Source organism: Kiritimatiellaceae bacterium, assembly GCA_013141415.1.
In the GTDB taxonomy this organism is placed as follows: Bacteria; Verrucomicrobiota; Kiritimatiellia; order Kiritimatiellales; family Tichowtungiaceae; genus Tichowtungia.
Map to the genome: position 1 here is coordinate 57,672 of JABFQY010000006.1, position 57,671 is coordinate 115,342.

The 57,671-nt window shown below is 55.8% G+C and carries 48 protein-coding genes and 1 riboswitch (2 of these 49 cut by a window edge); of the genes, 16 read left to right on the top strand and 32 right to left on the bottom strand.

Features of this window, described 5'->3' with window-relative positions; genetic code table 11:
* The 3 genes from nifJ to HOO88_09055 form a co-directional block, all read left to right on the top strand.
* A protein-coding gene (nifJ, locus tag HOO88_09045) for a pyruvate:ferredoxin (flavodoxin) oxidoreductase (GenBank protein ID NOU36899.1) crosses the window boundary here: on the top strand, positions 1–1,126 show its 3' portion. 2,393 nt of this gene lie to the left of the window's left edge; only the last 1,126 of its 3,519 coding nucleotides appear in the window; its start codon lies off the left edge, out of view; the stop codon is at positions 1,124–1,126.
* Between the two features lie 20 nt (positions 1,127–1,146).
* Positions 1,147–1,308 carry a rubredoxin gene (locus HOO88_09050; protein ID NOU36900.1) on the top strand — a complete coding sequence of 54 codons (162 nt, stop codon included), beginning with the start codon at positions 1,147–1,149 and terminating at the stop codon, positions 1,306–1,308.
* 187 nt (positions 1,309–1,495) lie between these two features.
* Positions 1,496–3,100 carry a CTP synthase gene (locus HOO88_09055; protein ID NOU36901.1) on the top strand — a complete coding sequence of 535 codons (1,605 nt, stop codon included), beginning with the start codon at positions 1,496–1,498 and terminating at the stop codon, positions 3,098–3,100.
* A gap of 24 nt (positions 3,101–3,124) precedes the next feature.
* Here the strand turns inward: HOO88_09055 and HOO88_09060 are convergent, their stop codons facing one another.
* Positions 3,125–6,184, bottom strand: a complete 3,060-nt coding sequence (locus tag HOO88_09060; protein ID NOU36902.1) for a DUF2723 domain-containing protein — start codon at positions 6,182–6,184, stop codon at positions 3,125–3,127.
* Between the two features lie 100 nt (positions 6,185–6,284).
* Between HOO88_09060 and HOO88_09065 the strand changes: the two genes are divergently transcribed.
* From HOO88_09065 to HOO88_09075, 3 genes are read left to right on the top strand one after another with little or no spacing between them, the layout of a single operon-like run.
* Positions 6,285–7,019, top strand: a complete 735-nt coding sequence (locus tag HOO88_09065) for an NERD domain-containing protein (GenBank protein ID NOU36903.1) — start codon at positions 6,285–6,287, stop codon at positions 7,017–7,019.
* Between the two features lie 7 nt (positions 7,020–7,026).
* The gene (locus HOO88_09070; GenBank protein NOU36904.1) at positions 7,027–7,572 is read left to right on the top strand and encodes a DJ-1/PfpI family protein; all 546 of its coding nucleotides are present in this window, start codon (positions 7,027–7,029) and stop codon (positions 7,570–7,572) included.
* Between the two features lie 2 nt (positions 7,573–7,574).
* Positions 7,575–8,465 (top strand): hypothetical protein, encoded by an 891-nt coding sequence (locus tag HOO88_09075; protein NOU36905.1) that lies wholly within the window; start codon positions 7,575–7,577, stop codon positions 8,463–8,465.
* On the opposite strand, the gene HOO88_09080 is transcribed toward HOO88_09075, so the two are convergent.
* The 6 genes from HOO88_09080 to HOO88_09105 form a co-directional block, all read right to left on the bottom strand.
* Positions 8,462–9,301 (bottom strand): mechanosensitive ion channel, encoded by an 840-nt coding sequence (locus tag HOO88_09080; protein ID NOU36906.1) that lies wholly within the window; start codon positions 9,299–9,301, stop codon positions 8,462–8,464. The genes HOO88_09075 and HOO88_09080 overlap by 4 nt on opposite strands.
* Before the next feature lie 480 nt (positions 9,302–9,781).
* Entirely contained in the window at positions 9,782–10,960 is a 1,179-nt protein-coding gene (locus HOO88_09085) for an FprA family A-type flavoprotein (protein ID NOU36907.1), read from the bottom strand.
* A 103-nt stretch (positions 10,961–11,063) separates the two neighbouring features.
* Entirely contained in the window at positions 11,064–14,144 is a 3,081-nt protein-coding gene (locus tag HOO88_09090) for an efflux RND transporter permease subunit (protein NOU36908.1), read from the bottom strand.
* Between the two features lie 15 nt (positions 14,145–14,159).
* Complete coding sequence (locus HOO88_09095; GenBank protein NOU36909.1) at positions 14,160–15,449, bottom strand: efflux RND transporter periplasmic adaptor subunit; 1,290 nt, start codon at positions 15,447–15,449, stop codon at positions 14,160–14,162.
* A gap of 19 nt (positions 15,450–15,468) precedes the next feature.
* A complete protein-coding gene (locus tag HOO88_09100) occupies positions 15,469–16,746 on the bottom strand; it encodes a TolC family protein (protein NOU36910.1) in 1,278 nt (425 codons plus the stop codon).
* A gap of 99 nt (positions 16,747–16,845) precedes the next feature.
* Complete coding sequence (locus HOO88_09105) at positions 16,846–17,106, bottom strand: hypothetical protein (GenBank protein ID NOU36911.1); 261 nt, start codon at positions 17,104–17,106, stop codon at positions 16,846–16,848.
* A gap of 105 nt (positions 17,107–17,211) precedes the next feature.
* Positions 17,212–17,301: riboswitch (TPP riboswitch) on the top strand.
* 32 nt (positions 17,302–17,333) lie between these two features.
* Between HOO88_09105 and thiC the strand changes: the two genes are divergently transcribed.
* Positions 17,334–18,860: a phosphomethylpyrimidine synthase ThiC gene (thiC, locus tag HOO88_09110; protein NOU36912.1), complete on the top strand. Its 1,527-nt coding sequence runs from the start codon at positions 17,334–17,336 to the stop codon at positions 18,858–18,860.
* Positions 18,861–18,882: 22 nt separating this feature from the next.
* Here the strand turns inward: thiC and HOO88_09115 are convergent, their stop codons facing one another.
* From HOO88_09115 to HOO88_09130, 4 genes are all read right to left on the bottom strand, one after another.
* Entirely contained in the window at positions 18,883–20,298 is a 1,416-nt protein-coding gene (locus HOO88_09115; GenBank protein NOU36913.1) for a sulfatase, read from the bottom strand.
* Between the two features lie 171 nt (positions 20,299–20,469).
* Complete coding sequence (locus HOO88_09120; GenBank protein ID NOU36914.1) at positions 20,470–22,137, bottom strand: 30S ribosomal protein S1; 1,668 nt, start codon at positions 22,135–22,137, stop codon at positions 20,470–20,472.
* Between the two features lie 280 nt (positions 22,138–22,417).
* On the bottom strand, positions 22,418–23,374 hold the full coding sequence (locus HOO88_09125; GenBank protein NOU36915.1) for an acetyl-CoA carboxylase carboxyltransferase subunit alpha: 957 nt from the start codon (positions 23,372–23,374) through the stop codon (positions 22,418–22,420).
* Between the two features lie 19 nt (positions 23,375–23,393).
* Positions 23,394–24,368, bottom strand: coding sequence for a L,D-transpeptidase family protein (locus HOO88_09130; GenBank protein ID NOU36916.1), 975 nt, complete (start codon positions 24,366–24,368; stop codon positions 23,394–23,396).
* A 91-nt stretch (positions 24,369–24,459) separates the two neighbouring features.
* On the opposite strand from HOO88_09130, the gene HOO88_09135 reads away from it, so the two are divergent.
* From HOO88_09135 to HOO88_09145, 3 genes are all read left to right on the top strand, one after another.
* On the top strand, positions 24,460–25,215 hold the full coding sequence (locus HOO88_09135) for a rhomboid family intramembrane serine protease (GenBank protein ID NOU36917.1): 756 nt from the start codon (positions 24,460–24,462) through the stop codon (positions 25,213–25,215).
* A gap of 61 nt (positions 25,216–25,276) precedes the next feature.
* Positions 25,277–26,056, top strand: a complete 780-nt coding sequence (locus HOO88_09140; GenBank protein ID NOU36918.1) for a prolyl oligopeptidase family serine peptidase — start codon at positions 25,277–25,279, stop codon at positions 26,054–26,056.
* Positions 26,053–27,486: a sulfatase gene (locus HOO88_09145; protein ID NOU36919.1), complete on the top strand. Its 1,434-nt coding sequence runs from the start codon at positions 26,053–26,055 to the stop codon at positions 27,484–27,486. The genes HOO88_09140 and HOO88_09145 overlap by 4 nt, the downstream gene beginning before the upstream one ends.
* Positions 27,487–27,496: 10 nt before the next feature.
* Here the strand turns inward: HOO88_09145 and HOO88_09150 are convergent, their stop codons facing one another.
* Entirely contained in the window at positions 27,497–30,052 is a 2,556-nt protein-coding gene (locus tag HOO88_09150) for an FAD-dependent oxidoreductase (GenBank protein NOU36920.1), read from the bottom strand.
* 16 nt (positions 30,053–30,068) lie between these two features.
* A complete protein-coding gene (gene rnc / locus HOO88_09155; protein ID NOU36921.1) occupies positions 30,069–30,776 on the bottom strand; it encodes a ribonuclease III in 708 nt (235 codons plus the stop codon).
* 128 nt (positions 30,777–30,904) lie between these two features.
* Between rnc and HOO88_09160 the strand changes: the two genes are divergently transcribed.
* Positions 30,905–31,657: an SHOCT domain-containing protein gene (locus HOO88_09160; GenBank protein ID NOU36922.1), complete on the top strand. Its 753-nt coding sequence runs from the start codon at positions 30,905–30,907 to the stop codon at positions 31,655–31,657.
* A gap of 49 nt (positions 31,658–31,706) precedes the next feature.
* Here the strand turns inward: HOO88_09160 and xerD are convergent, their stop codons facing one another.
* From xerD to HOO88_09200, 8 genes are all read right to left on the bottom strand, one after another.
* Positions 31,707–32,594, bottom strand: a complete 888-nt coding sequence (xerD, locus tag HOO88_09165; protein NOU36923.1) for a site-specific tyrosine recombinase XerD — start codon at positions 32,592–32,594, stop codon at positions 31,707–31,709.
* On the bottom strand, positions 32,591–33,481 hold the full coding sequence (locus HOO88_09170; GenBank protein NOU36924.1) for a phosphoribosylaminoimidazolesuccinocarboxamide synthase: 891 nt from the start codon (positions 33,479–33,481) through the stop codon (positions 32,591–32,593). Before HOO88_09170 ends, xerD begins: the two co-directional genes overlap by 4 nt.
* An 85-nt stretch (positions 33,482–33,566) precedes the next feature.
* Positions 33,567–33,887: a nucleotidyltransferase domain-containing protein gene (locus HOO88_09175; protein NOU36925.1), complete on the bottom strand. Its 321-nt coding sequence runs from the start codon at positions 33,885–33,887 to the stop codon at positions 33,567–33,569.
* Positions 33,888–33,895: 8 nt separating this feature from the next.
* A complete protein-coding gene (nifS, locus tag HOO88_09180; GenBank protein ID NOU36926.1) occupies positions 33,896–35,053 on the bottom strand; it encodes a cysteine desulfurase NifS in 1,158 nt (385 codons plus the stop codon).
* A complete protein-coding gene (nifU, locus tag HOO88_09185; protein NOU36927.1) occupies positions 35,050–35,886 on the bottom strand; it encodes a Fe-S cluster assembly protein NifU in 837 nt (278 codons plus the stop codon). Before nifU ends, nifS begins: the two co-directional genes overlap by 4 nt.
* A gap of 49 nt (positions 35,887–35,935) precedes the next feature.
* Positions 35,936–36,841 (bottom strand): quinolinate synthase NadA, encoded by a 906-nt coding sequence (gene nadA, locus HOO88_09190; protein NOU36928.1) that lies wholly within the window; start codon positions 36,839–36,841, stop codon positions 35,936–35,938.
* Between the two features lie 74 nt (positions 36,842–36,915).
* Entirely contained in the window at positions 36,916–38,193 is a 1,278-nt protein-coding gene (locus tag HOO88_09195; protein NOU36929.1) for a TRAP transporter large permease subunit, read from the bottom strand.
* A 27-nt stretch (positions 38,194–38,220) separates the two neighbouring features.
* Positions 38,221–39,126 (bottom strand): cation transporter, encoded by a 906-nt coding sequence (locus tag HOO88_09200; GenBank protein ID NOU36930.1) that lies wholly within the window; start codon positions 39,124–39,126, stop codon positions 38,221–38,223.
* A 174-nt stretch (positions 39,127–39,300) separates the two neighbouring features.
* On the opposite strand from HOO88_09200, the gene HOO88_09205 reads away from it, so the two are divergent.
* A complete protein-coding gene (locus HOO88_09205) occupies positions 39,301–40,116 on the top strand; it encodes an undecaprenyl-diphosphate phosphatase (protein ID NOU36931.1) in 816 nt (271 codons plus the stop codon).
* A gap of 9 nt (positions 40,117–40,125) precedes the next feature.
* Here HOO88_09205 and recJ read toward each other — a convergent pair whose 3' ends face one another.
* The 8 genes from recJ to HOO88_09245 form a co-directional block, all read right to left on the bottom strand.
* Positions 40,126–41,832, bottom strand: a complete 1,707-nt coding sequence (gene recJ / locus HOO88_09210; protein ID NOU36932.1) for a single-stranded-DNA-specific exonuclease RecJ — start codon at positions 41,830–41,832, stop codon at positions 40,126–40,128.
* A 63-nt stretch (positions 41,833–41,895) separates the two neighbouring features.
* Positions 41,896–44,367, bottom strand: coding sequence for a protein translocase subunit SecD (gene secD, locus HOO88_09215; GenBank protein NOU36933.1), 2,472 nt, complete (start codon positions 44,365–44,367; stop codon positions 41,896–41,898).
* An 18-nt stretch (positions 44,368–44,385) separates the two neighbouring features.
* Complete coding sequence (gene yajC / locus HOO88_09220; GenBank protein ID NOU36934.1) at positions 44,386–44,715, bottom strand: preprotein translocase subunit YajC; 330 nt, start codon at positions 44,713–44,715, stop codon at positions 44,386–44,388.
* A gap of 134 nt (positions 44,716–44,849) precedes the next feature.
* Positions 44,850–46,451: a sugar hydrolase gene (locus HOO88_09225; protein ID NOU36935.1), complete on the bottom strand. Its 1,602-nt coding sequence runs from the start codon at positions 46,449–46,451 to the stop codon at positions 44,850–44,852.
* Positions 46,426–47,208 carry a DUF975 family protein gene (locus tag HOO88_09230; GenBank protein ID NOU36936.1) on the bottom strand — a complete coding sequence of 261 codons (783 nt, stop codon included), beginning with the start codon at positions 47,206–47,208 and terminating at the stop codon, positions 46,426–46,428. Before HOO88_09230 ends, HOO88_09225 begins: the two co-directional genes overlap by 26 nt.
* Positions 47,209–47,218: 10 nt before the next feature.
* Positions 47,219–47,992 carry an ABC transporter ATP-binding protein gene (locus tag HOO88_09235; protein NOU36937.1) on the bottom strand — a complete coding sequence of 258 codons (774 nt, stop codon included), beginning with the start codon at positions 47,990–47,992 and terminating at the stop codon, positions 47,219–47,221.
* Positions 47,989–48,798 (bottom strand): ABC transporter ATP-binding protein, encoded by an 810-nt coding sequence (locus HOO88_09240; GenBank protein ID NOU36938.1) that lies wholly within the window; start codon positions 48,796–48,798, stop codon positions 47,989–47,991. The genes HOO88_09235 and HOO88_09240 overlap by 4 nt, the downstream gene beginning before the upstream one ends.
* 1 nt (position 48,799) lies before the next feature.
* Positions 48,800–49,882, bottom strand: a complete 1,083-nt coding sequence (locus HOO88_09245; protein ID NOU36939.1) for a YjgP/YjgQ family permease — start codon at positions 49,880–49,882, stop codon at positions 48,800–48,802.
* A gap of 114 nt (positions 49,883–49,996) precedes the next feature.
* Here HOO88_09245 and zwf point away from each other — a divergent pair, with 114 nt between their 5' ends.
* Together zwf and HOO88_09255 are read left to right on the top strand one after the other, a co-directional pair.
* On the top strand, positions 49,997–51,487 hold the full coding sequence (zwf, locus tag HOO88_09250; protein ID NOU36940.1) for a glucose-6-phosphate dehydrogenase: 1,491 nt from the start codon (positions 49,997–49,999) through the stop codon (positions 51,485–51,487).
* Positions 51,484–51,798: a divalent-cation tolerance protein CutA gene (locus HOO88_09255; protein NOU36941.1), complete on the top strand. Its 315-nt coding sequence runs from the start codon at positions 51,484–51,486 to the stop codon at positions 51,796–51,798. The genes zwf and HOO88_09255 overlap by 4 nt, the downstream gene beginning before the upstream one ends.
* Here the strand turns inward: HOO88_09255 and HOO88_09260 are convergent.
* Both HOO88_09260 and HOO88_09265 read right to left on the bottom strand, forming a co-directional pair.
* On the bottom strand, positions 51,795–52,625 hold the full coding sequence (locus HOO88_09260; GenBank protein NOU36942.1) for a GntR family transcriptional regulator: 831 nt from the start codon (positions 52,623–52,625) through the stop codon (positions 51,795–51,797). The two genes, HOO88_09255 and HOO88_09260, sit on opposite strands and share 4 nt — an antisense overlap.
* A gap of 52 nt (positions 52,626–52,677) precedes the next feature.
* Positions 52,678–54,585: an ABC-F family ATP-binding cassette domain-containing protein gene (locus tag HOO88_09265; GenBank protein ID NOU36943.1), complete on the bottom strand. Its 1,908-nt coding sequence runs from the start codon at positions 54,583–54,585 to the stop codon at positions 52,678–52,680.
* A 659-nt stretch (positions 54,586–55,244) separates the two neighbouring features.
* On the opposite strand from HOO88_09265, the gene HOO88_09270 reads away from it, so the two are divergent.
* Both HOO88_09270 and HOO88_09275 read left to right on the top strand, forming a co-directional pair.
* Complete coding sequence (locus tag HOO88_09270) at positions 55,245–55,634, top strand: hypothetical protein (GenBank protein NOU36944.1); 390 nt, start codon at positions 55,245–55,247, stop codon at positions 55,632–55,634.
* Between the two features lie 265 nt (positions 55,635–55,899).
* A complete protein-coding gene (locus HOO88_09275) occupies positions 55,900–57,264 on the top strand; it encodes an FAD-dependent oxidoreductase (GenBank protein NOU36945.1) in 1,365 nt (454 codons plus the stop codon).
* A 22-nt stretch (positions 57,265–57,286) separates the two neighbouring features.
* On the opposite strand, the gene HOO88_09280 is transcribed toward HOO88_09275, so the two are convergent.
* Positions 57,287–57,671, bottom strand: partial view of an HAD family phosphatase gene (locus HOO88_09280; protein ID NOU36946.1) — the 3' portion only. Its footprint extends 227 nt past the window's final position; only the last 385 of its 612 coding nucleotides appear in the window; its start codon lies off the right edge, out of view; its stop codon occupies positions 57,287–57,289.

A 57,671-nucleotide genomic window follows, 5' to 3' on the forward strand; every position in this document is an offset into this window, starting at 1 on the left:
ATTCAAGAAGCCGCTGTTTGAGTTCTCCGGCGCCTGCGGCGGTTGCGGCGAAACTCCGTATGTCAAACTGGTCACCCAGCTCTGCGGCGAGCACATGATGGTCGCCAACGCCACCGGCTGTTCCTCCATTTATGGCGGAACGTTCCCGGCAGTGCCCTACTGCAAGAGCAAGGAAGGCCGCGGTCCGGCATGGGGCAACTCTCTGTTCGAAGACAATGCGGAATACGGCCTCGGCATGCGCCTGGCCGTTGACCAGAACCGCAAGATGCTCGGCGACCTGACGACCCGCGCCATCGCGCTGGGTGTTGATAAAGACCTCGCCGCCGCAATGACCAAAGCGCTCGAAACGGGTAACACCGTCAGCGATGCCGCGGTTATCACACAGAACTCCGTCAAGATGCTCCTGCCGGGCGCGCTCAAAACCGCTTCGGGCGAGCTGAAAGAAGTGCTGGCCAAGATTACCGAACTGCAAGATTTCTTCGCCGACAAGAGCGTCTGGATCTTCGGCGGTGACGGCTGGGCCTACGACATCGGTTACGGCGGACTCGACCACGTCGTCGCCTCCGGCAAGAACGTGAACATTCTGGTGCTCGACACCGAAGTGTACTCCAACACCGGCGGACAGATGTCCAAGTCCACCCCGATCGGCGCGGTCGCTCAGTTCGCTGCCGCCGGGAAGCGGATGGGCAAAAAGAATCTCGGTTTCATGTGCATGAGCTACGGCTATGTGTACGTCGCCTCGATTTCGATGGGTGCCAACCGCATGCAGACGCAGAAAGCGCTGATGGAAGCTGCGGCCTATAACGGCCCGTCGATCGTCATCGCTTACGCTCCGTGTATTGCGCACGGCATCGACATGATGAAGACGCAGCTGGAAGAAAAACGGGCGGTCGAATGCGGTTACTGGCCGCTCTACCGTTACAACCCGGCCGGCGAAGAAGGCAAACGCTTCACATGGGAAAGTAAACCGCCGACAGGCAGTTTTCAGGAATTCATCCGCAGCGAACGCCGCTACACCGCGCTGCTCAAAGCCGCTCCGCTCGAAGCCGAATCGCTCTTCAAGCAGGCGGAAGATGATGCCAAACGCCGGATGGCGTTTATGGAAAATCTCGGTAAAATCATGTAAGTAAAAAGAGGAGATATCTCATGACAAAATATACCTGCGTACCTTGCGGTTACATCTATGATCCGGCTGCCGGTGATCCGGAACACGGTATCGCCCCCGGCACAGCGTTTAAAGACATCCCGGATGACTGGGTTTGTCCCGAATGCGGCGTCGGCAAGGAATACTTCGAACCGGCTGCCTAACAGGCGGTTCGAACGGCCCCGAAGTTTCGGGGCCGTTTTTTTTGTGCCCAGATGGCCATAAGGTATGGGATCTAAAATTCGTAAATTTTATCCAAACCCTAAAACTATTCCTTCGACAACCCCACGCGACCTCCTTAAAGTGCCTTCCCGTAGCACGAGCACTCTAAACAGGACTGTGGAACAGAAAATGGCCAAATATCTTATCGTAACCGGCGGCGTTGTATCTTCACTCGGCAAGGGAATCACCGCCGCATCTATCGGGCGGCTTTTGATTAACCGCGGACTCAATATCCGCATGCTGAAACTCGACCCCTACCTCAATGTCGACCCCGGCACCATGAGTCCCTATCAGCATGGCGAGGTGTATGTCACCGACGACGGCGCGGAAACCGACCTCGATCTCGGCCACTACGAGCGCTACACCGGCCAACCCACTTCGCAGAAGAGCAATATCACCGCGGGCCGCATTTACTGGGACGTTCTCCATAAAGAACGGCGCGGCGACTATCTCGGCGCCACGGTGCAGATGATCCCGCACATCTCCAACGAGATTAAATTTAAAATCCGCCAGCTCGAATCCGAAAACCCCGACGTGATTGTGATCGAACTCGGAGGAACTGTCGGCGACATCGAAGGCCTCATCTTTCTTGAAGCGCTACGCCAGCTTGGTGCCGATGTCGGCCGCGACAATTCCATGTACATTCACCTGACTTACGTTCCGTATATCCGCGCCGCCGGTGAAGTAAAAACCAAGCCGACCCAGCAGAGCGTCGCCAAGCTGCGAGAAATCGGCATCCTGCCGCACATCATCGTCTGCCGCACGGAAGTGGATCTGAACGACGAGCACCTCGATAAACTGGCCATGTTCTGTAACGTATCCAAAGAGTGCGTCATCGTCGAAAAAGATGTCGAAACCTCCATTTACGAAATCCCGCTCGTGCTGGCCGAACAGGGTGTGGACGAGCTGATCCTGAACCACTTCCGCATTGCCAAACCCACCAAGTCGCTCAAGGACTGGCAGAAACTCATCTCGGTGATAAAAAATCCGAAGGGCAGAGTCAAAATCGGCGTCGTCGGAAAATATTCAGAACTTCAGGACGCCTACAAGTCTATCTACGAAGCGCTGTATCACGGCGGTTATGCGGCGGAATATCAGGTGGAGATCGTTAAGTTCCAAGCCGAAGAGATTGAGAAGAACCCTGATATTTTAAAAACCGTTTCCGGCATTCTGATTCCTGGTGGATTCGGTTCGCGCGGCATGGAAGGCAAAATCCGCGCGGCGCAGTATGCCCGAGAAAATAAGATTCCGTTCCTCGGCATTTGTCTCGGCCTGCAATGCGCCGTAATTGAATTCGCCCGCAACGTCTGCGGTCTCACGGGCGCGGATTCGACTGAATTCGACGAAGAACGCGGTGTGAAAACAGAGCATCCAGTGGTCTGCCTGCTCGAAGAACAGCGTACCGTCACCGAGAAAGGCGGCACCATGCGTCTCGGAGCCTGCCCCTGCGTACTTGAAAAAGACACGAAAGCGCTTGAAGCCTACGGCGAAAAGAAAATTTCAGAACGCCACCGTCACCGCTACGAGGTGAACAACAACTACCGCGAGCAGCTCGAAAAAGGCGGACTGATTATTTCAGGCACCAATCCGGACATCGGTGTGGTTGAAATGATCGAACTGGCTGACCATCCGTGGTACGTCGCCACGCAAGCCCATCCGGAACTGAAGAGCCAGCCGGTTCTGCCGCACCCGCTCTTCCGCGACTTTATCGCCGCCGCCATTCAAAACGACTAAGCCTCTTCCGCTTTCCCGTTTTAATCAGAACGAAAGCGCGCCAAACCCGCCGGTCGGCTGCTGTTGCGGCGCGGCACCAAAGGGTGTCCGGATCGACGGGGAAGATGCAGGCGGAACAAGCGTCTGGAAACGTGGATCCTTCCATAGCGGCTGGAAACGCTGGTCTTTTCGTAATACAGTGCGAATCGGCTCGCCGCCTTTTTCAACCACGCTCTTAATCGTTTCGAGAGCCTGTCCGGTGCGGCCCGTCGCCGTGCGTACAGCCGCCAGTTCGATCTGAACATGGAGGTCATCCGGTTTGGCTCCGAGATATTTCAGGATGACCGGCTCGACCAGATCAACGCGGTTCATTTGCGTCAGCATCTGCGCAAGTTGCAGGTAGATTTCCGGCGGAACATTCAACCGGAGCACTTCGCCAAGAAGCTGCCGCATCGGCCCCTGCTCCTGTAACGCATTGTAAATCTGAAGAAGCTCAAAGGTCGCGTTGATGTCGGAGGTCTGTCCTCCGCGCAACAGAGATTCCAGCTCGGCTTTGCGCAGTATCATCTTCTGCATCTGCTCAATCTGCTTCAAAAATCCCTGTGCATTATCATTGTGAACATCCTGAGCAACGAAATCAGAAATTACCTTATGAGCCGTATCAAGACGGCGTTGGCGCATATAAAGGTCAGCCAGCCGGAAAACAGCTTCCGGGCTGAGCGGATACAGCTCAACGGACTGCTTAAAGGCGTATTCCGCCTCTGCCATGTTGCCACGTGCTACATACAGTCCGGCAATGGCGCTGCGCAGTTTGGAAAAGGTTTTGCGGGCGCATACATCGCGGGTGAACTTCGAGTCGCTAACCAGCCGCTTGGTGTACCAATCCCAGAACTCATGATCGTTTTTAATCATTTCCGGCGTGATTTCCGTCGGCTCATTATTGATTTTCATGATGAGTCCGTGCGGCGTCAGATACGGATACATCCAGGGAATGACGTAACTTTCTTCGACATAAAAACTGCGCTTGAGAAGCTTGCCGTCCGGGCCGACCGGATTACGCGGAACAACAGCGGAACCGGATTCCCGGGTGGATTCGTCCGTCTTTACTTCTGCGATGTACTGGTTGTGGTCGAAAATCTGTTTACAGAGAATCCCATTGATCTTCATGACGCCGCCGACGCCCTGAACCTGTACGCGACCGCCTTCGATCTTCACATCCGCGTCGGCGGTATTTCCGCTCTGAACGCTCTGTATGTATTCCTGAAAGGCGCGGTTGCTGTCGGCCAGCGACGGAATCCAAAGCTGGTCGCCGTAGAGGTCACGGGTGGTGTTCATGAAGGTATTGTCGGCCAGCGCGTTCTGGGTGATAAGGTAAACGTCAGGCCGAACACCCGGACAGTAGATCATGTAGGTCGGCACAAACCGTCCCGGATCGGTACCGCCGAAGAAAAGCGCATTGGTTTCCATCGGCGGCGGATAATTATTTTTGCGCAACGATTCGGGATACTCGTTCCAGACCTTTTCAAACTCGGCATCGGAAAGGCGCCGTTCAAAAGGAAAATATCCCTCGTAACTGAGATCCTCTTTGATCCCTTCGATCCCGCGCAATTCCCAGTTGCCGAACTGCCAGCCGAAGTCGTGGCCGTTTTGTTCAGAACCGCCAACGACCTTGAACTGTTCTTCGTTGTAATAGTTTTTATGAATCAGAGAAAACGGCAGCAGGAAAACAAGCAATGTGCCGACCCATTTCGTAACCGGATTATTCCCGACCAGCGCTTCGAGCCACGCCATCAGCAGCAGCAGACCGTAGCCGATCCAGACCGCATAAATGGCGTGCGACTGGATGTATTGAACGCGGGCAATAAACAGCGTCTGAATGTCGAGTTTCGGATTCTGCAGGATGATGAAAAGAATTCCCACACCGACAAATGCCGCCACGGTTGTCAAAAGCCAGTCGCGGTTTTTCCGTCCGATGCGCACAATGAAGGCGAATGGCAGAACGGCCAGCAGGGCCACCGGCCCGAAAAACTGTGCGCGCAAGTCGTGAAGGTAAGCACCAACCTGCTTCAGGAACATGGGCGAAAAAACGTCGGTCAGCGTGACTTTTTCATACTGCCCGCGGGTGATGGCGTGCATGAACCCTTCCCATGTGCGCGGATAGCCCCAGTTGATCGGCGGGTTCTGCTCCGAAGAGAGCGGCATATAAAGATAAAAAGACAGGCCCAGAAGCATCAGCAAATAGGTGGCGCAACCCGTCTTTCCGTTCGGCAGAACCAGTCCAAGCACCGGAACGGCCACCGCATAGATCGTCCAGAACCAGAATCCGATATTTTCCGGTCCTGACACCCAGCACCAGTTCGCATACTGCGGGTCGGCGGCCATCACTTTGTTGAGGATGACCATAACAACATAAAACAACCCGACTGCCGCGAAGTCACGGGCAAGCCGGATGTGGCGCAGCAATACGGCCAGAGCCACGCCAGCACCCATGAACAAAAGAGTCTGGTGGTTGGTCAAGCCGAGTCCGAAGGTGAAGGCCATCAGGAAAAGCGGTTTGGGGTTTTCCGGCTCCATCATCCAGCGGTAGAGAAATAACAGCACGGCGGTCTGGAAAAGAATGTTGAGCGCGTAAACTTCAGCGATCACCGACTGCGACCACATACCCTGACTGAACGCCAGCAACAGTCCGCCGGAAATACCGGCCACACAGCAGAAAAGGCTTTCCGTTTTCTCGCCGAGCACATTGGTTTCTTTTTTCAGACTGTGCAGGATGTCTATACCGGAACGGCTCACCAGCAGAGCCAGGACGCTGCAGGCCAGCGCGCCCGCAAAAGCGGAACAGAATCCGACACCCCATGCAGGGTTCGGATAACCACGATAGGTTACACCGTTGAAAACCCATTGAAAAAACCAGGTTAAAAGAGACCAGATCGGGTAGCCCGGAGGGTGCGGCACGCCGAGATAGTCGGATGCAACGATCAGTTCGCCGGAGTCCTCCAATGTAACCGTAGGCGCGAGCGTCAGAGTATAGATGACGAGAGCAATCAAAAATGTCAGTCCGAAAGATATCCAGTCGGCGCGGCGGAAAAACGGTTTCGTATTCAAGACAGTGCCTTTCGTTCGAATATTGGAGTCCGAAAGATAAGCCCTTTTTGGGCCTAAAGGTCAAGTTTACAGACAGCGCAAACTCCTGTATGTTCAATTCATGAACAACGAAAAAATCAGCCCCCGCTTTGCAAAAGTTTACGGCAGTCCCGGTCAAGGCCCCCGCACCCTTGGCCCGTTGCGCGTTTTCTGGCCGTTAATTCCCATCTGTCTCGCGACGGGCTGGCTTTTGCACGCCGCCGTTCCAGTTCCGCACATCTCGATCTCGCAGGCCGGTCTGCTGTTTGTTCTGCTCGCCGTCACGCTGGCTCTCTTCATCGGCTGGAGTACGAGGCGTCTGCAAAGTTTTCTCCGGGGAGCGGAAGGAGAAGAAACCGTCGCGCGTATTCTTTCCTTCCTGCCGGCCAATCATACGGTTTTCCACGACCTGCAGCTCGACCCCGGCGGCCCGGCATTTGATCATATCGTCGCCGCGCCCGCCGGAATCTTCGTCATTGAAACCAAAAACTGGGCCGGCGAAATCCGTTTTGAAAACGGACAGGTTCTCTGCAACGGACACGCTCCGAGCCGTCCGCCGCTCAAACAGGTTCGTGAAGAAGCCGCCGCATTGATTGATCATCTCACCGCCGTCGGCTGTCCGGCGGCACCGGTTTATCCGGTCGTCTGTTTCGTCGGCAACCGCCCGCAGGGCAACCTCGCGAATGTCGGCGGCGTACGAATCTGTACCGAAACCGATCTGCATGAACTTTTCGAAAACACACTCGAAACGCCTATTCCGGCCGGCACACTCGGTATGATTGCCGGCGAACTGGCCCGCTGCGTCGAAGACAAATAAGGAAGCCATGATCCGCGCTTTGATTCCAATCGCCGACGGCTGTGAAGAAATGGAAGCGATCATCATCGCCGACACGTTCCGCCGCGCGGGCTGGAACGTTGTACTGGCCGGATTGAACGGAACCGCACCCGTCACCGCCTCGCGCAAAGTAAAAATTATTCCCGACGCCCGCTGGGAGGAACTCGATCTGCTTTCGTTCGACCTGCTCGTTCTGCCCGGCGGCGCGGGCGGCACCAAAGCGCTCTGCGAACACGACGGCGTACAGGAAACGATCCGCGTTTTCGACATCGAAGAAAAATGGATCGCCGCTATCTGCGCCGGGCCGCTTGCGCTCCATAAAGCGGGCGTACTCAAAGGCCGCGCATTCACCTGCTTTCCGGGCGTTGAAAAAGAAATGCGCCGCGCCGACCGGTCGGACGACGCCGTCGTTGTCGATCGTAATCTCGTCACCAGTCAAGGCCCCGGCACCGCTTTTGCTTTTGCCCTCAAACTGATCGAACTGCTCGACAACCCCGCCGCGGCGGAAAAAGTCCGCAGCGGATTGATCTACTGATTATGAAAACCGGAAACAAAGTCCGCATCCTGATCAATCCGAACTCCGGAATGGGCGTGGCCCTCGACCGTATCCACGGAGCGCTCATCGAACACTGGGACAAGCCCGGCAACGACCTTTCCATTCAGTTCAGCACATCCAAAGAAGACGGACAGGCCAAAGCCCGCCGCGCCGTGGAAGACGGCGTCGGCCGACTGCTGGTGGTTGGCGGCGACGGTATGGTTAACACGATCGGCAGTGTGCTGATCGGTACCGACACCGCGCTGGGCGTTATTCCCGCCGGAAGCGGTAATGGGTTTGCGCGCCATTTCGATATTCCGCTCGACCTCGTCAAAGCCACCGTGGCGCTCGCCTCAGCTTCGACACAACGAATCGACGTCGGCTTCGCCAACGGCCAGCCGTTTTTCGTCACCTGTTCGCTGGCATGGGACGCCGCGCTGGTAAACATCTTTGAAAAATCGCCGATACGCGGTGTACTGCCCTACATTTTTGCCGGCGTTTACCAGTTGTTCGACTATACCCCGCAACCATTCACCTTCTGCATTGATGACGGAGAAGAGTTCGCCATCGACGATCCGCAGGTTTGCACCGCCGCCAACCTCTCTCAATACGGCGGCGGCGCGCAGATTGCACCCGGTGCCGAAGCCGACGACGGGCAACTTCTGCTTGTCACCGTCCGCAAGCGCGACATGCCTGTGGTGCTGTTGATGATTGGAAAACTCTTTGACGGCACGATCGACCGCTTAAGCGGAATACACACCAAACCGTTCCGCACGCTGACCGTCCGGAGACAAAACGCAGGGCCGATGCAGCTCGATGGAGAACTGATTACAGCCCCGGCAGAAGTAAAAATAACCGTCCAGCCCCGTGCACTGAACGTGCTCGTTCCTTAAACGTCGTGTTTGTAGAGGTGCACATCGCGCTGCGGAAACGGCATCGTGAATCCATCGGCATCCAGCCGCTTCTTGATGGCTTCCGTCAGCGCGAACGAAACGTCGCCGTAATCTTCCGACTTCACCCACGGACGAATAGCCATGTCCACACTGCTTTCCGCCAGCTTCAAAACGCCCACAAATGGCGCGGGGTCTTTCAGTACACGTGGCTCCTTCGCCAGCAGATCCAGCAGTGCCACTCTGGCTTTGTCGATGCTGTCGCCGCAGCCGATGCTCGCTGTCAGGTCGAGGCGGCGCGTGCCTTCGGCGGAATAGTTGGTAATGCTGTCGCCCATCATTTTTGAGTTTGGCACGATCACCCGCTTGTTATCCGGCGTCGTCAGCGTCGTCGTAAAAATATGAATCGCCTTCACCGTACCGCCGGTTCCGGCACCTTCAACGTAGTCGCCGATTTTGAACGGACGGAAAATAATCATCATCACGCCGGACGCAAAATTGGAAAGCGAGCCTTGCAAAGCCAGACCGACGGCCAACCCGGCGGCGCCCAACACGGCGATGAACGAAGTCGTCTGCACGCCGAGCTGACCGAGCGCGGCCAGCACCACAAAAACCATCAGCGCGGCAAAAGCCATGTTCACCGTGAACGTCACCAGCACCGGATCGACATGAGCCTTCAGCATTCCCTTTTCCAGACCGTTCTGAAGCCTCTTCGCAATCCAGCGCCCGACAAAAAAGATCAGAAGCGCCGCAACCAGTTTAAGTCCGAACGTCGTCAGCAGCGTCTCCGCCTTTGCCATCCATTCCGGCGTACTGCTCAACATCTGCTGAACACCCATTACCGCACTCTCGACTGCATTCGTTTCCATGAAGCCCTCCTTGTTTTCGCCGCCAGCATATTGCGCCGCCGGAGATTTGTCTTGTCGAAATTAGCGATAAAACATTCTGGAGTGCGGCGGCAAGCATAGCGCGACGCCGCTTTCAATGAATAGAGCGGTCTCGCGCCTGCGGGTTGCCGCTCCCTTTGGTCGCTCCAGCCTACGGCTGAGACCAATACGCTGACCGGCGGTTCGGTTCAATTCAGCGATCCGTCTTGGACAAATTATTCCAACCGCTATTACCGTGTCTCCATGCCGCAGTAGCGGCGCTCCAAAACGTAGACGCGACGCCCTCGTCGCGTTACTGCCGAATAAAAAAACGCGACGAGGGCGTCGCGTCTACGTTCAATGCCGCGCCCACCGGACGCGGCCACAGAATTCCAAGATGGAAGCGGCATCGCTGCCGCTCTGGGCTGAGCGGCTGGACTCGACCGAAGGGGTTTACATCAATCCGGCGGCGCGGTGTTTGGCTGCAATGGTGTCGGCCAGCGTGTCGAGTTCGGCCAAGGCATCGGCTTTCGGGTGGCCTTTGGCGATGACCGCTCCGACGACTTCCACTTTCCATGACGGTAGCAATTCCGCCGCCTTTTGAAGCGGGCCAGGACTCCAGCCGTAGGAACCAATCACTGCGGCAAATTTCGCTTTCGGTTTCAGCCGGTCGAGCAGAAACGCTGTGTTGACCGCCACCGGATGCAAAGCCGCCATAATGACCGAAGAGCCGAGCACGATGGTCGCGGCATCCGTCAGAAAACCCGCCAGCTCATTCAAAGGAACAGTAACCAGATCCTTCAGTGCCACCTTTACACCGCGTTTTTCGAGCGCGGCCTGAAGATGTTCGGCCATGATTTTTGTACTGCCGTGCGTCGAAACATAGGCGATCAAAGCCAGATTCTCCGGCGCACCGCGCATCCATTTTTCGTAGAGATCGAGAATGATCTGCGGCTTGTCATAGACGGAGCCGTGGCTCGGGCAGATCATTTCGATATCCAGAGCCTTGATGCGGTCGAGGTGTTTCGCCGTCATCTTGGAATAGAGCATCATAATCTGGACGTAATACTCTTTGGCGCCTTTATAGACGGCAGGATTGTCGCCCGCTAAAATATTAGTGAAGGAGTGGTGAGAGCCAAGGAAGTCACATGGAAAAAGAATTTTGTCTTCCGGAATGTAGGTGATCGCAGTTTCCGGCCAGTGTACCCACGGGCAAAACATAAAGCGGATGGTTTTATTGCCGAGCGAAACTTCGCCGCCGTCAGCAACCACTTGAATCCGGTCATCAGGAATCACCATCAAGTCCTGCAACATCTCTTTATTCTTCTGCAGGCAGAGCAAGGTCGCTTCAGGATATTTTTCCAGCAGAACCGGAATGGAACCGGAATGATCCTGCTCGGCGTGGTGCGATACGATGTAGTCGATTTTTTTGACGCCTTCGAGATTCGCCAGCAGAACATCCAGAAATTCCGGCTCAACCGTGTCAAACAGCGCCGTCTTTTCCGATCCGACGACCAGATAGGAGTTATACGTTGTCCCCTGCGAAAGCGGCAGCAACCCATCAAACACCTTCCGATTTGGATCCAGCGCACCGACCCAGAAAATATCCTTCTTAATCGCAATCTTGCTCACGACAGCTCCTTGTTAAATGGTTTACCAGTTTCCACGGAGCGCCCGCCGTTTACAATCCCGGAATGCGGCCAGTTACCGCATTCCGGCAATAAACTTATACAATTCACCCTGTTTTAAGCCGCTCCTTGCGCCGCTCGACCAGGCTGTAAATCGTCGGCAGAACAATCAGCGTCAGCAGGGTCGAAGTGATCAGTCCGCCCATGACGACCACGGCCAGCGGCTTCTGAATATCGGCCCCCGAACCCGTGGCGTAGAGCATTGGAAGATGGCCGATAAAGCTGGTCAGCGCCGTCATCAGCAGCGGACGGAACCGCAGGTCGCACCCTTCGCGAATCGTCTCCGCCACCGACCGTCCGCGTTCGCGCAGCTGCCGAAAGAAGGCCACAAGAATCACGCCGTTCTGAACCGCGATCCCGAGCAGTACGATAAACGCGACCGCCGCAGAAACCGAAAGCGGCATCCGGAACGCCACAACCGCCACCACGCCGCCGATCAGCGCGAAGGGCAGATTCAGCAATACCAGCAGCGAGTTGCTCACTGACCCCAGTGCCAAGTAGAGCAGCACCAGAATGAGCAGGAGCGCCATCGGCACGACGAACGAAAGCTGCCGCATGGCGCGCTGCTGGTTTTCGTACTGGCCGCCGTATTCGATGAAATAGTCCGGCGGCAGTTCCTTGATCAACGGCGCGAGACTCGTCTGCACATCCTGAACGAAACCGCCCAGATCGCGGCCCCGCACGTTGGCTTCAACGACCACGCGCCGGATACCATTTTCGCGGCTTACCTGCGCCGGCGCCTCGACCATCCGGATATCCGCCAGCTGCGCGAGCGGAACCCGCAGGCCGTTCGGCGCCGGAATCAGCAACTGCTCGATCTGCGCAATATCGCCGCGCGCCGATTCAGGAAACCGCACGACGACCGCGATCCGCCGCTGCCCTTCGATGAGCGTACCGGCAACCTTTCCGGCGACTGCCGTTTCAATCACGGCGTTCACGTCTTCCACGTTGATTCCGTAGCGGGCGATGGCTTCCCGGTTGATGACAACATCGATCTGTTCCGCGCCGGAAATCTGTTCGACCCGTACGTCCTCGGCGCCGCGTACCGCCCGCATAACCGGCGCGACGCGATCCGAGAATTCCTTAAGCACCGCAAGATCCGGCCCGAACACTTTTACCGCCAGATCGCTTTTCACGCCGGAAATCAGCTCATTAACCCGCAGAGCAATCGGCTGAGAAAAGGAAAGCCGCAGTCCGGGGATCACCGCCAGATCTTTTTGAATGGCTTCAATAAGTTCGGTCTTGTCGCGTCCGCTTTTCCACTGTCGACGCGATTTCAGCATGATGAAAACGTCGGTCTGCTCCGGCCCCATTGGATCTTCGGATATCTCGGCCCGGCCGGTTTTGCTCACGACGGTTTCGATCTCCGGAAATTTCCGCAGCCGTTTTTCAATCACGCCAGCCACGAGCGCCGAACCATCGAGCGAAGCGTTCGGCAGCCGCACGACGTTGATGGCAATAGCACCCTCATCCAGCGGCGGCATAAACTCAGTTCCGACAAACGGAACCAACGCGAGCGTGGCGGCCAGCACGGCGGCGGCGATTCCCAGCGTGAAACGCGGACGGGCAACGGCGCGATCCAGCACCCGCAGATACCATGCGTGAAACCGGCGGATGAATCCGAATTCTTTTTCCGGCGCCTGCTTCAAGAAGGTTGCGGAAAGCACAGGAATGATCGTCAGCGCCACGGCCAGCGAGGCGAACAGCGCGATCAGCATAGTCATAGCCAGCGGAGCGAACATTTTCCCTTCGATGCCCTGAAGCGTGAACAGCGGCACCAGAATCACTACGACGATCAAAACCGAAAAGGCCACCGGACGCGCCACTTCGATGACCGCTTCGGCGACCGTCTTCCGTTTATCGGCATCTGCCGGAACCTCCGCCAGACGGCGGCGGACATTTTCCACCACCACAATGGAGGCATCAACCACCATCCCCACCGAGAACGCCAGCCCGCCTAGACTCATCAGGTTAGCGCTCATCCCCAGCCAGCCCATGACGATGAAGCTGGCGAAAAAAGTGAGCGGCAGAGAAATCACGACGATCAGCGACGTACGCAGTTCCGCCACAAAAAGGAAAAGAATCAGGATCACAAAAAAACAGCCTTCCAGCGTCGCGTTCACGACGGTGCGCAGACACGCTTCGATCAGTGAGGTGCGGTCGTAGAAAACATTCAGGCGGACATCTTTCGGCAGCGTATCACCAAGTTTGGCGATGGCGGTTTTGACGCGGTTGACCACATCGTGGGAATTTTCGCCCTTGAGCATGATGATCATACCGGCGACCGCCTCGCCCTGCCCGTCGCGGGTCACCGCGCCCTGGCGCGGTTCGGCGCCGATGACGATGTCGGCTACGTCGCGCAGATAGACCGGCGTGCCGTCGTCAGCCCGCAGTACAATCCGTCCAATGTCCGGAATATCCTGAAACAGCCCGACTCCGCGCAGATAAAACTGCTCCCAGCCGCTCACAAGAATTCCTCCGCCCGCATTGGCGTTGTTACGCTCGACGGCTTCGACGACGTCATTTGCGGTCAGTCCGTAGTTGAGCAGACGTTCCGGCGAGACCAGCACCTGATACTGTTTCACCGAACCGCCGAAACTGTTGACCTCGTTGACTCCGGGGATGGGTTTCAGACGCGGTTTGATCAGCCAGTCCTGAATCGTGCGCAGTTCCATGGGATCGTGCGTGTCGTTGTCCACCGTGTATTGCAGAATCTCACCGAGCCCGGTGCTGATCGGCCCGAGTTCGGGTTCAACGCCCGGCGGCAGTTCGCCGCGCGCCATTGCCAAACGCTCAAACACGACCTGACGCGTCCAGTAGGTATCCACGCCGTCTTCAAAAACGATTACGACCTGCGACAGCCCGGCCTTCGACAGCGACCGCACCTGCTTTACTTTCGGCAGACCGCCCATAACCTGCTCGATCGGATAACTGACCCGCTCTTCCACGTCAACGGCGGTAAGCCCGGGAGCCTTGGCCAGAATCATCACCTGAATATTGGTGACGTCAGGAAACGCATCGACCGGCAGCGTCTTCCACGCAAACAGTCCGGCACCGGCCAGAATGAGCGTTCCGAGAATGACCAGCATCCGCTGCTGCAAAACAAAATGAATAAGCTTATCTAACATGGCGAAATCCTTCCGTTAATCCGCGCAACCGGCACCCATTTTTTCGCGCAGCACATCCGACTTGAGCAGGAACGCGCCTTCGGCCACCACCGTTTCGCCGGCTTGTAAACCGTCGAGAATTTCCACCATGCCGGAAAACTCACGACCTCGCTTCACGTCCTGACGGACATAGAAGTCGTCTTTCCAATGTTTGAAAACAAACGATTTTCCTTCATCCGCGAACACGGCGGACTGCGGCACAGCCGGCGCTTCGTCGACCTGTCCGCTGCCGAGCGAAAGGGTCGCTTTGCAGAACATCCCCGGACGCAGTTCCATGCCGGAATTATCAACCGTGGCCCGCACTTTCACGGTGCGGGTCTGCTCGCTCATGGTAGCGCCTACATAGTCGAGCTTCCCCTTAAACAGCCGCCCGGGAAACGCATCGACGGTGATTTCAACCGCAATGGGCCCGCTCTTTTCAGCGGCCAGCAGTTTCCCCAGATCGCGCGAATGCACGGCGGCCCAGACCCAGACGGTCGTCAGATCGGAAAGCAGCATCAGATCTTTACCGGTCTCTACCATTTCGCCGGTTACCGCATGCTTCTCGATGATCGTGCCGGAAACCGGCGCGCGAACCGGCAGACGCCCGGCTTCCATTTTCAGCGTTCCATCAAGATCCGCTTCCGTCAGCCCCAGCACGTGCAGCATCTGTTCAGATGCTTTGAGATCGCTCCGGTGCTGCTCAAACGCCATGCGCGCCTCAATCACATCCTGACCGGAGCCCACATTCTGCTCCATCAGTTTTGTTTCGCGGTCGAGAATTTTACCGGACAGCTCACTCAGCGTGCGGTTGCGCTCATACTCCGACATGGCTTTGCCGAGTTCCACGCTCGCCAGCGTGAGCAGCAGGTCACCCGCCTTGACGCGCGCTCCGATATCCACCGGCACGGACTCGATGATCCCGGCGATGCGGGGACTGATATGCACCGCCGCATTGTCGTTCAGAACCACCTCTCCGGTGACCGGCAAGGCTTCGGACATTTCAGCCCGCGTCACCACTTGCGTTCGCACCAGCCCAGAGCCGTCCGCGCTTTTCATCAGACTGGCATCCAGTTTTACAAGACCGACTTCATACCGGCATTCGGCACACTGATAGATCGGTATGCCGCACTCGCAGTTTTCGGACAGACGCTGATCCAGCGAAGTTTCCGCCGTTTCACTGCCGGCATTCGGCTCAGCCGTTTTTTCTTTTCCGCATCCGCCCGCCATTGCCAGCAGGACGAAAAGCCCGCCAGTCATCATCAGTTTGTTTTTGTTCAGTTTCATAAAAAATCTCCGTTTGCTTTTATTGAATGGTATTGAGCGGCGTTCCCGTCAGCCGCTCCACGTCCGCCGCCGCCTTGTGATAGGCCGCCAAAACATCGAGGTAGCCGGACTTCGCTTCGCTGAGCGTGCGCTGAGTATCCAGCACCTCCAGATAACCGTATTTGCCGGCCCGGTAACCGATCTGTGCCGTATCGAAAGCCCGCTGTGCGCCGGGCAGCAGTTCCGACTTAATCGTCAGAGCCTCCGCCCGCGCCGTTTCAAGCCGGTTGCAGGCTTCAGCCAAATCTGTTTTTACACCCAGACTGATCGCGCGCTGTTCGTACTCCGCACGAAGAGCCTGATGCTTCGCCGCAAAAATTCCGCCCGCATTCCGATCAAACAGCGGCAGAGGAATCGATAGACCGACAATCCCGGCCGTTGAGCCGTCTTCCTCGAAGCGGCTGACACCGGCACTGATTTCGATGTCCGGAATACGTTCCGCCTTGGCCAGCGCGAGTGATTCCCGTCCTGACGTCAGCACTTCGCGCTCGCGAGCAATCTCCGGCGTGTTGCCGAGCAACGCAAAAAGTTTTTCCATCGACGGAATGTCAGAAACCGCACTCAGATCTCCGGCGGCTTCTGTGAACACCGGCACCGTTCCGCCCCAGGATGCAGCAAGGCGTTTGCGGGCCGTATCCAGTTCGCGTTTCGCCCGATCCAGCGCGATTCGGGCCGCCGCTAACTCGACACCCGCTTTCGTTTCTTCAAGCGGCGCAACTTTCCCGGAACGGACCCGTTGTGCCGCAGCCGTGCGCACATCCTCCGCAACGGTCAACAGTGATTCCGTCAAGGCCAGCCGACCCTGCGCCAGAAGCACGTCCACAAACGACTTTTTCGTTTGCGCCAGCACATCCAGCCGCTTCGCCTCGTAGTCCCATCCGGTCAACCGGGCCTCAGCCTGCGCCACGCGCTGTCGCTTACCCCGTTTGCCGCCCAGTTCTATGGATTGACTCAACTGTACGGAGGTTTCTGCGCCGCTGTACCCGCTCCGTATTCCTGAACCTCCGAATTCCGAGGCCTGAAGTTCAAGTCGCGGATTCGGCAGAGCGCCCGCCTGCCGTGCGGTTCCTTCTGCGGCCAAAACTCCGTGCGACGATGCCGTCAATTCCGGACTGTGCGCCAAAGCCAATTCAAGCGCTTGACGAAGATCGAGAACGCTGCCCGGTTCGACTTGCGCCCGGGCCGGTAACCCCGCACCCAATACGGCGAGCGTGAGCGCGATAAACGCGCCGGTGTTCCTGTAAAATTTTTGTTTCATAAACAGTCCTGTGCTGGATTGAAAAAATAGAACCGTCCCCGAATGCAGGGCCGGATTAAGAAAATACTGCGTCGTACGACGGCAGCCGGGATGAACGCATTACGCCAAAGCTGGCGGACGGAAAATATCAGCCGCCAGAAAAATTCCAAGACAGCACGATTCTGAATCCACCACGCGATGAGAAGCCGGTTCCGTCACTTCGCCGGAGTGATCGCGGCAATTGGAAAATGTCATGCAATTACAAATGCACAAACAATCTGAGGCGCAATCGGCTTCGTGCGTATCCGCGCAAGCCGGAACCGGCGCAATCAATGCCCCGATAACCAATACGACGGCCAGCACTTTCAGGAATCGCAACATGAAAACAAGTTGAACAATTCAGAGAGCGAAGTCAATCTCGCCGCCAGACGGAAGTAAAAAACACGCTTAAAAGGCTTCTCTCATCTGCCGGAAGCAGTATAGTGCCGCCTTTGCTGGGGGTGCCCTGACGGGCTGAGAAACCACCCTTTGAACCTGCGCGGATCATGCCGCGAAGGGAAGCGAACGGTTCTTCTTCCGCTCTCTTCCCGCCCTTGGAAGGAAAAGAGATGAAACAAAATTCAGATTACGGCCCGTTTTTCCCGCACTCGCGGAAAGTTTACGTCAACGGATTGCAACCCGGCGTACGCGTCCCGTTCCGCGAGATCGAACTGGCGCACACCATCACCCACTACGGAAGCGAAAACCGCAACGCGCCGATCCGCGTTTACGACACCGCCGGACCGAACACCGAAGGCCCGCTGCCCGCTCTGCGCGCGCCGTGGATTGCCGGACGCAAACACGCCACGCAACTGGAATATGCCCGCGCCGGAATCATCACGCCGGAAATGGAATTCGCCGCCATCCGCGAATCGGTCACGCCGGAATTCGTCCGCGATGAAATCGCCGCCGGACGCGCCATCATTCCGCTCAACCGGATGCACCCCGAAGCCGAGCCGATGATTATCGGCCGTAAATTCCGCACCAAAATCAACTCCAACATCGGCAACTCTGCACTCGGCTCTTCCATTCCGGAAGAACTCGAAAAAATGCGCTGGTCGATTCTCTGGGGCGCGGACACCGTCATGGATCTCTCCACCGGTAAAGATATCCACGCCACCCGCGAAGCCATCCTGCGCCACTGCCCGACGCCGATCGGCACCGTTCCGCTTTATCAGGCGCTCCAAAAGGTTGACGGCGATGTGAACAAACTCTCGTGGGAAGTTTACCGCGACACGCTGATTGAACAGGCCGAGCAAGGCGTTGACTATTTCACCATCCACGCCGGCGTTCTGAAAAAACATATTCCGCTCGCCGCCAAACGGCTCATCGGCATCGTCAGCCGCGGCGGCTCAATCATGGCGCAGTGGATGCAGAACAAAGGCAAAGAAAGTTTTCTCTACACGCACTTTGAAGACATCTGCGAAATCATGCAGAAATACGACATCACCTTCTCGCTCGGCGACGGACTTCGCCCCGGTTGTCTGGCCGATGCCAATGACGAAGCCCAGTTCGGCGAACTCAAAACGCTCGGTGAACTGACGCAAGTGGCGTGGAAATACGGCTGTCAGGTGATGATCGAAGGCCCCGGCCACGTTCCGATGCACCTCATCAAAGAAAACATGGATCGCCAGCTGACCGACTGTCATGAAGCGCCCTTCTACACCCTCGGCCCGCTGGTCACCGATCTTGCCGCCGGTTATGACCATCTCAACAGCGCCATCGGCGGCGCGATGATCGGCTGGTACGGTTGCGCCATGCTTTGCTACGTCACACCGAAAGAACACCTCGGCCTGCCGAACAAGGAAGACGTCCGCGAAGGCGTCGTCGCCCACAAAATCGCCGCGCACGCCGCCGACTTAGCCAAGGGAATTCCCAACGCGCAGGATCGCGACAACGCCATCAGCAAGGCCCGTTTTGAATTCCGCTGGGAAGATCAGTTCAATCTCTGCTTCGACCCGGAACGCGCGCGCCGCTTTCGCGAGCAGTCCATGCCGCCGGGCGAAAAATTCGACGTCAAACAGCGTTACTGCTCCATGTGCGGCGAAAAATTCTGCTCCATGCGCATCAACCACGACATTCGGAAAGATTCCTGAACGGCAGTTTCATCCCGATGGATTAGTCGGTCTTCGCGTCTGTTGACGCGGGCTTCTTCTTATAGAATTTGTCTCGATGATCTTCCGCTAGAACTCTGAGCCGTTCGGCAATTTCTGGATACCGGCTGATGACATTAGTGGTTTCGTATGGGTCGTTCTTCATGTCGAAAAGCGACAGCTCGATCGGCTCCTGTCTGGATTCACCTGACTTACCGTCCGTACCGGGTTTGATGAGTTTTCTATATTCGTGGGGCAACAGAAGCTTCCATTGTCCGTCGCCGCTGATAACGCCCTGCATCTCGGTATCGAAAGAGATCGGGTAATAAACGTGAGGATTTTTTGCACCGGGCTTTCCGGTGATCAGATCGAGAACATCCTTCCCGTCAATCGGGTTTTTTGGAAGCTCCGCTCCGGCCAGCCCGACCAGAGTCGGCAGCACGTCAATGGAACACCAGGCCTTATCCGAAACCGACCCCGCCTTGATCACGCCCGGGTATTTAACCGTGCAGGCCACTCGGGTTCCGCCGTCAAAACTGGTCGCCTTGCCTTCTCTGAACGGAGTTACCCCCGCATGGTTTCCGTAGGTCAACCACGGACCGTTATCCGACGTAAACATCACCAGCGTATTTTCATCCAGACCGTTGTCTTTCAATGCATGCATAATCTGGCCGACCGACCAGTCGATTTCCATTATCACGTCGCCGTAAAGACCGGCCCCGGATTTTCCTCTAAACTCCTTGCTGCAGGCCAGCGGCACATGGGGCATGGAATGCGGTACATAAAGGAAGAAAGGGGCTTCCCTGTGACGATTAATGAAATCAACAGCATGTTCCGTATACCACTTCGTCAGATGGTTCTGATCTTCCGGCTCAATATCTTCGATTGCGATCGTGCCGTTTTCCCAGAACTGAAGAGGGAAATTATCAAACCACCGCATATGCGGATGATGTCTCCACATATCGTTGGAATACATCAACCCGCACGACTCATCAAAACCTCTGGCATGAGGTCGTGTATCCGGCTCATCGCCGATGTGCCACTTCCCGAACGCCGCAGTAGAATAGCCCTTCGCCTTTAGCACCTCGCTCAAAGTCGCGAATTCGGGACTTAGGCCTCTTTGGCGCGGCCCGATTGCGCCGAACACATGTGTCCGTCCCGGGTCGCAACCGGTCAGCAGGGCTGCACGGGAAGCAGAGCATACTGCTTGCGGAACGTAAAACTGACTGTACCGGCAACCTTCATCGGCAAGCTGCTTCACATTCGGAGTCTCGTAAGATGGATTACCGAACGGCTTAAAATCTCCCCAGCCGGAGTCATCCAGAAAAATAATCACAAAATTCGGAGGCCGCTTCTCTGTCTTCATAGATCCCTCTCCGCCCGCCGCCGCAGTAAATGCCGCAGTCAGACCTAAACTTCCCAGGATTACCTTCCGGTTCATCAACATCTCCGTGATTTATCCGATCCGTTTTCAAATGGCGATGTGGATGATATATCGCTGGTCTGGCATAAGCAAGTAGCGCTCTCTTCCAGCCGATTTTTATTCCAACAAAAAAACCCGCCCCGAAGTTTCGGAGCGGGTTATTAAAGCGGAAGTCAGCCCTCTGCTTTATTATGATTTCTGGCCGGGGTGCCATTCTTCGTTGCCGGTCAGCAGACCGTCGAACGCGGAAGAAAGGTCAACCAGTTCTTCGCCCGGACGCAGACCGGTGAGCAGCTCGTCGCTGATCTCGAAGTCTTCATCCGCGATCTTGGCCGCTTTGATGCTGAGGCCGATCCGGTGTTCAACCGGGTCGATCTTAACAATACGGGCTTCCACCTGATCGCCGATATTGAGCACGTCTTTGACTTTTTCAACGTGTGCATCGCTGATCTGGCTGATGTGAACCAGACCGTCGATTCCGTCTTCAAGTTCGACAAACGCGCCGAAGTTGGTGAGCTTGGTGACTTTACCGGTGATCTTCTGGCCTTCTTTATAGGCGTCGGTAATACGGGCCCACGGATCTTCCTGAGCCTGCTTGAGGCCCAGCGAGATGCGCTGATTGGCGGAGTCAATTTCGAGTACGATGGTTTCGACTTCCTCGCCCTTCTTGAGCACTTCGGAAGGATGGTTGATTTTGCGTGTCCACGACATGTCGGACACATGAATCATTCCATCAACGCCTTCTTCGATTTCAACAAATGCACCGTATGAGGTGAAGTTGCGCACCTTACCCTTGACCAGCGAGCCGATCGGGTATTTGAGCGCGGCGACTTCCCACGGATTTTCTTCGGTCTGGCGCATGCCGAGCGAAATCTTCTTGTCGTCCATGTTGATCGACAGCACGACAGCCTGAACTTCTTCGCCGACTTTGAGCACATCGGAAGCGCGCTGAATGCGCTTGGTCCATGAAATTTCGGAAACGTGAACGAGACCTTCGACACCTTCTTCGATTTCAACGAACGCACCGTACGGAGCGAGGCTGACGACCTTGCCGCAGATGCGGGTGCCGATCGGGTACTTGGCGTCGATATCCTGCCACGGATTGGAAAGGGTCTGCTTCAGACCGAGCGAAATGCGTTCCTTGTCGAGGTCGATATCGAGAATCATCACTTCGATCTGGTCGCCAACGCGCACCATTTCGGTCGGATGATTGATGCGGCCCCAGCTCATGTCGGTGACATGAAGCAGGCCGTCGATCCCGTCGAGATCCACGAACGCGCCGAAGTCGGTGATATTCTTGACCGTGCCCTTGCGGAGCTGACCGACCTTGATTTCGCCGAGCAGTTTAAGTTTCTGTTCGCGGCGGGTTTCTTCGATGATCTCGCGGCGGGAAACCACAATGTTTTTGCGCTCTTTGTTGATTTTAAGAATTTTAACCTGAAGCGTACGGCCGATGTAGTCGTCGAGGTTGCGAACCGGAACCACGTCAACCTGCGAGCCGGGCAGGAATGCGTCGGCACCGATATCGACGATGAAACCGCCCTTGATGGCGCGGGTGATCATGCCTTCGACCAGACTGCCTTCTTCGCAGTCGTTGACGATATGATCCCACTTGCGCTGCTGTTCAGCGCGTTTCTTGCTGAGAACAACCATGCCGTGGTCGTTTTCGAGGCTTTCGAGAAATACTTCGATGGTGTCGCCGACCTGAACGGCGGCTACGTCTTCGAATTCGTCGCCGTCAACGATGCCTTCGGATTTGTAACCGATATCAACGAGCACTTCGTCGTCCTGGATGCGGAGCACTTTACCCGGCACGATTGAGCCGACGGTGAAGTCCTTGAGGGTGTTGCTGTACATTGCATCGATCGCGTCTGCGTCTTTGCCGATGGTGAGTGTATCTGCCATGATGTTTTACTTTTTCTGTCCGGTGACGTCTGCGTCCGCATTGCGCGGGGCACTTACATCCCGGGGTTATTTTCTTTCTCTCCGCAGACGCTCACAGCCACCCGGCCGGTTAACTCGCTTCCTGCGGTTCACAAAAGAGCGGACATCCTAGTGTTTCAGCCTTCAAACTCAAGGCCCAAATCAAATTTTCCCGATGCCATTAAAAAATAAGCCGCTCCGGAAAATTCGCGGATCATCCATTAAAAACGCCCATGGCGCGGAACTTGTCGTAGCGTCCGGCCATAAGCTGTTCCGAAGACTGTTCTTTCAGTTCTGCCAGATTACGCAAAAGAATCGTTTTAAGATTTTCGGCGGCAGCTTTCGGATCGGTATGCGCCCCGCCCTTCGGCTCCGGAACGACTTCATCGGCCAGCTTGTTCGCGATCAAGTGCTGAGCGGTAATCTTGAGCGCCTCGGCGGATTTGTCGGCATAAGCACGATCCTTGAACAAAATCGCGGCGCAACCTTCAGGCGAAATGACGGAATAATAGGCGTGTTCGAAAATCAGGATGCGGTCGCCAATGCCGATACCGAGCGCACCGCCGGAGCCGCCTTCGCCGATAATCGCCACGATAATCGGCACGCGGATATTAAACATTTCGCGCAGGTTGACGGCGATGGCTTCGGCAATATGACGCTCTTCGGATTCGAGACCTGGAAACGCGCCGGGAGTGTCGATCAGCGTAACCACCGGCACATTGAATTTATCGGCCAGTTTCATCAGACGCAGCGCTTTGCGGTAGCCTTCGGGATAGGCGCAACCGAAGTTGCATTCGAGATTGCTCTTGGTATCGCGCCCTTTCTGCGAGCCGATGATCATGACTTTCTGTCCATCGATTTTCGCAAAACCGCCGATAATGGCGCGGTCGTCGCCGTGAATCCGGTCGCCGTGAATTTCGACGAAGTCGGTGGTCATGTTCCGGATGTAATCCAGTGTATAAGGCCGGTCGGGATGACGGGCGACCTGAACTTTCTGCCACGCGGTCAGGTTGCCGTAGATTTGGCCGCGGGTCGCGGCGATCTTTTCCTTCATCAGCTCAATCTCGTGCGAGACGTCGATATCCTGCTTCTTGCTGAAGTTCTCCAGCTCGTGCATTTTCTTCTCGAGTTCAAGCACCGGTTTTTCAAAAGGCAGTGTAAAAGGCGGCATAGCACAACTCCTGAGTTGGTTATTCGCTGATGATGACTTCTGTTCCGCGCGGAATCAGAAGGTAAAGCTCTTCGACATCTTCGTTCAACATGCGGACGCAGCCATTACTGGTTTCCGCCCCGATGCTGTCACGCAACGGCGTTCCGTGAATACCAAATCCTTTAATGTCAGGTCGGGTCGCATCCTGAATCGACATCCAGCGCGTTCCTAAAATATTCCGCGGATCGCCAAACTTAATCGTGCCGCCGCCCGGAGGTGTCCAGTCGGGATTCGTCTGGTGTACGACGGTCTGAAATTTTCCGAGCGGTGTCTTACCGTTCACGCCAAGGCCGACAACATAACGCTTGAACAGCTTTCCGTTCATAGTCAGATCGAGCGTTTTGGTCGACTTATTCACCTGTACAACAAACGGCACGACAGGCATCAGCAGACGTCCGCCGGGGAAAATCGTATTGTTTTCCATCTTGTTCATCTTGCGAATCATCTCGACCGTGGTTTTGTTCAGCCGCGCAATCTTATCGAGCGAATCGCCGGGCTGAATGACATAACTCTTTTTCTCCGGCGTCAGCGTCTGGGAAAGGAAAAGCTGTACGTTAATACGCCCCTGAACGCGCATGGCGTTGTTCTTAAGGCTCTCGTCGCCAGCCGTTGCAATCACTTCGCTGAGCAGATCGCGCGCCTGCTCCAGACTTCCGGCCGCAGCGAGACTCTGAGCACGGGTGAAAAGCTGCTGGGCGCGGGAATCAGTAGTGGAAACGGCGGGCGCGGCTTGAGCGACCGGCGCGGGGGCCGGAACCGGAGTCTTAACCGGCTGGGCCGCCGGTTTTTCCTGAGCCGCCGACTTGGGTTCGGTCGCTTTAGCTGAACGGCTGTCCATCCACAGACACACGCCGATCACCGCCGCGGTTACCGCCAGCACAACCAGTCCGGTCTTAACAAACCTACCGTTGGGCTTGTGCTGCTCGTCATACGATTTTACAAAAATATCTGCCATTTTTACGTCCTGAGTCTCTGCAATTGGGTGGGGAAGTTAATTTAACCGGCTCCCTTTTGCAATTCATTAAAAATTGGTTATGATGCCGACCATGCGAACTGCAACTCAGGATTCTTACGGCAACCCGACCGAAATGACTTTCGGCGTCCAGCTGTTGCTCATTATCAATATCGTCGCCTACGTCATTGAACACGTTTTGGGCTTTCCGCTGAGCCGTTTCGGTGCCCTACAAGCCGACTGGTGGACCACCTACAGCGTCTGGCAACTCCTCTCCTACCAGTTTATCCATCAGAGTTTCGGCCACCTGCTTTCCAATATGATGGGACTTTACTTCCTCGGCCCGGAAACCGAACGCACCATTGGCACCAACCGCTTTTTCGCCCTCTACTTCCTCAGCGGCATCCTCGGCGGACTTGGCTGGTCGCTTCTCTCGCCCTACGGCTCCTGCGTCGGCGCCTCCGGCGCCATCTTCGGCGTACTCGGTGCCTACGCCGCGCTCCACCCCAAACGCGAACTCATCCTCATCTTCTTTCCGTTCATGCCGATCAAAGCGTGGGTATTCGTCCTCCTGATCGGACTCTATGAATTCATGCACGTTCTCGCCGGGCCCGGCGGACATATCGCCAACGCCGCGCACCTTGGCGGCGGCATCGTCGGCTACATCTACGCCACCGTCATCGGACGCCCCGACATTATGCATAAACTCGGAAAGAAATTCCGGCCATCGAAAAAACCACCTGTCAGCCGCGCCGAAATCGACCGCATCCTCGATAAAGCTGCCCAGCAAGGTATGCACTCGCTGACGAGCCGTGAACGCGACCTGCTCAAACGCGCCGGAAAACAGTAAAGCAAAAAGAAAGGTGACGATGAAAAAACGAATACCGCACGGTTTAACCGTGCTGGCATGCATGTCGGTTCTACTAGCTTCCGCGTTCACCCATGCTGCTGCAGAAGAGTCACAGATAGAGGCCCGTATCTTCCAAAGCAAAGACGGCGGCACCATGCCTTACCGGATTCTCAAACCGGCCAATTACGATCCCGGTGTAAAATATCCGCTGGTGCTGTGCCTCCATGGCGCCGCCGGATGCGGAGCCGACAACACAAGCCGGGGAACAGAAGCTTTTACGGCCCTGTCGGCGCCGGAAGTGCGAAAGGCATATCCGGCTTTTCTTCTGACACCTCAATGTCCGTCCGGAAAACGATGGGTCAACACGCCGTGGAATGAAGGCTCCTATTCCACTACCAATATACCGGTCAGTGAGCAGATGAAACAGGTCATGGAAATTCTCGATTCCGTGGAAAAAGAATTCAGCATCGATCCGTCCCGCATCTACGTCACGGGACAATCCATGGGCGGTTATGGAACCTGGGACATTGTTCTGCGTAATCCGCACAAATTTGCCGCCGCCGTTCCGGTGTGCGGTGCAGGCGACCCCGGTCAAGCAAAGAGTATCGCACACCTTCCGGTCTGGGCGTTTCACGGCGAGAAAGACCCAACGGTTCCGGTTGCCGGTTCGCGGGAAATGATTCGGGCTCTCAAAGAGGCTGGCAGTGCGGCCCGGTACACCGAATATCCCGGCGTCGGACATAGTTCGTGGACACCGGCATGGAAGGATAAAGAATTGATTCCGTGGCTGTTCAGTCAGCGGAAAGCAGTCGAACCCGTCAGCAAGGCGATGGGTAAATGAAAAAGCCGAATATCGTCTTCATCCTGATCGACGATATGGGCTGGAAAGATATCGCCTGCTGCGGCAGCGAGTTTTACGAAACTCCGAACCTCGACCGGCTGGCCGGTCAGGGTATGCGGTTCACCGATGCCTACGCATCCTGCCCCGTCTGCTCGCCGACCCGGGCGAGTATCCTCGCCGGAAAATATCCGGCAACGGTGGGAATCACCGACTGGATTGACTCGGACAATTATGTCCATCCGGCGCGCGGTAAACTCATTGATGTTCCCTACCTGAAGCAGCTGCCGACCTCCGAGTATTCGCTCGCCAAAGCGCTGAAGGCTGGCGGCTACCGCACCTGGCATGTCGGCAAATGGCACCTCGGCGGCGACGGATACCTGCCGCAGAACCACGGCTTCGATGTCAATATCGGCGGCGGACGGCAGGGCTATCCCGGACCGGGCGGCTATTTCAGTCCATGGACCATTGAAGCGTTCAAAGACGTCGTCGTTCCGGACGGAACCGATCTCACCGACTACCTGACCGATCAGGCCATCAATCTGATTCGCGAAAAAAGCGATGCGCCGTACTTCCTGAATCTGTGGCACTACACCGTCCATACGCCTATTCAGGCCAAGGCGGACAAAATCAAAAAGTATGAAGACAAGGCCAAAGCCATGGGCCTCGATGAGATGAAGACCTTCGAGGAAGGCGACTTCTATCCCTGCGAACACAAAAAGGATAAACGGATTCTCCGCCGCCTCGTTCAGTCCGACGCCGTCTATGCCGCCATGATCGAAACGCTCGACGACAACATCGGACGTCTGATGGACGCCATTGAAGAATCCGGCGAAGCCGGTAACACCATCGTCATCTTCACCTCCGACAACGGCGGACTGGCGACCGCCGAGGGCTCGCCGACCTGCAACGCGCCGCTGGCGGAAGGAAAAGGCTGGATGTACGAAGGCGGCACGCGCGAACCGTTATTTATCCGCTGGCCCGGCGTGATTGACGCCGGCTCCGTCTGCCGCACACCGGTCACCAGCCCCGACTTCTACCCCACTCTGCTCGAAGCCGCCGGACTCGATCTGATTCCCGGCCAGCACGTTGACGGCGTAAGTTTTCTTCCGCTCCTGAACGGCGGAAAAATTCCGGAGCCGCGCGCCATCTTCTGGCACTACCCTCATTACGGAAATCAGGGCGGAACGCCCGGCTCCTCCGTCCGGCTCGGAAACTACAAACTGATCGAATTCTTCGAAGACGACCGGATCGAACTCTACGGTCTGGAAAACGATCCGGGCGAAACGCAAAACCTTTCCGGTAAACTGCCTGAACTTGCCCGAAGCATGCGGGAAACCCTGCATCAGTGGCAGCGGCACGTCGAAGCCAAAATCCCCCAGCCAAATCCGGAATGGAAAAACTGCATCGCAACCGTCCCGGTCGCCTTGTAATTAAACCAAACTACAGCTTTATCATTTCGAGCGCGGTTTCGGTGTCGAGGCCGCGGGTGACGCTGAGCAACAGCGGATTAGTCAGTTTCACGTCGCCGAGCAATACGCCGCCGACCACCTTGCCGTCTTTGAAGTAGATCTTCCGGTATTTGCCACTCAGTTCGTTGTACTCCATAATCTGTTCGTACTTTCCGTCACCGGCACCGAGGTCGCCGATGGAAAACAGCGAAGTGCCGAAGGCGGCCAGCGTCGCGCCGTAGAGTTTGCATGCGTAGGTTTTGTCATCGCCCGCAATATTGGCTCCGGCGACATTGCCTTGCAGCGACGCCGGTTCCCACAGTCCGCCGCAGCGTCCGTTGACGGCGGCGCAGTCGCCGACAGCGTAGATGCCGGAATCCGACGTCTGCATCCGTTCGTTGACTTCAATGCCGCGATCGACATGCAGTCCCGCCGCTTTCGCCAGTTCCACGTTGGGGCGGATGCCCGCCGAAACAATCACGATGTCGGCAGGAATTTCCTGCGGTGCGCGGGTTTTAAGTCCGGTCACTTTGCCTTCGCCGAGAATTTCTTCGACGTAAACGCCGTAATGAATTTCGACGCCGCTCTTCTGAATGATTTTGGTGAAGAGCGGTGAGCCGTCAGGATCGAGCTGGCGCGGCAGTACCGACGGACAGGCTTCCAGCACCGTCACGTTGTGGCCGAGCCGGTGAAGCGCGTCAGCGGTTTCGAGGCCGAGCAGTCCGCCGCCGACAATCGCTACTTTTTTCGGTCCGCCAGCGAGCAGTCCGTTCAGACGGTCAAAGTCGGTCTTTTCGCGCAGCGCCACCACTTCCGTCAGATTCGCCCCCTGAATCGGCGGAATAAAACACGAAGCGCCGGTGGCCAGCACCAGTTTGTCGTACTTCACCGTTTTGCCATCGGCCAGCCGGAACGACTTGTCGCGCGGCGACAGGCTTTCCACCGTCACGCCGAGATGCAGGTTGATCCGGTTCTTTTCATAGAAATGTTCCGGATGAATAAAGTATTCGGTGTCTTCGACCTTGTCGGCCAGCGCACGGGTGAGCACCGGACGGTAATACGGCAACAGCTCCTCGCGGGTGTAGAGATCAATCTGCGCTTTGTCGTTGCGCTTGCGCAGCGCTTCGGCGGCGGCGAGCCCGCCCGCGCCGGAACCGATAATGGCGACGCGCATTTCACGGTCGTCGCGGAACGTGACGACTTCGGGCGTGTACTCGATAAACGCCTCCTGCCCTGCGCCGCAAACCGGGCAGTTCTGCGGCGGCATCGCCCCTTCGAACACTTCGCCACAGACGGTGCATTTCCAGTAGGTCTTGCCGGTAGCGTCGGTTTTCAATTTCACCCACTCCTCCTGAAGTTTCTTGCCGAACTTCTGTCCGTACTTGCGGGCCTTGGCGAGTTTGTCTTTGTTTTCCGGATTGAAAACCGTTTTGAACGCGGGTTCGACGGTCTTCATGCGCAGCAGGCTCAGTCGGCCCATAACCATGTCCGGCCCTTCGCCGCTCCAGCCGTAGCTGCCGAAAACGCCAGCGAGTTTGCCGCCTTCGGTGATGCCATTGAGTCCCATCGCCAGATTCATAATCGGCGGCAGCGCGTCGCCGTTGATCGTACAGGTGCCGAGCAGAAAGCCGTCGGCTTCTTTGATTTCCGCCAGCACTTTATCGTGATCTTCCGTCACCATATCGCGCAGACTGACGTCGGCATCGATCACGTCGCGGACACCGGCGCTGATTTCGCGTGCCAGCCGTTCACTGTAGCCGTAAGCGGAAACAAAGGCGGTGACCACTTTCGGTTTGCTGCGCTTTTCTTTTTTCGCCGGTTTGCTCCACTGATCGTAGAGGCCGATGTAATGCGGAATATCTTTGCGCAGTACCGGCCCGTGCCCGCAGCAAATCGTTTCGATCGCCAGCGGTTTGATGCGCTCCAGCGCATACTGCACATACGGTTTGAACGGCCCCATGATGCAGTTGAAGTAATACTGATACGCTGGGGTGAAATCCCCGTCGATCTGATCGTTGAACACCTTGTCGTCGGCGTAGTGACAGCCGAACGAGTCGCAGGTGACCAGCGTCTTGAGTTCCGGAATGTAGGTATAGATGGAATCCGGCCAGTGCAGAAACGGCACGGAGAGAAACTGCAAATGGATGTCATCAATCGCAATCACTTCGTCATCAGCCACCGCTTTACCGGGAATTTCACGGTTGCAAATGTCGCGCAGATAACTTAGCGCCACGTTGGATGCGAGCACCTTGGCGTTCGGCGCGTAGTCGAGCAGCTTTTCCAGCGAGCCGGCGTGGTCGGGTTCGGTATGGTCGATCACGATATAATCAATCGTCGCCGGATCGCAGACCTCTTTGATGTTTTCGAGAAACCGGTCGAAAAACTTCAGCTTCACGGTTTCAAACAGCACCGTGTGGTTTTCCGTCTTCAGGATGAAGCTGTTGTAGCTGGTTCCGTATTCCGTGAACATCACGATATCAAAAACCCGGATGTCATGATCCTGCACACCGACCCAGTAGAGATTTTCCTTAACCTTCAGCGCACTCATGTTCAGCTCCCACAGTTCAATTCTTTAAAATCATATTCCGCACCGCCTTTTCGGCGGCCATTTTTTCAGCTTCGCGTCGGCTGGATCCTTCGCCGCGATAGGCATAGTTTGAAACGGTAACTTCAACCAGATAGTGCCGGGCGTGATCCGGTCCGCTCGCTTCGAGAATCGTGTATTCCGGAACAGCATACCCTTTCTTCTGGGCGTATTCCTGAAGCATCCCCTTTGGATTTTCAATGGCCGGCCCCGCGTTTTCCAGGCACTGGAAAATATTGCGCTCAAAAAATTTCCGCGCGGCTTTCAGTCCGCCATCGAGCCAGACCGCGCCGAGCAGCGCCTCCAGAGCATCTTCGAGATTGGAATCGCGGTTCGCGCCTCCGCTGGCCGCTTCACCTTTACCCAGCCGCAGGTGCTCACCCAGTCCGAGCGAGCGGGCCGCGGACGTCAGCGCCGAGCCCGAACTGATCGCGCTTTTGAGTTTAGTCAGCTCGCCTTCCGCCGCCTGCGGATTTTTTTCCACCAGGATATCGGCGGCCAGCAGACCGAGAACCGCATCGCCCAGAAATTCGAGCCGCTGATTATCGGTTTCCGCCTCCGGCATTTCATAACGGTACGATGGATGTGTCAGTGCCGTTTCCAGCAGAGTTTTTTTTCTAAAGCGGTATTCGATGCGCTTTTCCAGCGCCCGCTTGTCCTGAGTTTTGTCGAAGGAGAAAATTTTCATGTTTATTCCTGATGTTTGGAAATTGAACCAGAAAAACCGGCTATTGGAAACCGTAACGGTAGTTTTTATGGATTTACAGCCGGACAGTTTAAGTTTATGAATGGTGCCGTTAGCGAAAGGAACTGCCCATGAAAAGATTGAGTTTTGCATTAACCCTGATCGTCCTGTCAGCCATTATCACCGGATGCACCCATCCGATGACCGTCACCAACCTGAACAACTACCACAACAAAACTATCGTCGCGCTCGATGAACGTCTGCGGATCGGCATTCGCGCCAACGCCGCCGACCTCAACGGACACCGGTTCATCCACGCCGTCGGCCGCGACCTGCTCAAATACAACGCGCAATGCACCACCGCCGTGGACAATACCAACGAATTTATCGACGTCATCGCCAACATCTCCGTCGTTTCCAAACAGCGCGGTTCCGGCTGGAACTTCTGGGCCGACTTCCCCGGCTTCCTGATCTGGTTCCCGTCGTGGCACGGCTATAACTACGATCTCATGTACGACATTGACGTAACGCTCAACGACGCCAAAACCGGCAAGCTCATTAACAGCATGTTCATTCCGGTCCGCCTCGACGTCAAACACGCCGACATCAGCCGCACCTGGGTTATGTGGTCTGTTCCTGTTATCAGTCCATTTTTCGGCGGTCTGCACAACATGACCTACGACGAAACCGTCACTCCGCTCGCCGAGCAGGAAGTTTCTCCGGTACTGGCCGACTACGTCGCTCAGGAAATCGCCCTCACTCTGCACTACTACAAATCTCTGCCGCGTGACCGCTTCGAAAAGCTCCAGCAACTTCTGGATGACAAACTCATCAGCAAAGAAGAATACGAGATGAAGCGCAAAGCCATCGTTGACGACATTTGATCTTCTGCCGCTTCACGCAAAAAGCGCTCCGGTCTCCGGGGCGCTTTTTTTATGATCGCGGATGAAACTGGCGGTGGACACCTTTAAGCCGGTCAGGATCGACGTGCGTGTAAATCTGCGTCGTGGCGATGTCGGCATGGCCGAGCATTTCCTGAATAATGCGCAGCGGCGCGCCGTTGGCCAGCAGATGACTGGCAAATGAGTGGCGCAAGGTATGCGGATAAATCGTCTTGGTGATACCGGCGTCGCGGGCGCATTTTTTGATCATGTCCCAGATCGTTTTGCGCGACATCGGCTGACGGCGACTGCTCAGAAAAACCGTCTGTTCCTGCGGACCGGGCGTCAGTTTTGGGCGAATCTCTTTGATGTATTGCTTCACTTTTTCGATGGCTTCTTTGCCGACCGGCACAACACGTTCTTTGCGGCCTTTGCCGATACAGCGCAAAAAGTGTTCATCAAAATGCAGGTCGGTTAATTGCAAGCTGGCCAGTTCGGAGACGCGCAGTCCGGAAGCGTAGAAAAGTTCCAGCACGGCGCGATTGCGGATGCCGAGCGGCGTCGTCAAGTCCGGCGCGGCGAACAGCCGGTCGATTTCTTTCGGCGTCAGTACGCTCGGAAGCATCTTCCAGACTTTGGGCGATTCCATCGTCTCGGCGACGTTGATGCTGAGCAGCCCTTCTTGCGCCAGATAACGGAAAAAAACCTTAAGCGAAACCAGATGACGCGACAGCGAGTTTGCCGCCAGTCCACGCGCCTTTTCCGCCATCAGGTGATCGAGAATCTGTTTGCGCGTCACCGCATTAATCGAACTGACGCCCTTTTGCGCCAGCCAGTCGATAAACCGTCCGATGTCGTCGGCATACGCCGAGCGCGTGTTTTTGCTTAAGCCCAGCTCAAGGGAAATATAATCAAGGAATTGCTCTAAGAGCGCTCTCAGAGTTTTCCTCCGGTTAAGCGTTCATACGCTTCCAGATATTTGGCCTGCGTCTTGGTGATAATCTCTTCGGGCAGCGCCGGTGCCGGCGGCGTTTTATCCCAGTCGAGCGTTTCGAGATAGTCGCGGACAAACTGTTTGTCGTACGACATCGGCGAAGAGCCGACCTTATACGTATCGGCGGGCCAGAAGCGTGAGCTGTCGGGTGTGAGAGCTTCGTCGATCAGAATGATTTCGCCGTCGAGTTCGCCGAATTCAAATTTGGTGTCAGCGATAATGATGCCTTTGGTCAGCGCGTATTCGGCGGCCCGCTTGTAGAGCGCAATGCTGATCGCTTTCAGCTTTTCGGCCTTCGCCGCGCCAACGATTTCTTTGGCACGTTCGAACGAAATGTTTTCGTCGTGAAGTCCCTGCTCCGCTTTGGTGGACGGCGTAAAAATCGGCTCGTCGAGTTTTGAAGCCATCTGGTAACCGGCGCGCAGCGGCATGCCGCCAATGGTTCCGCTCTGCTTGTATTCCTTCCAGCCGGAGCCGATCAGATAGCCGCGCACAATACACTCGACCGGAAACACGGTGGTTTTTTTAACCAGCATGGAACGTCCTGCGAGTTGGTCGGCGTGCTGATTGTACGGTGCAGGAAACTTGCTGACATCGGTGGTGATCATGTGGTTTTTGACAATGTCGCCGGTACGCTCAAACCAGAACTTGGAAATCATATTGAGCACGCTGCCCTTTTTGGGAATGCCGTTCGGCATCACGCAGTCAAAAGCGGAAATACGGTCGCTGGCTACAAACAGCAGTTTGTCGCCTGCATCATAAATTTCGCGCACCTTGCCGCTACGCGGTGCCGGAACTCCGGGAATCCTGATTTTCGTTAAAGCCTGGCTCATATATTCTCCATCGATTGTTAAAAATAAAAACGTGGGACAGGCTTCCAGCCTGTCCGGACAGCCATTCTGGCTGTCCTACTTTCATTCAAGCGTGAGAGGCTTCATAAAGAACCCTCCCCGCGTCAAGGATGCCGCTTATGAAAGTATCGCCAAGCCGGAGGCGCTCTAAAACCGCTTCGGGAGTCCTGACAATGAAATCAACCGGAAATGACGGGCGGGCTTCCATCCGCATCTCAACCGCTTGATCCACGCTCCGGCCCGAAAACGGCATAACAACCAGTAAATCCACATCGGAATCTTCGGTGGGGCTGCCTGACGCATAGGAACCGAAAAGAACAATCTTTTCGGGATGAAACCGCTTTGCAATCCGGTTGCTGAGTTCCTCAATCTGTCGGCGCGTAACCATATCTTCTTTTATACGAACGGAGACAGTTCGCGCAAGCGTTTTACAACTTTCGGCAGTTCGGTCAATACCGCGTCGACGTCTTTATCGATGTTATAGGTGCTGAAACTGAACCGGATGGAACCGTGTACCGAAACACCCGCCACATTCATGGCGCGCAGAACGTGCGACGGCTCCAGCGAACCGGAAGCGCAGGCCGAACCGGTCGAGGCGCAGATGCCGCGATCGTCGAGCATCAGCAGAATCGCTTCGCCTTCGATAAAATCAAAACTGATGTTGGTGGTATTGGGCAAACGGCATTTCGGATCACCGTTGACGCGCGCTCCGGGGCAGGTTGCCAGAAGGCCCTGCTCCAGCCGGTCGCGCATTGCTTTGACCCGCGTATTTTCTTCTTTCATGTGCTTCGCGGCCAGATTGCAGGCAACGCCGAGACCAACAATGTACGGCACGTTTTCGGTGCCTGCCCGCCGCCCGCGCTCCTGATGTCCGCCGAGAATCAGCGGTTTCACCTTGGTGCCGCGCCGGATGTAGATGGCGCCGACGCCTTTGGGCGCGTGCAGTTTGTGGCCGGAAAGTGAAAGCATATCGATCGGCAGTTCGCTGACGTTCATCGGAATTTTTCCGACGGCTTGCACGGCGTCGGTATGAAAAATTCCGCCCGCCTCGTGCACCATTTCGCCGATCAGTCCGACCGGAAAAATCACGCCGGTTTCGTTATTCGCCCACATGATGGAGGTGAGCGTTTTTCCGGCCTTCACTTCGCGCCGCAACGTGTCCATATCAAGACGACCGAGCTGATCGACATCGAGCTTGGTCAGGCGGAATCCGCGGTCTTCGAGATAGTGGCACGGGCCGGAAATGGCGGCGTGTTCCACTTTGGATGTAATAATGTGCGGCGGCTTATCCATCGCTTCCGCTCCGCCGCGGATGGCGAGATTATTGCTCTCCGAACCGCAGCTGGTGAACGTGATTTCCTGCGGGTCTTCCGCGCCGATCAGCGCGGCGACCTGCTCGCGGGCGGCTTCGACATATTTTTTAACCTGCCCGCCGAAGGTGTGCATGCTGGACGGATTGCCCCACAGTTCCGTCAGAAAAGGCATCATCGCTTCGCGCACTTCGTCGGCAACCTTCGTCGTGGCGTTGTTGTCGAGATAGACAATGCGGTTCATTTTATTTCCTCCACACGAATCTCGTCAGACACATTGTCTTTCAGTCGTGCTTCCACGACATCTTTGAGCGTGATCGCCGAAACCACGCAACCGGAACAGGCTCCGCGGAAACGAACCTTGACCGTATTGCCGTCCACATCAATCAACTCCAGATCGCCGCCGTCCTGACGCAGTGCCGGACGGATTTCGCGGTCGATCACGTCTTCGATCAGGTGAATCCGTTGCAGGTTCGTCAGCACTTTTTTCTCCGGCGCGGCAGTCGCCGCCTGCTCGCCGTGAACACGGTCGATAATTTTCTGAAGTTCCGGCAGACAATTGCCGCAGCCGCCGCCCGCTTTGCAGGCGTTGGTCAGCGCTTCCAGGGTTTGGACATTGTTTTCGCGGGTGACGCGTTCGATTTCTTTGTCCGTCACGCCGAAACAGTGGCAGACCACTTCGCCTTCAAGTTCCTTGTCCCACTTTTTGCCGGTGCGGTAATTATAAATTGCAGCTTCGAGCGCCTCGCGTCCCATCACCGAACAATGAACTTTCTGCTTCGGCAGGCCGCCGAGATATTCGGCAATGTCCTTGTTGGTGATTTTCTCCACTTCGTCGAGTGTCTTGCCGATGATCATCTCGGTCAGCGCCGACGACGACGCAATCGCGCTGGCGCAACCGAAGGTCTGAAACTTGGCTTCCTTGATACGGCCCTGATCGTCCAGTTTAAACATCAGCTTGAGCGCATCGCCGCACGCCAGCGAGCCAACCTCGCCGGTTCCATCCGGGTTGTCGATTTTCCCAACGTTGCGAGGGTTCTTAAAATGGTCATTCACTTTGTCTGTATAGTCCCACATGGCATTTCTCCTAAAAGGTGACCACGATAATCGGGTTTGACATATACGGTCAACCGATTTCGAGCATTCGTTCGATCGAACCGACCGCACGCCGGGCGATTTCTTCCGGCACGGTTACGCGATGTTTCATATCCTGAAGTGACCAGAGTACTTTCTCGAGTGTGATCTTCTTCATGTTCGGGCAGACGGCACGGTCGGGATTGACTGGATAAAATGTTTTGCCGGGGTTTTCGTTCCGCAGGCGATAATTGATGCCCAGCTCCGTAGCGATAATGAACTCCTTGTGACTCGAAGTCTGCGCAAAGCGGCACATCTGTCCGGTCGAAAGCAGTTCGTCAGCCAGATCGCGCACCGGCTTATTGCATTCCGGGTGGGCCAATACCAGCGCGTCAGGATGCTTTGCTTTCATTTCCAGCACATCGGTATCGCGGATGCGTTCGTGTGTCGGACAGAAACCGTTATAGAGAATCAGATCGCGGCCCAGCCGTTCAGCCACAAACGAACCGAGGTTGCGGTCGGGGACAAAAATGATTTCCACATCGCCGAGGGACTGCGCCACCTTTACCGCGTTCGACGACGTACAGCAGATATCGCTCTCCGCCTTCACCTCCGCCGAACTGTTCACGTAACAAATGACCTTCGCGCCGGGATGCTGCGCTTTCACCGCACGAAGCTTTTCCGCCGTCACCATATCGGCCATCGGACAGCCGGCGCCGGGATCGGGAATCAGAATCGTCTTTTCCGGCGAAAGAATCGCGGCGGTCTCGGCCATAAAATGGACGCCGCAAAAAACCACGACTTCATTTGGAAGTGTCGCGGCCTTACGGCTCAGTTCCAGCGAATCGCCGGTGAAGTCGGCAATCGCCTGAACTTCATCGACCTGATAGTTGTGCGCGATAATCACCGCGCCGCGCTGCTTTTTCAGCTCTAGAATCTGCTCTTCAATCGTCTTCATAACGGAGAAATTTAACCACGGATCGACACGAATGGACACCATTTTTCCAATCTCTGGGGCTGACGATTCAACGCCTATACGCCCCACACCCACCAGACGAAAGCGCAGGCGGAAACAACCGCTGCCACGGTGAAGGGAATACCAATCCGCATAAATTCTTTGAAGCCGACCTGATAACCGTGTTTTTTCAGAATTCCGAGGGTGACGACATTGGCGGATGCGCCGATCGGCGTCAGGTTCCCGCCGAGGCAGGCGCCGATCAGCAGTCCGAACATGAGAAGAGGAACCGGCGCGCCGATCTGATCGGCCACTTTCTGGGCAACAGGAATCATCACTAGCAGGAACGGCACGTTATCCACAAATCCCGACACCAAAACCGAAAACAGCACGATCACCGTAAAAGCGAGAGCTACGTTGGAGCCGACCCAGCCGGACATGCCTGTGGCCAGCTTATCCATCCATCCGGAATCACTTAGGCCGCCCACCAGAACAAAGATACCGATCAGAAAAAATGTCGTATCCCAGTCGAGGGTTTTAGCCAGCTTGCGCAAACTGCCCCAGCGGGCAATGCCGCGAAACCAGATCAGCGCAACTGCGCCAAGAATCAAGGTGTAGGTTCCGGCAAACCATTTAAATTCCGGATCGAACAGTGTGGCAAACGAAAGTCCGATAACCAGCAGACCCAGCAAAGACGCCGGCACCCAGGAACGGGCCGTCTCCTGCGCCAGCAAAACCGATTTTGTACGATGACTGCGAAACAGCCAGGCCAGCACCAGCAGCGAGGCAATGGCCCCGATTTGTACGGCAAAGAAAATACCGGGCCGCCCTTCATATGCGAAAAAATCCCAGAAGCCCATTTTCATATAGCCGGCCAGAATCATGCTTGGCGGGTCACCAATCATCGTCGCTGTTCCCTGTAAATTACTGCTGACCGCAATACCGATCAGCAACGGCACCGGGCTGACTTTCAGTTTATCCGCCAGACTCAGCGCAACCGGCGCAAGCAGCAGTACGACGGCGACATTTTCCACGAACATGGAAATGACGCCCGCCAGCGCGCACAGAACCAGCATGGCAACGCGGGTGCTTTTCGCTTTATCAACCAGCCATTCGGCCATCACCGCCGGAACACGCGACATCATGAAAATTTCGGCCAGAATCAAGGTGCCGAAAAAAAGCCCCATGACGTTCCAGCTGATCTTAGTAAAAAGCGCGTCGCTCCATGTCAGCACGCCGGTCGCTACCAGAAGTGCTCCACCAGCGCAAGCGACCCACGAACGTTTTCCCGGCAGGAAAACGAACAAAACGTAGCAGAGAATAAATACGGCCAGACTGATCCACTCTTTTGTCATAAATCTTTACCTCCAAACTTTATAAATTCAACGATCCGTTTCCGCGTCATCCCAGGATGCCGGGTCTTCCAGCGATTCCAAATGACTGAACACGGTGACGTGCGATAAGGCGTCGCGAAGATCGGCCTCGATGTGATCAATCAGCTGATGTCCGCGTGCCACGGTCCACGTCCCCGGAACCAGCATGTGAAAAGAAATGAAACGCTGTGCTCCGGCCTGCCGGGTACGTAAGGCATGGTATTGCGCACCTTCTTCCAGATGAGCTCCCAGGATGTCGCGAACTTTCTGCTGCTCTTCAGTGGATATCGCGGCGTCCATCAAGCCGCCGACGGAGGTGCGCATAATACGGACGCCGGTCCAGACGATATTGCCTGCAACGATCAGCGCGACGATCGGATCTAACTGCGTCCAGCCGGTCAAAACAACGGCGCCGATGCCGATCAGAACACCCGCCGAAGTCCATACATCGGTCAGCAAATGGTGCGCATTGGCTTCCAGCGTGATGGAATCGTGGCGGCGGCTGGCCCAAAGCAAAATAATTGCAACAACCAGATTAACCAGCGATGCCGCAACAGAAACGGCCAGACCGAGTCCGATCTGTTCAAGCGGTCTCGGAAAAACAAGCCGGTGAACGGCGGCGATGCCGATGCTGGCCGCCGCAACCAGAATCAGAGCACCTTCGACAACGCTTGAAAAATATTCGGCCTTGCTGTGTCCGTACGGATGATCCTCGTCCGCCGGACGGGCGGCGACGGTCAGCATGGCCACAGCCATCAGCCCCCCTGCCAGATTAACAACCGACTCGAGAGCATCGGAAAGCAGTCCGACCGAGCCGGTCAGAAAATACGCGACGGTTTTCAAGCCAATCGTAAGGACTGCCGCGGCGGTAGATAGCCAGGCAAACCGGACAAGGCCTTTGCGAGATACTTCCATGTAAAATTCTTTCAGTATTAGAGTTCGAGCAGAAAAACGTCTGGTTTAGATACCCTTTGGCCGTCCCTATAGCTAGAAAAAACTCGGGATCGGCTTTCCCTAAAACGGTTTTGATTTGTCGTCAACCTCCTGCCATAGTGTGCCGGATTTTTCGACAACCTGATTGGAACCCCGATGACTGTTCTGCTTTTTTTTAAAACACTTCTGCTTGGGCTGATCGAAGGAATCACCGAATTTCTCCCCATCAGCAGTACCGGCCACATGATTCTGGCCAATGAATTTATCCGGCTTTCGGAAAATCAGGCTTTTACAGCGGTATTCGAGGTGTTCATTCAGTCGGGGGCTATTCTGGCGGTTGTAGTACTTTTCTGGCACGAACTATGGCCTTTTGCCGGAACCAAAACAGAACAGCGCAACAAATGGCTCCTGTGGGCAAAAACCATCGTGGCTTTCATTCCCGCCGCCGTCACCGGCCTGCTCTTTGACGATTACATCGAAACTCATCTCCACACACCCGTCACGGTTGCAGCAACGCTGATTTTTTATGGCGTTCTTCTCATTATTTTCGAACGGAACCACCGTGCCCAGCCGACTGCGCTCCATTCGATTAACGACCTCACCTTCCGGATCGCATTCTTCGTCGGGCTGACCCAGTGCTTCGCACTGATTCCCGGAACCTCCCGCTCAACCGCAACGATTCTTGGCGGTCTTTTTCTGGGGCTTAACCGGACATTGGCCGCAGAATTCTCGTTTTTTCTGGCCGTCCCGACCATCGCCGCCGCCGGGGCATTCAAGCTTCTGAAAAGCGGCGCGGACTTTACGGTCGCCGAATACATCATGCTTGCTACAGGTTTCGCCGTATCCTTTGTCGTGGCGGCAGTTGTTATCAAATGGCTGATGCGCTACCTGCGCAAACACAGCCTCATCCCGTTCGGCTGGTACCGGATCATTCTCGGACTGATCGTCCTCGGCTGGTGGTTCACGAAATAATCCGGGTATTTACAAAACCGCAGGACGAATATCCCGAATGTTAATCTGCAACGTTGTGCGTCCGTTCCAGACATTTTCCTGTAGCGTGAAAGCCACATCAATCGGCCCGGCAGGCAGTTTTTCGGCCAGATTAAAGCCAATCGCTTCACGCCGCGTTTTCCCATCGGCAAGCGTCAGCTTGAGATGCTTCTCCTTGAGAATGCGGCTGTCCGCCGCCGTCACCCCGCAAACAGCCCAGACCGGCTCCGGATTATCCTGGCCGAACGGGCCGGTGCGTTTAAGACCATCCATCAGCGACGCATCGGTTTCATCGAGCGTAACAATGCGGTCGATTTCCAAAACAGGCCGCAAATCCGCCGCTTGAAGCTGCGCAATCGCGGCTTCGTTAAAACGGATTTTAAACGCTTCAAGATGCTGTTCTTCAATTTCGAGTCCGGCAGCCATGGCGTGCCCGCCGAACTGTTTCAGAAAACCGGAACAGATGTTAAGTCCATCAAGAATGTTGAATGCGTCGATACTGCGGCAGGAGCCGCGTCCGCGGACGCCATCCATACCGATCACGGCGACGGGACGTCCATAGCGCGCCACAAGACGCGAAGCGACAATGCCGATCACGCCGGTGTGCCAACCCTCGCGGGCGATGACGAGGCCGAAGTTTTTCTCTGCGTCAAAATAGGAATCAATCTCTTCGATGGCATCGCGGACGATATCTTTCTCAATCGCCTGCCGCTCGCGATTGGCGCTGTCGAGCAGTTGCGCCAGTTCATCGGCCCGCGCCGGCAGATCGGTAAGAAGCAGTTCGAGCGCGGCATCGGCGCGCCCCACCCGTCCGGCGGCATTGATACGCGGCCCGAGCGCAAAGCCGGCATGCCACGCTTCGACGGTGCCCGCCATACCGGCCAGTTTTTTCAGCGCGTTCCAGCCCGCCCAGCAGGAATTTTCCAAGGCCTGAAATCCGGCGCGCACCAGCACGCGGTTTTCGCCGAGCAGCGGCACCATATCAGTGACCGTAGCAACGGCGACGAAATCGAGATATTTTTTCAGATCGACAGAAGCCGAGGCGAGACAGCCGCTGTCGCGTCCGTTTTTAATGAGCGCATGGCAAAGTTTAAAGGCAACGCCAGCCCCAGCAAGAATACGCCCCGGATGATTCGGTGACAGTTTAGGATTCACGACAGCCACCGCATGCGCCAGTTGTGCGTCCGGTTCGTGATGGTCAGTAATGACGACATCGATACCGGCGACACGGGCCTTCTCGACCGCTTCGACGGAATTTGTTCCGCAGTCAACGGTGACAATCAGCGACGGTTTATGTTCGGCGATGCAGGCCGACAGCGCGTCGGGTGAAAGGCCGTAGCCGTCGTCGAACCGGCTCGGAATGTATGCGGAAACATTTCCGCCGAGCTCGCGCAGAACGCGCACCATCAGAACCGTACTGCAAACGCCGTCCACGTCGTAGTCGCCGAAAACGGTGATTTTTTCTCCAGCGGACAGCGCGCGGCAAACGCGCGCCGCGGCTTTTTCCATATCCGGAAGTTCGAACGGATCACGGAGCGTCGAGAGCGCCGGATTCATAAACAGCTCAGCATCGGCGGCGGTTTTGCAACCGCGCTGGGCAAGCAGTGCCGCAAGCGGCCTCGGCAGTTGTTCCAGTTGCTGGAAGAACTCTTCAGCCAGCGCTTCGTCGCACGGTTTGATTTTCCACTGTTTGGACATTATTAAAAAAACAGCGCCCCGAAAATCCGGGGCGCCGCTCCATGATTCCTGAATTCCAGTTTCTTAAACCTTTTCTTCTTTGTGCCAAAGCAGGGCGACCGGCGTGGCAATGTAAACCGAAGAAAATGTTCCAACTGCGATTCCGATGAATAGAATCAGAGCAAAATCGCTGATATCGCCGCCGCCAAAAATCATCAGCGAGATAATGGTCAGCTGCGTTGAAACACCGGTCAGTAAAGTGCGGCTCAGCGTCCGGTTGATGCTGCGATTGGCCACTTCAACGTACGGTTTACCGTGCGAACCCCGGATATCTTCACGGATACGGTCAAAAACCACGATCGTGTCGTTGACCGAATAACCGATAATTGTCAGTAGCGCGGCGACGGTCGTCAGACTGAGCTGACGACCGAGCAGACAGTAGATACCGACGGTGATAATCACATCATGTACCACGGCGACTACCGCACCGGCAGCGAAACCGAATTCAAACCGGACAGCCAGATAGATGATAATTCCAAGCAGCGCGAGGGTCAGCGCGACCAGCCCGCTTTTCTTCAGTTCGGCTCCGATCTGCGGTCCAACGACGTTGGCTTGCAGATTATGATAGCCGTACGTTCCGAAGGCGGATTCAATGGCCCGGATAACTTCATCGCCGTTCTGTCCGCTCACTTTAACTTCCAGTGTTTCCGTGTTTTGGGCGGTCGGATCGAGTTCTTTCTGGTACTGAATACGGGCATCGCGCACACCGGCCTGATCCAGAACAGCCCGCACGGCATCCGGCGCTTGCTTCTGATTGAAAGCGAAGGTGATCGAAGTTCCGCCGGTGAAATCCACCCCGAAATTATCCTGCCCCTTCTTGAGAAAAACAGCCCAGGTGCCGACGATTATGGCGATCGAAATACCGATAACCCAGACGCGCTTGCCGAGAAAGTCATAGTTCGGGTTTTTGAAAACCTGCATCATTTTCATGGTTTTCAGATTGGTCTTATCGGCCAGCAGATTGAGAAGCAGGCGGGTGAACACCAACACGACAAACATGCTGACAATAATACCGGCGGTCAGCGTGACGGCAAAGCCGCGAACCGGGCCGGATCCCTGCCAGAACAGAATAACCGCCGTCAGCAACGTGGTCAGATTGGAGTCAAAAATGGCACTGAACGCTTTGTCATAACCGGCTGAAATAGCATTACGTAACGATTTCCCAGCCTCTAGTTCTTCACGCATACGTTCATAAATCAGCACATTTGCATCCACTGCCATCCCGATGGTGAGCGCGATACCGGCGATACCGGGCATCGTCAGCACGGGTAGCCCGGCCATTGCACCGGCTCCGGCGGAGAACAGGCTGAGAATGCCGGAGGAAAACCACATGCCGAACGGAAGCAGGATAATCACAAGCAACAAAGAAATATTGGCAACCATACCGGCCAGAAAGTAATAGCCCGCCATGAAGGCAAAAACACCGATGCTTCCGTAAATCGAGGCGCGAATCCCTTTGTCGATGGAGTCTTTACCAAGCGAAGGGTCAACGGTGCGTTCTTCGATGATGGTTACCGGCGCAGGCAGTGCTCCTGCACGCAGGACATTGACCAAACGGGTGCATTCATCGACGGTGAACGAACCGGTGATCTGGGCATTGCCGCTGTAAATCGCATCCTGAATGGTCGGCGCGGAATAAAGTTTGCCATCGAGAATGATGGCGAGACGGCGACCCGTATCGCTGTTGAGATTGTTCTGCCCGCGCGGCGCGTAGTCGGCGGTGACTTTACCGAAACGCTCTGCTCCGGCTTTATTAAAAGAAAGCGAAACGTACGGCTGATTGTTCTGCTGTTCGAATTCGACCCGGGCATCTTTGAGCGCCGAACCGGTGAGCTGCTTGCGGACTTCGATATATGCAGGACGGTAGACAATTGAGCCGTCGCGCAGAGTTTCCTTTTCCAGCATGAACTCGGCACCTCGTTTGTTTCCGAAGCGTTTAAGTTCTTCCCAGAGAGCGCGCTCAATCGGCTTATTCTGGTCGCGTTTATAGTACTGCTGACTGCCGTCCCGCACGATACTGAATCCGCTGGGCGTCAAGCCGGTGGAAAAAAGTTCGCCCACCCAGACGTCGCTTTCGGGATGCACCAGACGGAACTCAAGAAACGCCACACTCAGAATGGAAGCCTTGGCTTCGGCGCGTTTGTTCGCGTCAACGCCCGGCAGGCGGATAACAATGCGGTCATCAAGTTGCGGATAAATCTCCGGTTCAGCAATACCCAGACCGTCTACGCGACTGCGGAGGACTTCTAACGCCACACCTTGTGTCTTTTTTACTGCGGCCTGAACCGCTGATTCAAGTGCGGTATCTTCGAGCTTGGCATCGCCTTCCAGAATTTGTTTGCGGACTTCATTCTGATCCACTTCCACGGTGAAGCTTGTTCCGCCCTTGAGGTCGAGACCGAGTTTGACCTTGTCCTTAAACGGGGTCACCAGAACAAGCGACCACGCAGTCAGTACAATCAGCAACAGCCATTTCCACATTGCTTGCTTTTTCATAATCAAATTCCCGACGGGTTAAGCTTTTGTCTCAGAAGGAAGTTCGCCCTTCTCATCCAGAACCTGCGAAACAGCGCTCTTGAGCACTTCGATTTTCGTTTTCTCGGCGATGTTCACGATCAGGGTCTTTTCCTTCACGCTGGCGATTTCGCCGATAATGCCGCTGGTCAGCAGCACGCGGTCACCGCTTTTCACCGCTTCGATCAACGCCTTACGCTCTTTTTCGCGGCGGCGCTGCGGACGGATCATCACGAAATAAAAGATTGCAACCATGAAGACCATCCAGCCGATGGTGAAGCCCGGCGAAGTCTGTCCCTGAGCACCATTTGCTCCCGGTGTTGGTCCCATAGCGATTATCTGTGAAAACATACTTTTCTCCCTTACTTTTTCATAAAAAACACGAAGGCGGACATGCTAGAGTCCGCCCCTGTCCTTGGCAAGCTTGAATCCCGCCGTTCAGCCATTCATTAGCCGTCGGCAGACTAAACCAGATAGTTCCGGATGAAATAGGTCGGCGTACAGCTCCACGCATGACAATAACTGTTCAACTGGTGGCTGTTATACGGCGACAGAAAATCGTCCGCCGGATCATAAACTTCCCAGAAACAGTCGGCTCCCCGGCGCACCATGTCGCCCCAGTAATTGCAGATCAATTTTTCCGCCTCGTCGCGCAGGCCGCACCGGAAAAGCGCTTCGACAATGTAGTGATAAAGGTACGGCCCGGCTGGCCGGATGGCCGACGGCAGGTCCATTGCCCGGCGCATCACCGCCTGCGCTTCGGCACCGGTTACCGTTTTGCTGAGAACCATCCACGCCTGCGACGACCACGAAATCTGGCGATCCGGCCCGCTGATAAACAGTCCGGCGGCGCTGTCGAAAAGATGCTTACGCGCCGCGCCGCGTAACCGTTCGGCTTCGCCGGTAAAAAATGCCGACGCGGTTTTTTCTCCCAGCCGGTCGGCCAGTTCGGCGGCGGCCTCCAGCGCAAAAATCAGGATGCCAAGAAACGATACTTCCTTGTTCAGCTTCGTATGCCAGTCCACGAAGACCCATATCCCTTTTCCTTCGGGGTCGCGGAAGATTCCGTCGGCATCAACCACCGACAGTAGTTTTTCGATCTGCACCAGAATCAGCGGCCACAGTTCGCGCGCCGACTCCCAATCGCCGGAGGCCTCGCAGTAATCGCGAAGTGTCGGGATATAAAGCGCCACGTAATCCAACGCACACAATCCTGAACCGGCCGGTTCAGGATTCTCGTAACAGTTAGTGGCAGCAATCCCCTGCTCCGAACAAAGTCCGCCCAGCAGATAAAGACAGCGTTTAATCAACTGATTGTTACGGAACGAAGCGTGATTGGCCTGAGCCTGAAGATAAAAATCGCCCAGCCAGAGCCGACGATCCCGTTTCGGCCCGTCCTCAAGAACCGTCTGCATACAGTTCCGCAGTGTGCGCAACGCCACGGCATCAATATCTTTCAGTTCCTGACTCAGCGAACTGGGTAGCGCGGCGACCGCCGCTTCGTCGCCGGATGTGACCGCCTTGCAGGTGACACCGTCGATCCGGAACTCGCCGCTGTAACCGGAAACGGTCAGCACATCGATCCGCAGATAGCGGAACGCATAACGGCGCGGCAGTTCAAAAACGCCGGGAATGACATCCACATGGACAATCTCTTCCTGATACCAGGAACGACTAAGCTTGGTGTCGCAAGGCAGAAGAACATCTTCGCCGACCTCGGCGGGCATTTCGCCAAGTACTAGACGAAGCTTTACCGGCGCGTCAATGTGCCGCCCGTTATCGGAAAACGAGAGCCGCAAAGTCCCGACCAGATGCGTGCCGAAGTCGAGAATCGCGGAATCACCTTCCTTACGAACCTGCTGATAATAATCGGCAGGTGTTCCGGCCTTATCCATCCGCCAACCCTGAAACCCTTTACTGTCACGGACGGCGGAAACCAGCGCGACCGGCGCGTATTCCTTTTCGTACAGCGGCGGAATACTTGCTTGGGCGGTTTCGACCCAGCTCTTTCGCTGGGCAAGTACCTGTTCGCGGGCTCCGTTAAAAATTGATTTGCTGACCGGCATTCACATCTCCTTGCGTAGGCTCAACATAGTTCTTCGCCAAATCGTCATAGAAAGCGGTCATGGCCGCCATGTAATAAGGAGCCAGCCAGATCAAACCGATTCCCAGCGTCAGAACAGCGAGAATCTGCCAGCCGATAAACCGGAGCCAGAAAATACCTAGTCGCCAGTAATTGCCCTTCATCAGCTCGATGCCGCGGCGAATCGCCTGCCGGGCGCGAACGGACGGATCGTCAGCCACCACAAACAACGCCAGTCCATAACGCATTTGAAGTGGAATCATAAGGGCGCAAATAACTAAAAAAACGATTGCCACAAGTCCAAGCCCATTAAAGCAGGACATATCCGGCTGCGCACCATTCTCGAATACATCAATCCACACCGCCACTATCGCCTGACCGTCAACACACGTAATAAACAACCATATCATTAATATCCATAAGTGAATTGTCCACGCCAGAATGATTAGAGAAACCAGCAGGTAGGTGAAAACCGCAGTGCCAAAGCGGTTAAAGCCATCGAACATCAAACTAAACCGGTTATCCTGACGCCGCACCGTCGCCAGAAAATAGACAGTCACGCCAACTATCAGTGGAGCGGCAAAAATCCATTGCAATACTCCAAAAGTATGCGGAACTTTACTGATACCAATAGACAGAAAAATATATACCAGCATCACTCCGATGGATTTTCCCCAGTTGTCTGCCAGCCCCGCGCGGGCGGCGGCGGTCAGGTCACGAATCGGCGTCACACTTTTCATGAGTTCCTCCTTATTGAGCTAAAGCTTTATCAATATCCGGAACGGCGGAAAGCAGTTTTTGTGTGTACGGATGCTGCGGATCGTCGCAGACCTGATCGGACGTGCCGGTTTCGACGATTTCGCCTTTAAACATAACGGCGATCCGGTCGCTCATTTCGCGCACAACGGCTAAGTCGTGGCCGATAAAAAGATAAGCCAGTCCGCGTTCGCGCTGAATCCGTTTTAAAAGCTGAATGATGTCGGCCTGTACGGAAACATCGAGCGCCGAAACCGGTTCGTCGGCCACCAGCAGTTTCGGTTCCAGCGCCAAGGCGCGGGCGATGCCGATGCGCTGGCGCTGTCCGCCGCTGAATTCGTGCGGATAGCGATTCAGCCAATCTGGATTAAGGCCGACATCTTCGAACAGCACGGAAGCTCTTTCCCGCCGCGCCGCGCGGTTAGCGCCGATACGGTGGACAAACAAAACTTCTTCAATCGCCGAGCCGACGCTCATGCGCGGATTGAGCGAGCCGAACGGATCTTGAAAAACCATTTGCGCCTGACGGCGAAACTGTTTGAGTTCCGTGCCTTTCAGCGAAGTGACATTGCGGCCGTCAAACGCCACCCGGCCCGCCGCAACCGGTTCCAAAGCCAGAATCGCGCGGCCCAGCGAACTCTTACCGCAACCGCTTTCGCCGACCAGCCCCAGCGTTTCGCCCGACTTCAGCGAAAGGCTGACGCCGCGCACCGCTTCAAGTTCACCATAGCGGACGTTTACCTTTTCAACCTGGAGTAGTTCGTTCATACCGTTTTATGAAGCCGCGGAACGGCCTTGAGAAGTTTCTGTGTGTATTCGTGCTGCGGAGTGCGCAGAACGGTTTTGGTTTCGCCGGACTCGACGATCTTTCCGTTGTTCATCACATAGACCCGGTCGGCCACGTTGGCGACGATGCCCAGGTTGTGGGTGATCAGCAGAATGGAAAGTCCGCGCTTTTCGCGCAGGCCGACGAGCAGTTCCAGTATCTGTTTCTGCACCGTCACATCGAGCGCCGTCGTGGGTTCGTCGGCGACCAGCAGGTCGGGATTGCAGGCGAGCGCCATGGCAATCATGGCGCGTTGCTGCATTCCTCCGGAAAGTTCGTGCGGATACGACCGGGCCGTACGCGCCGGATCGGGCAGTCCGACGTCAGTCAGCAGTTTTTCAACTTCCGCTTTCACCTTCACGCCTTTGCGGTGCAGGCGGATGGCTTCGCCGATCTGCCAGCCGACGGTGTAAACAGGATTCAGCGAAGTCGCCGGTTCCTGAAAAATATAAGCGATGCGCGCGCCGCGCAGTTTCCTAAGTTCCGATTTATTGAGAGTCAGTACGTCCAAATCTTGAAAATTCACGGAACCGCCGACGATCCGACCGGCCGGTTCCGGCACCAGGTTGGCCAGTGCCAGCGCGCTGATGCTTTTGCCGCTGCCGCTTTCGCCGACCAAAGCGACAATCTCGCCGGAAAAAATCTGAAAACTCACGCCGTCCGCCGCGCGCACCGGATTGGCAACGGAACCAAAGTGGACTTCCAGTCCTTGAACATCCACAAGCGGTTTGTCGTCACGTGCGGTCATTTCAACGCATCCGGTGAATAAACAAAGGCGTGGCGGCACCAAAAATAATCACGGGCAGCCAGCCGCCGAGAAAGGCGGAAATAATTTCCTGCTTGCCAAGCGCCTGGGCGGTGAGTTGCAGAATGTAGAAACCGAAGAAGAGGAACATGGCGACCATGATACCGGCAAATGCGCCGCGCCGACCGGTGTGAGCTCCGACCGGCACGCCGATCAGGGTGACAATCAGACAAGTGAAGGGCGCGGCCAGGCGGCTGTGCATATCCACCATCAGCCGCGCACGGGTATTGCTGGAAATATCTTTCTTGGCGCGCAGGTAATGGCGCATTTCGCTGGCGGAAAGGAATTCGGGGTCTTTGATTTCCGCCATGAAGGTCTGCGGCGTTTCGCGCAGATCGCGCATTTCTTTCTGGAGAATCATTTCCGGCGGACCGGAGAGGTCGCCGTTTTCTTTGTAGGCCTGAACCGTAATGTCCATAAACCACCAGCGCCCGTCGAGCCAGAGCGCTTTTTCGGCTTTATATTTGAAAGAATCCGATCCGTCAGGCCGCTGTTCGATCAGCTCGACGTTGTACATCGAGTGGTCGCGCGAATCGATCTTCTGCACCATCCAGACATGATTGCGGTCTTTCAGCGCGAGATTACGGGAGAAAAACTTTTCGTTGTCCCTGCCGGATGACTGGTATTCGAGGAATTTTTTCGCACGGTAACCGGCGTCCGGGGCAACCTTTTCGTTAATGTACGATGTAAGCAGCGTCGCCGCGATTCCCACGCCGATGAACGGCATGACAATGCGGTAAATACTGACCCCGCCAGCACGCATAGCGATGATTTCGCTGTAGCGGGTAAGGCGCGAAAGACTGTGGAGCATGGCCAGCAACAAACAGGCGGGCAACAAGAGAACAATTTTCGGCGGAAGGTGCTGGGTATAGTAGTAGAGAATTTCGGAAATGCGGATGCCGCTGTCGAGAAACTCGCTGAAGTTGTCGAACAGGTCGCTGATGATGAAAATCAGGAGAAATCCGAGCATGCAGTACAACAGCGGAACCAGCAGACTTTTCAGCAGATATTTGGTGAGAATTTTCATGTGAAGGCTCAAACGGTAGCGGGAAAGCCGCGTACCCGCAAGTGCCGATGCATGCGACTTGAAGAACCGCCGCCAATACCCGATACTCGCCGCAACCTGAACGGAGATTGCCTCATGTCCGCGCTTGAAGTCCGTATTGAAGAACCGGTGACCTTTGTCATTTTCGGCGCCTCCGGCGACCTGACCCGCCGGAAGCTGATGCCCGCTCTGTATACCTTGTTTAAGGAAGGCGCGCTGACCGGCAGTTTTTCCATCGTCGGCTTCGCCCGCCGCGACTATGACAACCTAAGTTTTTGCAAGCTGATGGCGGACGCTCTGCGCGAGCACAGCCGGACACCAACAGATGACGTATCGTTAAAAGCGTTCTGCTCGCACTTGAGCTATCACCGCGGCGATCTGGCGGACGCGGCAGCCTACGCCGGACTTCAGGCGAAGTTTGAAAGCGGCGCCCTGCCCGCCAACCGGCTTTTCTATCTTTCCATCACACCCGACCTGACCGCCTCCACCGTAAGCTTTATAAAAAACGCCGGGCTGATTACGCCGCCGGATTCAAAACCGTGGACGCGGGTCGTCGTGGAAAAACCATTCGGCCGCGACCTGCAAAGCGCCAAGGCACTGAATCAGGTTCTGCTCGGTCATTTGGACGAAAGTCAGATTTACCGGATCGATCACTATCTCGGCAAAGAAACCGTGCAGAACATTCTTTCGTTCCGTTTCGCCAACACGATTTTTGAACCGGTCTTCAACCGTACCTATGTGGATCATATTCAGATCACCGCCGCCGAAACCGTCGGCATGGAAAGCGGACGCGGCGCGTTCTACGACCAGACCGGCGCACTGCGCGACATGGTGGTCAACCATCTCTTCCAGTTACTCTGTCTGGTGACGATGGAGCCGCCGGACGGGCTGGATGCGCGTTCAATCCGTAACGAAAAAATGAAAATTCTGGGCGCACTGCGACTGGCCGACGCGACGAAAAACCATCCGGCGCTCTGCTTCGGTCAGTACAGCGGCGACGGAAAAACCAATGCCTTCCGCGACGAAGAGCGCGTCAGCCCGCAGTCGAATACCGAAACCTTCGCCGCCCTGCGGATGGATGTCGGCAACTGGCGCTGGGCCGGTGTTCCGGTTTATCTGCGTACCGGCAAGCGGCTGGCAAAAAAAACCACCGAGATTGCCATTCAGTTTAAAGCGCCTCCGCTGTCGCTCTTCCAGCACGTCGCCTGCAAAGGTGACGTATGCGACCTGACCGGCGTAAAGCCCAACACGCTGATCTTCCGGATTCAGCCGGACGAAGGCATTTTTCTGCAGGTTTCATCCAAACGCCCCAGCATGCAGATGGTGGTCGAAAGCGTGAATATGGATTTTTCCTATTCCGGCAAATGGAACAAAGCGCTGCCGGAAGCCTATGAGCGACTTCTGCTCGACGCCCTGCGCGGCGACTCGACGCTCTTCACCCGCTCCGACGAAGTCGAAGCCGAATGGGCCGTCATTGATTCCATCCTCGCCGAAGCAAAAAACAAACCGTTCGCCTATCCGTCCGGCTCATGGGGCCCGACGGAAGCCGATGCCGTCCTGTTTTCCGGTGTTTGGAAGAACGAATGAACAACAAACTGATTTATGTCACCGCACCGTCGCGTGAAGAAGCCGAGCGGATTGCGGAAGCCGTCGTCACCGAACGGCTGGCGGCCTGTGCCAATATTCTCGACGGCGTCACGTCCCTCTTTCACTGGGAAGGAAAACTCTGCCGCGAAAACGAAGCGGTGCTGATTCTGAAAACGACAGAAGAAAAAACCGCCGCGCTGACTGCACGGATCAAAGAACTCCACTCCTACGAGTGTCCGTGCGTCGTCGTCCTGCCGATCGAAGGCGGAAATCCGGCGTTTCTGGAATGGATTCAGCACGAAGTCCGCTAAGTCAGCTTCGTTCCGTTGTTCTCAAACGTAATCAGCCGCTTTTTGTAGAGCGCGCCGATGGCCTGTTTGTAGGTTTTCTTGCTGACGCCGAACAGACGATAGATTTCTTCCGGCGGAGTTTTGTCGGTGACCGGCATGAACCCGCCCTGCGCTTTGATGTGATTGAGAATGACATCCGTAAGGTCGGTCACTTTTTCAAAGCCGGGTTTATGAAGACACAGATCGATCTTACCGTCGGATCGCACCTGTTTGATGAAGCCGGCAATTTTCTGGCCGCGCTCCAGAGGCTGAAAAACGTCGTTGTAAAAAAGAATGCCCCAGTGCCTGCCGTTGACGATGGCTTTGTAGCCGAGATCGGTTTTGTCGCAGATCATCAGCTTCACCGCTTCGCTGTGCTTATAGGCTGGCGGCGTGCGGTCGAGGAATTTATCGAGCTTGGACGAGGCGGCGATGCGTCCGCTGGCTTCGTCGAGATAGATGTACACGATGTAATGCTGCCGCTCGAACATTTCCACCTTCTGCTCGCGGAACGGTACAAACAAATCTTTCGGCAAGCCCCAGTCGAGAAACGCGCCGATACCGGTGACGGATGCCACGCGCAAACAGGCGAACTCGCCGACCTGCGCCAGCGGCTTCAGCGTAGTGGCGGTCAGACGGTCTTCGGAATCGCTCATCAGAAAAACTTCAATAACGTCGCCGACTTCCCACTCTTTTGGAACATAGCGATTGGGCATCAGAATTTCGCCCAGATTTCCGCCGTCAAGCATCAGGCCGCAGTCCGTTGCCCGTAGCACCGGCAGCCAGTTGGTTTTTCCTATTTCAGCCATCTTGTTGTCTCGGGTTTCCTAAAGTCCAATGCCTAAGGTCTAAAGCCTCTCTTCAGCCGCCGAGGCGCTCCGCCTCTTCGAGCCACTTTGATTCAAGAGCGTTCAGCTTTTTCGTAACAGCGGAAAGCTGGATGTTAAGCGCGGCATAGTCAAGAGCCGCGTCACCGCTAGCGAGCTGTTCGCAGACCGTGCGCTGTTCGGCGTGCAGCTTTTCCATATCCACTTCCATCTTGCGCAACACCTTCTGCGCTTCGCGATCCTGTGCTCTTGCTTTGCGGGCGGCTTGAGGATTGAGGTTTGAGGGTTGAGGTTCCAGACTTTGGACTTTCGACTTTGGACTTTCGACTGCTTCCTGTTTCGCCGTCTTCTCCAGATAGTAGTCGTACCCGCCGGGATAACTGACGACGCCGTTCGAGCCGATGGAAATAATATGATCCGCTGCGCCGCGCACAAAGGCGACGTCGTGGCTGACGAAGCAGACCGTGCCTTTGTATTCCTTGATCGCCTTTTCGAGCGCTTCACGTCCGTTGATGTCGAGGTTGGTGGTCGGCTCGTCGAGCAGCAGAAAGTTCGGCGGGTTGATGAAAATACGGGCGAAGGCGAGGCGGATTTTTTCTCCGCCGCTCAGTACGCCGGACGGTTTATTCACCGCGTCGCCGCTGAAGCCGAACGAGCCGAGCAGTCCGCGCACATCGCGTTCCTGCACCGCGGAGTTGGCATTACGGATAATTGTCAGCAGCGACTGATCGGGCGGCATGGTTTCGGCGAAGTCCTGCGACTGATAACCGAGCACCACTTTATGTCCGGTCTGCCGCGTTCCCGTCTGCGGCGTCAGCGCTCCGGCCAGTACGCGCAACAGCGTGGTTTTGCCCATGCCGTTGTAGCCGACCAGCGCGATCTTCTGTCCGTGGCCGATTTCCAGATTCACGTCGCGCAGAATCTGCCGCTTGCCGTCGTAGGAAAAACTCATGTCTTTGACCGACATAATATGCGCGCCGCAGTGCGGCGGCGGCGGAATCCGCAGTTTGGAAAAATTCGGCGGCGCGACCGGCGCTTTCACCACGTCCATCTTTTCGAGCATTTTGATGCGGCTCTGCACCTGCGCCGCCTTGGTGGCCTGCGCGCGGAACCGGCTGATGAAACTTTCGAGATGTTCCTTCTGCTCGATGTAATTCCGGTACGCCGCTTCCTGCTGCATGTGCCGCTGTTCGCGCTCCCGGATGTAATAGGTATAGCCGCCGGAATATTTCGTCACCGCACCGCCGCAGATTTCGAGCGTGCGGTCGGTGAGCGTTTCGAGCAGGTAACGGTCGTGGGAAATCAAAAGCATCGTTCCTTCGAAGCCGCGCAGAAAGCGCTGAAGCCATTCGACGGCAGGCAGGTCGAGATAGTTCGACGGTTCGTCGAGCAGCAGAATGTCGGGCCGCGCAATCAGCGTACGCACCAGTTCGGCGCGCATCTGCCAGCCGCCGCTGAACGAGCGGAACGGATTGGCAAACTCGCTTTCCTTAAAGCCGAGTCCGCTCAGCGCGGCTTCGGCGCGCGCTTTCAGATCGTAGCCGCCGAGATGTTCGAATTCGTGCTGAAGATCGCCAAGCCGATGAAGCATCCGCTCCTGCTCCGCGCCGGTGGCCGTCAGCAGATCGTGCTCAATCCGGTGAATTTCTTCGATCATCGGTTTGAGCTCTGGAATGGCGTTGCAGGAATAATCGAGCAGCGAGCCGTCCTGTGCATGAGCGTGAAGCTGCTGGTGCAGATGGCCAAGGCGGACGTTTTTCGGCATCGTGATGTCGCCGCTGTCCGCCGACATTTCGTCGCTGATCAGGCTGAAAATCGTACTTTTGCCCGCGCCGTTCGGGCCGACCACGCCGACGTGCTCGCCGGAATTGATACGGAACGAAACCTTATCCAGCACTTCCTGCGTGCCGAACCGTTTACTCACCTGGATGAAATCTATCATGAGGGCAAGGCTTCTACCGGATATTCCACAGTTTGCAAAGCAACAGCATCAGTTATACAAAATTACCTGAATCATCCGTACCGTTTATTCTGGTATGTAGTACCGGCTTTAGCCGGAACAGCTTGGGAACCGCCTGAAGGCGGGACTACATACCCGTTCCAATCATGTGAAACCTGACCGCATCGCATCATCAGTGCCGTTTATTTTGGTATGTAGTACCGGCTTTAGCCGGAACCGTTGGAGCCGCCTGAAGGCGGGACTACATGCCCGCTCCAATCGATGGAGGGCGGGCTTCGGCGAGCTCAGTCGAGCCGCGCTCCGTCGCCGCCGGAAAAGGTTTCGACGGAGCGAAACCCTCCAATCAGGTGGAACGCGCCGTCCCGGCGCGTTAAAAAAAGACAGGGCAACCGGCCTGTGGTGAGCGTTGTCGAACCAGACGGTTGCGATACGTACCGCCGGCGTCTCGCCGGCCTTGAATATACCGCTGGTTTAAAACGTGCCCGGCCTGTCACGCCGAAGCTTTGCAAAGGCGACAGATCACGTTCCACCTTGCTTCCGGTTTATTCAACTCTTGCCGCCCCCGAACCGCCGCGCTACATTCGCGCCGTTGGTAATTAACCTGTAAAAACTGAAGTAAGGCTAAAACACTGTTAGGCGTCATGCGTACACTCCTGCTCATCGCGTTCGCCGTCATCCTCACCGGATGCGCCTCTCGCTCTCAGCGCGAGGTGGCGCGCGTCAGCGTAGCCTCAGACCCGGCATCACTTTCTTTAGAGCGCGGCTACAACGATTATGTTCGTCGTGCCATTCTCGCCGACGGTACGGAGGCAGGCGTTATTAGTTGTCGTGATGGCAGTTCATCACGCTTTTGGTTTCGTTCTCATCATCTCACGCACGATGATGGCGGCACCCTATTCCGGTTCTCCGACGGCACAGAGGTTTTCATGTCAGGTTGGTTTTGCTGCGAGGTTCAGTTGCCGGAGAAGCAGCTTGCATCTTTGGTCGAGTTGCGAGCCTTCATTCGAGAGCACGACGGCATCAGCCCATGATAATGACGCCTAACTTGGGTCGTTACCTAAAGAACCCATCAACCGCTCTACGAATCGCGGCGTAGTTCGCCGGAATAAACTGATGAGCTTGGATACCGGCGGCGAGGGAAGCTTCGACGTTGCGAGCGCAGATTACGGCATTCAGCAGTACGGATTCATTAAAGCAGCCTGATGTTTTTCGACGTTGTTATCTTAAAACCAAGACGTTACCGTCCAGCGACGGTTGAATATTGACAGCACCGGTGGCACAGCAAAAAGGCGAGATGTGAACAAATACACTTTAAGAGAACGGGATGTACTGCTTGATGATTCGTGGGATGTAATCGTTGCCGGCGGCGGACCGGCGGGTTGCGCGGCGGCGGCCGCCGCCGCACGAGAGGGAGCAAAAACTCTTCTGATTGAGGCAACCGGCGCTCTGGGCGGAATGGGCACATCCGGTCTGGTGCCAGCGTGGTGTCCGTTCACAGACAAAAACCGGATCATCTACGGCGGAATGGCTGAACAGATCCTCCGGCAGTGCATCTCCGGCATGCCGCATGTCCCGAAGGAGTGTTTTGACTGGATCCCGATCGACGCAGAATTGCTCAAACGCATTTATGACGATCTTGTGACTCAACAGGGTGTAACCGTGCTGTTTAATACTCTGATGACAGGTGTTGAGTGTGATGCCACCGGCCATGTTGACGCCATCCTCGTGGCCGGCAAAAGCGGCCTTACAGCTCATAAAGCGAAGGTTTATATTGATGCAACCGGCGATGCTGATCTTGCTGCATGGGCCGGCGCGGCATACAACAAAGGAGATGCGAAGGGGGATTTGCAGCCGGCCACGCATTGTTTCACATTGACCAATGTCGATATGTACGCCTATCAGCACTGCGGCAGTATTAAGTTCGGCGCAGATAAAGACGTGATTGACGACATCGTGGCCTCGGGCAAATACCCTGAGATTCCTGACACCCATGCGTGCTCCGCCATCATCGGCCCAGGTGCCATCGGGTTCAATGCCGGACACATTTGGTCGGTCGACAATACAAACCCGTTTTCTTCAAGCAAGGCTTTGATGCAGGGAAGAAAAATCGCCAAAGCTTTCCGCGACGCATGCGCTGAGTTTTTTCCAAAAGCCTTTGCGAACGCTCACCTCACTCAAACCGCGTCTCTTCTGGGTATCCGGGAAACGCGGCGTATCGTTGGCGACTACGTGCTGACCCTAAACGATTACTCTTCCCGCCGAAGCTTTTCCGATGAAATATGCCGGAACAGCTATTTTATAGATATTCACATAGCTGAAGACGAAGCCGGAAGCGGCAGCCACATAACGGCGGCGGCAAGCCAGCTTGTGAGTTACAAACAAGGAGAATCGCACGGGATACCGTACCGGTGTCTTACACCAAAAGGCCTTTCAAACGTTCTCGTTGCTGGCCGATGCATTTCCACAGATCGATCTGTCCAGGGCAGCACACGTATTATGCCGGTCTGCCTCTGCACAGGGGAGGCTGCGGGTATTGCAGCAACCATGGCAGCAAGAGCAGACATCGCAGATGTTCATGCCGTGGACACCGACACACTGAGACGCCGAATCAGAGACTGCGGAGCCTACCTGCCCGAAATCGAAGCCCCAAACAAACTCTGACGGTGCGGCTGGGTGAAACTCGTCATGCGAGCAGGAAAAATGTATCCACCTCTTTTTGAATCGCGGCGTAGTTCGCCGGAATAAACTGATGGGCTTGAATACCGGCGGCGCGGGCGGCTTCGATGTTGCGTTCCAGATCGTCGAGAAACAGGCACTGTTCACCTTTTACGCCAAGATCGTCCAGCATGTGGCGGTAGATTTCGGCGTTCGGTTTGCGGGCGCCGACCTGATAGGAAAGAAACAGACCGGTCGCTCCGTCAAAAAATCCCGGCCAGTTGCGTTCAATCGCGTCGATGTGGTGTTCGGCGATGTTGCTGAGCGTGTAAACCGGCAGGCCGCGCACAATCGCGTCGCGGAACATTTCGTAGCCGGTCGGGTTGACGGTGAACATTTTCTGCCAGACGCCG

Bases quoted from the DNA above. Each gene is read 5' to 3' on its own strand.
- HOO88_09050 (NOU36900.1), top strand. From the start codon at position 1,147: ATGACAAAATATACCTGCGTACCTTGCGGTTACATCTATGATCCGGCT.
- HOO88_09055 (NOU36901.1), top strand. From the start codon at position 1,496: ATGGCCAAATATCTTATCGTAACCGGCGGCGTTGTATCTTCACTCGGC.
- HOO88_09065 (NOU36903.1), top strand. From the start codon at position 6,285: ATGAACAACGAAAAAATCAGCCCCCGCTTTGCAAAAGTTTACGGCAGT.
- HOO88_09070 (NOU36904.1), top strand. From the start codon at position 7,027: ATGATCCGCGCTTTGATTCCAATCGCCGACGGCTGTGAAGAAATGGAA.
- HOO88_09075 (NOU36905.1), top strand. From the start codon at position 7,575: ATGAAAACCGGAAACAAAGTCCGCATCCTGATCAATCCGAACTCCGGA.
- HOO88_09080 (NOU36906.1), bottom strand. From the start codon at position 9,301: ATGGGTGTTCAGCAGATGTTGAGCAGTACGCCGGAATGGATGGCAAAG.
- HOO88_09090 (NOU36908.1), bottom strand. From the start codon at position 14,144: ATGTTAGATAAGCTTATTCATTTTGTTTTGCAGCAGCGGATGCTGGTC.
- HOO88_09095 (NOU36909.1), bottom strand. From the start codon at position 15,449: ATGAAACTGAACAAAAACAAACTGATGATGACTGGCGGGCTTTTCGTC.
- HOO88_09100 (NOU36910.1), bottom strand. From the start codon at position 16,746: ATGAAACAAAAATTTTACAGGAACACCGGCGCGTTTATCGCGCTCACG.
- HOO88_09105 (NOU36911.1), bottom strand. From the start codon at position 17,106: ATGTTGCGATTCCTGAAAGTGCTGGCCGTCGTATTGGTTATCGGGGCA.
- thiC (NOU36912.1), top strand. From the start codon at position 17,334: ATGAAACAAAATTCAGATTACGGCCCGTTTTTCCCGCACTCGCGGAAA.
- HOO88_09115 (NOU36913.1), bottom strand. From the start codon at position 20,298: ATGAACCGGAAGGTAATCCTGGGAAGTTTAGGTCTGACTGCGGCATTT.
- HOO88_09120 (NOU36914.1), bottom strand. From the start codon at position 22,137: ATGTACAGCAACACCCTCAAGGACTTCACCGTCGGCTCAATCGTGCCG.
- HOO88_09125 (NOU36915.1), bottom strand. From the start codon at position 23,374: ATGCCGCCTTTTACACTGCCTTTTGAAAAACCGGTGCTTGAACTCGAG.
- HOO88_09130 (NOU36916.1), bottom strand. From the start codon at position 24,368: ATGGCAGATATTTTTGTAAAATCGTATGACGAGCAGCACAAGCCCAAC.
- HOO88_09135 (NOU36917.1), top strand. From the start codon at position 24,460: ATGCGAACTGCAACTCAGGATTCTTACGGCAACCCGACCGAAATGACT.
- HOO88_09140 (NOU36918.1), top strand. From the start codon at position 25,277: ATGTCGGTTCTACTAGCTTCCGCGTTCACCCATGCTGCTGCAGAAGAG.
- HOO88_09145 (NOU36919.1), top strand. From the start codon at position 26,053: ATGAAAAAGCCGAATATCGTCTTCATCCTGATCGACGATATGGGCTGG.
- HOO88_09150 (NOU36920.1), bottom strand. From the start codon at position 30,052: ATGAGTGCGCTGAAGGTTAAGGAAAATCTCTACTGGGTCGGTGTGCAG.
- rnc (NOU36921.1), bottom strand. From the start codon at position 30,776: ATGAAAATTTTCTCCTTCGACAAAACTCAGGACAAGCGGGCGCTGGAA.
- HOO88_09160 (NOU36922.1), top strand. From the start codon at position 30,905: ATGAAAAGATTGAGTTTTGCATTAACCCTGATCGTCCTGTCAGCCATT.
- HOO88_09170 (NOU36924.1), bottom strand. From the start codon at position 33,481: ATGAGCCAGGCTTTAACGAAAATCAGGATTCCCGGAGTTCCGGCACCG.
- HOO88_09175 (NOU36925.1), bottom strand. From the start codon at position 33,887: ATGGTTACGCGCCGACAGATTGAGGAACTCAGCAACCGGATTGCAAAG.
- nifS (NOU36926.1), bottom strand. From the start codon at position 35,053: ATGAACCGCATTGTCTATCTCGACAACAACGCCACGACGAAGGTTGCC.
- nifU (NOU36927.1), bottom strand. From the start codon at position 35,886: ATGTGGGACTATACAGACAAAGTGAATGACCATTTTAAGAACCCTCGC.
- nadA (NOU36928.1), bottom strand. From the start codon at position 36,841: ATGAAGACGATTGAAGAGCAGATTCTAGAGCTGAAAAAGCAGCGCGGC.
- HOO88_09195 (NOU36929.1), bottom strand. From the start codon at position 38,193: ATGACAAAAGAGTGGATCAGTCTGGCCGTATTTATTCTCTGCTACGTT.
- HOO88_09200 (NOU36930.1), bottom strand. From the start codon at position 39,126: ATGGAAGTATCTCGCAAAGGCCTTGTCCGGTTTGCCTGGCTATCTACC.
- HOO88_09205 (NOU36931.1), top strand. From the start codon at position 39,301: ATGACTGTTCTGCTTTTTTTTAAAACACTTCTGCTTGGGCTGATCGAA.
- recJ (NOU36932.1), bottom strand. From the start codon at position 41,832: ATGTCCAAACAGTGGAAAATCAAACCGTGCGACGAAGCGCTGGCTGAA.
- secD (NOU36933.1), bottom strand. From the start codon at position 44,367: ATGAAAAAGCAAGCAATGTGGAAATGGCTGTTGCTGATTGTACTGACT.
- yajC (NOU36934.1), bottom strand. From the start codon at position 44,715: ATGGGACCAACACCGGGAGCAAATGGTGCTCAGGGACAGACTTCGCCG.
- HOO88_09225 (NOU36935.1), bottom strand. From the start codon at position 46,451: ATGCCGGTCAGCAAATCAATTTTTAACGGAGCCCGCGAACAGGTACTT.
- HOO88_09230 (NOU36936.1), bottom strand. From the start codon at position 47,208: ATGAAAAGTGTGACGCCGATTCGTGACCTGACCGCCGCCGCCCGCGCG.
- HOO88_09235 (NOU36937.1), bottom strand. From the start codon at position 47,992: ATGAACGAACTACTCCAGGTTGAAAAGGTAAACGTCCGCTATGGTGAA.
- HOO88_09240 (NOU36938.1), bottom strand. From the start codon at position 48,798: ATGACCGCACGTGACGACAAACCGCTTGTGGATGTTCAAGGACTGGAA.
- HOO88_09245 (NOU36939.1), bottom strand. From the start codon at position 49,882: ATGAAAATTCTCACCAAATATCTGCTGAAAAGTCTGCTGGTTCCGCTG.
- zwf (NOU36940.1), top strand. From the start codon at position 49,997: ATGTCCGCGCTTGAAGTCCGTATTGAAGAACCGGTGACCTTTGTCATT.
- HOO88_09255 (NOU36941.1), top strand. From the start codon at position 51,484: ATGAACAACAAACTGATTTATGTCACCGCACCGTCGCGTGAAGAAGCC.
- HOO88_09260 (NOU36942.1), bottom strand. From the start codon at position 52,625: ATGGCTGAAATAGGAAAAACCAACTGGCTGCCGGTGCTACGGGCAACG.
- HOO88_09265 (NOU36943.1), bottom strand. From the start codon at position 54,585: ATGATAGATTTCATCCAGGTGAGTAAACGGTTCGGCACGCAGGAAGTG.
- HOO88_09270 (NOU36944.1), top strand. From the start codon at position 55,245: ATGCGTACACTCCTGCTCATCGCGTTCGCCGTCATCCTCACCGGATGC.